Consider the following 41,201-nt stretch of genomic DNA (forward strand, 5'->3'; position numbering starts at 1 on the left):
CAAATCACCAACCCCTCAGTTCAGCGGGCGTCACTTCCAGCCCTGTCCGGTATTACGCCATGGGCCCGCCGGAGAAGCGGGCGCGCCGCGGCCGGCAGACGAGCGGCAGCGTTCGAAGCCTGGCCGGCCCTCACGCTGTCGCCCATGCGGCCTCGGGCTCACCTTTTCACCGCAAGCGGCGGGAAGGTAAAGCCGTCGTCAGTTGGATTTCGGCTCGGAGTCGTCGATTTCAACAGTGAAGGAGCCGTCCTTGATGGCCTTTTCCTTCTCGGCGACCTTGGCCATGACCTCGGCCGGCACCTTGCCTTCGAAGGTGCCGAGAGGCGCCATCGAGCAGCCACCGTCCTTCATGAAGGAATAGACGCCGTAATCGGCGGCCTTGAAGGTTCCGGCCTTCACCTCGGCAATCGCCTTGTCCAGCGTCGGCTCGAAGTGCCACAGCGCGGAGGCCACGACCGTTTCCGGATAGTCCGCCTGGGTGTCGATGACGTTGCCGACCGCCAGAACATTGCGCTCCTTGGCGGCATCAGAAACGCCGAAGCGCTCGGCATAGAGCAGGTCGGCGCCGCCGTCGATCTGGGCGAAAGCGGTTTCCTTGGCCTTGGGCGGGTCGAACCAGGAGCCGATGAAGGCGACCTGGAACTTGGCGTCGGGCGCGCTTTCCTTCACGCCGGCCATGAAGGCGTTCATCAGCCGGTTGACCTCGGGGATCGGGTAGCCGCCGACCATGCCGATGTTCTTCGACTTGGTCATGGCGCCGGCGATGATGCCGGTGAGGTAGGACGCGTCCTGGATGTAGTTGTCGAAGGGCGAGAAGTTCGGCACGGCCTCGTCGGCCTTGAAGCTCGAGCCCATCAGGAAGGCGACGTCCGGATAGTCCTTGGCGACCGCGCGGGCGGCGTCCTCGACGCCGAACACCTCGCCGAGGATCAGCTTGTGGCCGGCCTCGCAATATTCGCGCATCACGCGCTCATAGTCGTTGTTGGAGGTGTTTTCCGAATAGACATACTCGATGTCGCCGCGTTCCTTGGCGGCGTTGGCGGCCTTGTGGATGCGGCTGACCCACTGCTGCTCGACCGGCACGGTGTAGACGGCCGCAACCTTCAGGGGCTCGGCGGCAAAGAGACGGGCGGGCGAGCCCGCTATGGCGGCGAAAGCGGCACCCGCACCCGCGGCCTTCAGGACCGAACGGCGCGAAACGCCGGCAAATTCCGTCGCATTCTTGTTCTTGTGCATTGTACGACCACCTCTGGCTTTCTTAGGCCCGGACCCCGCGCCCCGACCCCCTTTGTATGCCGGCAACGCTATTCGATTTCCCGAAAACCGGCAATTGGCAGGCAAAGCCTATCCACCGCCGGCGTTTCGTCCCGCCAAGCATCGTTAGTCGACAAATCGGATGCAACTTTTGGTTTTTTACGACCGCAATGCCTATATCGGTGATAAAGGTTGTCCACCAGCGACGGAACGCAATGACGCGGACCCTGGCTCTTCCCGAAAGGACCCGCAACACAATGGCGAAAAAGCCTAACTACGGCCAGGAACGCAGAGACCGCGACCGCATCAAGGCCGCGAAGAAGGCCGAGAAGGCCACCGCCAAGGCAAACAAGTCCGAACGCAAGCCGGACGAGGTGAACGAACTGGAGACGAAGCAGGACTAGGAGTCGCCACCGAGCAGCGGGCTTCCCGTCAATGAATTCAGGAGTATGAAATGAAGCCTCTCGCGACCGAACAGAAATTGGACAGGACGGACGCGGCAGCGCGCCAGATCATGAACGCCGAACTTGCTGCTCGAGAAAAGAAGACCGCCCGGCTGCGTGCACTTCGGCAGGAAAAAGAAGCGGCGGAGCGCGCGGAAGCGGCGAAGAATCCTCCTCCGGTGAAGCGCGCCCGCAAGAAAGCCTCCTAGAACGGGTTCAGGGTGCCTTGTCGCTGATCAACACGTCGGCCTCACGGGCCGCAGCGATGAAGGCGCGCCTGGCCGCCATGACCGGCTTGTTGCCGGCAATGGCGTCATGACAGGCCTGGAGGGCGGCGCGATGCTTGGGGCTTCTTTTTCCCGCCCAGTTGTTGAGAAGAAAATCCGAAGCCTCGCGGGCAGTCTTCAGGATTTGGTGATTTCCGGTGTCACCGAGCTTTACGGTGAGCGGAACGTCAAAGCGATCGTTTTGCATTCCTGCTCTTACGCCCTTGCGCAGGCGAAAGCGAGCATCGAAACGTTTTTCTTCGCGGAAGCCCGTTTCGCTTTTGCGACCGGCCCGTTCTAGAGAACGAAAACTGACGCACGCAAAAGCGCCTCTAGCGCCTTGAAGGCTTCGCCTGCGCTGCGGTCTGCCTTCAAACCGTTGCAGGGTCCAGCGGCGGCTCGTCCTTGTGGCGCGCAATCAGCGTCGCAAGGTCGGCGTTCCGGAACGCGTCGCGCAACGCGTCGAACGACGGCAGGACAAAATAGGCACGCTGGAACTTGTCGATCTCGTAGGCAGTGCGCATCACCGTCTCGATTTCGAAGGGCACGCGATGCGCGTCCGGGCTTTCGACCGCGAACTGCAACTCGCTGTAGGACGACATCAGCCCCGCGCCGAACGCCTTGAGCGGCTGGCCGGCCTCCTGGATGAGGCTGAATTCGGCGGTGTACCAGTAAAGCCGCGAGATCATGTCGTGGCCGCCGAGCTCAATCGCGCCACTGGCTCTTTCGCCGTACTGCTGCATGAAATCGGCGAAAGCCGGCTGGGTCAGCGCCGGAACATGGCCGAAGAAATCGTGGAACATGTCGGGCTCGACGATGTAGTCGAGCTCTTCCTTGGTGCGCAGCCAGTTGGTGACCGGGAAACGCCGGTTGGTCAGATGCACGAAAAACGGTTCCGCCGGGATCAGGCCCGGCACGGCGACGAGTTCCCAGCCGGTGAGCTTGCGCAGTTTCCGGCTGACCTCGTCGAAATCCGGGATACGCTCGAGCAATCCCAGCGCCTCGACGCCATCGAGATAGGAGCGGTGCGCGAGCCGCTTGGTCAGCTTGGTCTGGCGGTCGCAAAGGATGCGCCACACCTCCTGCTCGCTGTCGCTGTAGTCGTAGTCCTGCCGGACTGTAAAATCGGCGCGGCAGACGGAATAGTTGCCGCGCAAACCCTGGGCCGCACATTCGCGGGCATAAGCTTCGACGCTGATATTCATGACCATGTCCTCCACAAAAGCAGAATACCGTCTGATCCGGAGGGGTTTTTGCCTAATCCATCGATATGGCCGCGAATTTGAGGTAAATTCAGCGCAAGATCTAAATCGGGGAGTGAAAATGCCTCAATTCGACGATTTCGAGATCAAGATGCTCGACGTCCTGCAGCGTGACGGCCGCAAGCCGGTGTCGGAGCTGGCGCAGGAGATCGGCCTGTCGACCACGCCCTGCGCCCGCCGCTTCGACGCCCTTCAGGATGCAGGCGTCATAAATGGCTTCAGCGCCGTCATCAGTCGCCGCGCGGTGGGGCTGATGGTAGAGGTGTTCATCCAGGTCCGGCTGACCAGTCACAGCGACGAGTCACCGGAGCACTTCATCACCGCCGTGCAGCGCATGGACGAGGTCTCGGCCTGCTGGACGATGACCGGCGAATACGACTTCCTGCTGCACGTGATGGTGCCGAGCGTGGACGATCTCAACGACTTCGTCATGCACCGGCTGATGCGCCTGCCGGGCGTGCGCGACGTGCACACCCAGCTCGTGCTGCAGAACATCAAGGGGCCGGGCCATGTGCCGCTGGGCCATTTGAAGAAGTAGGATCGAGCTTGCTCGTCCTTACGGAACGATCAGCGTTCCCGCGCCATGCTCGGTGAACAGCTCCAGCAGCACCGAATGCGGGGTCTTGCCGTTGAGGATGACCACGCCTTCCACACCGCGCTCGATGGCTTCGATGCAGGTCTCGACCTTGGGGATCATGCCCCCGGAAATGGTGCCGTCCTTGATCAGTGCCCGGGCCTCGGCCACCGTCAGCTCGTCGATGAGGTTCTTGTCCTTGTCGAGCACGCCCGGCACGTCGGTGAGGAACAACAGGCGCGAGGCGTTCAGCGCGCCGGCGATGGCGCCGGCGAAGGTGTCGGCGTTGATGTTGTAGGTGTGACCGTCGCGGCCGGGCGCCACAGGGGCGATCACCGGGATCATCTCCGAGCGGGCCAGGAGGTCGAGCAGGGTGCGGTCGACCTCGACCGGCTCGCCGACGAAGCCCAGATCCAGCACGCGCTCTATGTTGGAGTCGGGATCGACCATGGTCTTCTTGGCCTTTTCGGCGAAGACCATGTTGCCGTCCTTGCCGCACAGGCCGATCGCCCACTCGCCCTCGGCATTGATGAGCGCGACGATCTCCTTGTTGATCGAGCCGGCCAGCACCATCTCGACGATCTCGACCGTCTTCTGGTCGGTCACGCGCAGGCCGCCCTCGAATTTGGACTCGATGCCCATCTTGGCGAGCATGGCGCCGATCTGCGGGCCGCCGCCGTGGACGACGATGGGATTGACCCCCGACTGCTTCAGCAGCGCGATGTCGCGGGCAAAGGCCTTGCCGAGCTCATTGTCGCCCATGGCATGGCCGCCATATTTCACCACCACGGTCTTGTTTTCGTAGCGCTGCATGTAGGGCAGCGCGGCCGAAAGAAGGTTCGCCTGCTCCGCCGCCTTGGCCGCGATGTCCGTCGATGTCATGAGGATTTCCCCGTCGGATGGAATCGGCGGTTACTTAGCGGCAAAGGCAACGGGGAGCAATCGGCAAGCTGATCGGAAACCGCCCAGCCTCACGATGTCGCGGGCTTGAAGTCCAGCGCGACGCCGTTGAGGCAGTGGCGCTTGCCGGTCGGCGGCGGGCCGTCGTCGAAGATGTGCCCAAGATGGCCGCCGCAACGACGGCAATGAACCTCGGTGCGGGTCATGAAGAAAGAGGTGTCTTCTTTCGTGCGCACCGCGTCGGGCAGGGGTTCCCAGAAACTCGGCCAGCCAGTGCCGGAATCGTATTTGGCGGCCGAGGAATAGACGGCGAGGTCGCAGCCGGCACAGTGATAGATGCCCTTGCGCGTCTCGTGGTCGAGCGGGCTGGAGCCGGCGCGCTCGGTGCCTTCCTTGCGCAGCACGGTAAACTGCTCGGGCGTCAGGATCTTGCGCCACTCGTCTTCGGACTTGTCGATCTCGAAAGTCTCGGCCAGAGCTTCGCCCGACCGCCTGCCGCGCAGGAACTGGCCGGTGACCAGGAAAGCGGCAGCGGCAGCGCTGCCAAGCAGGACATGTCGACGGTTCATCGCTCTCTCCTCCGCGGCGCAGTCTATTGCGACCACGGTCCCACAGGCCAATCAACTCGAATTGAACCGCGTCGCCGCGGTGGAGGCCCGAGCGCTTCGTGACCAAGATCGAAGGGTCCTAAGGCAGCTTCGCGGCCAGAAGATCGATCTTGTGCACTGTCGGCGGCTCGGCCAGCAGTTCATCCACCCTGGCGAACAGGGCCGTCGCGACCGCGCCGGTAAGATGCGCCTCTCGCCCCGCCTCGTCTGGAAAGGCGTCGAAGATGCCGTAAGTGGAGGTGTCCATCTTCAAGGCGAACCACGCCGTGGTCGCCGGCTCGCGCTCGACCAGCGCCAAGCCGCCCTTGAGGAAGGCTTCGACCTCGGCTTCCTTGCCCGGCTTGGCTTTCAATCTCACGTAAAGTGCCTTGCTGACCATCGCGTCCTCCTTCGGATAGGATCGGCGAGTTCAGAACTATGGCCGTTCGGCCGCATGTCCATGGCGGCCGCGCGGAAACCGGGAAGGAGCGCGCGGTCTTCAGCCGCCGCGCACGGCAAGCGCGATCGCCTCGCGCAGTTCCTCCATGCCGTCGCCCTTCTCCGAGGAGGTGGCGAGGACGACCGGGAAGGCGGCCGGGCGCTTGCGGATCTTTTCCAGCGTCTCGGCGATCAGCCGCGGCACGCCGGCGGATTTGATCTTGTCGGTCTTGGTCAGGACGATCTGGTAGGAGACGGCGGCCTTGTCGAGCAGGGACAAGACCTCCTCGTCATTCTTCTTGATGCCGTGGCGCGAGTCGATCAGGACATAGACGCGTTTCAGCGTCACGCGGCCGCGCAGATAGTCGAAGACAAGCTTCGTCCACTCATCCACCTGGTCCTTGGGCGCCTTGGCATAGCCGTAGCCCGGCATGTCGACCAGCGCCATGGGCGGCAGGTCGCCGTCCTTGCCGGAGAAGCCGTCCGGAACGAAATAGTTGAGCTCCTGCGTGCGGCCCGGCGTGTTGGAGGTGCGTGCAAGCCCCTTCTGCCCGACCAGACCGTTGATCAGCGACGACTTGCCGACGTTGGAGCGGCCGGCAAACGCGATCTCGGGCGGGCCTTCCGGCGGCAGGAACTTCATCGACGGCACGCCGCGGATGAAGATCCACGGTGCGGTGAAGAGGCTGCTCGCCACGAGCGGCAGGGATCTGGATTCTGTCTGTTCGGTCACGCTGCTTGCTCCTGCCGGGATATGTCGGCGCCGCGTATGGCATCTAGGTTGCGGGGCGCCTTGTCAACCGGCCGGCCCGATCTGCCCTATGCGTTAAAGCAAAAGCCCCGGATCGCTCCGGGGCTTTCGCGAGGTCGGGGCGCCCGCTATTCGGCGGGCTTGGGTTTCTTCTTGAACATGCTGGCCAGATTGCCCCACAGCTCGATCTTGGCGCCCTGGCGCTTCATGATCACCGCCTGCTGGGTGATCGAGAGCGTGTTGTTCCAGGCCCAGTAGATGACGAGGCCCGCAGGGAACGACGCCAGCATGAAGGTGAAGATGATCGGCATCCAGGTGAAGATCATCGCCTGCGTCGGGTCCGGCGGCGTCGGGTTCATGCGCATCTGCAGGAACATGGTGATGCCCATGATGATCGGCCACACACCGATGTGCAGGAAGTCCGGCGCGACGAAGGGCAACAGGCCGAAGAGGTTGAACAGCGACGTCGGATCGGGTGCCGCCAGGTCGTGGATCCAGCCGAAGAACGGCGCATGGCGCATCTCGATGGTGATGTAGAGCACCTTGTAGAGCGCGAAGAAGACCGGAATCTGGATCAGCACCGGCCAGCAGCCCGCCAGCGGATTGATCTTCTCCGTCTTGTAGAGCTCCATCATCGCCTGCTGCTGCTTCATCTTGTCGTCCGCGTACTTTTCGCGGATTTCGAGCATCTTCGGCTGCACCTTCTTCATGTTCGCCATCGAAGCGTAGGACTTGTTGGCGAGCGGGAAGAACAGGGCCTTGACCAGAACGGTGGTGGCGAGGATCGCCAGGCCGAAATTGCCGAGCAGCTTGTAGAGGTTGTCGATGAGCCAGAACATCGGCTTGGTGATGAAATAGAACCAGCCCCAGTCGATCAGCAGGTCGAACTGGCGGATGTTGAGGTCCTTTTCATAGGCGTTGATCGTGGCCACTTCCTTGGCGCCGGAGAAGATCAGCGTCTCGATGGTATCGGACTGGCCCGGCGCCACGGTCATAGGGTCGGTCATGAAGTCCGACTGGAAGCGCGCGCGGCCGTCGTCGAAATAGCTGAAGCGCGGCTGGAAGGGCTGCTTGGACGACGGCACCATGGCAACCGCCCAGTACTTGTCGGTGATGCCGAGCCAGCCATCGTTCGACTTGCCCGGAACGACCTGCTTGTCCTTTTCGATCTGGGCGTATTTGACCTCGTGCAGGCCTTCCTCGCCGGTGACGCCGATCAGGCCCTCGAACAGCACGTAGGTGCTGGCGACATGCGGCTTGTCGAAGCGGATGACGCGACCATAGTTGGACAGCGAAACAGGCGCCTGGCCACCGTTGGACACGGTGTCGGAGACCTTGAACATGTACTTGTTGTCAACGCTGATGGTGCGCTTGAACGTCAAGCCCTTGTCGTTGGTGTAGGTCAGCGTCACCGGCGACGTGGGCGTCAGCACCGCGTTCGGATCGGCGGTCCAGACCGTGTCCGGACCCGGCACGCTGCCGCTCTCGGCGTTTCCGACGAAGCCGATTTCGGCATAGTAGCCGGAGGGCAGGACCGACGGGTTCAAGAGGTCGATGTTGGGCGAATTCTTGTCGACCGTGACGTGGTAGTCCTTCAGGAGCACGTCGTCGAGACGCGCGCCGACCAGGTTGATGGAGCCGGAAATGCTCGGCGTGTCGATCTTCACGCGCTGCTCGGCGGCAAGCGCCTGCTCGCGGCTCTCGGGCGCAGCACCCGCAGTTCCGGTGCTGCTGCCGGGCACGCCGCCCTGCGGCGAAGCGGGGACTTCTCCTGCCGTGCTGGGCTTCTGCGCTTCCTGGCGCTGGGCCTCGATGCGGGCCGTCTCGCGCTCGCGCTCGACGCGGGGGTTCATGTAGAACACCTGCCACAACGTCAGGATCAGCACGGAAAGCGCGATCGTAATCAAGAAATTCCGGTTGTTTTCCATCGAAAACCCTTAACGCGTTCCGCGAATTCTTCGGGAGAGTTCGGCAGCCAGCTGCTCGAAAGGCACCGTCAGAACGTCTTCCCGTCCGACGATCACATAGTCTTTGCCGGGCGTCATGTCACCTGCGGCATGGACGCGAACTGCCTCCTTGAGGCGGCGGCGAATGCGGTTTCGAACAACCGCATTGCCCACTTTCTTGGTGACCGTGAAACCGACGCGCGGTGCGTCGTCGTTGCCACGATCAAGAACTTCCATGAGGAAAAGCCGCCCGCGACGTTTTTCACCGCGGCGGACGGCCAGAAACTCGGCTCGTTTGCGAAGTCGCAGCGGAGACGGAAATTCCTTTTTGCCGGTATCCGGCAACGCTCTCGTCTCGCGCTTAGGCGGAGAGCCGCTTGCGGCCGCGGTTACGGCGTGCAGCGATGACGGCGCGACCGCCGGTGGTGGCCATGCGCGCACGGAAGCCGTGGCGGCGCTTGCGGACGAGTTTGGATGGCTGATAGGTACGCTTCATTTGTTTTAATACCGCGGTGTGCGGCCCTTCTTGATTCTGTCACATGGTAACAGGAGCTAGGCTCAGGTGTCTTAGGCGCAATACGAAAGGCGCCGGACGGACGGCCCGAGCGTGAGCGGGCTTATAGTAAAGAAGGTCGGGGGGAGTCAATCGCCGCAATTCCCGTGCCGGACGGCGAAGAGCCTCACGAAGCGGTGAGATTTTGGGGCGCGGGCGTCAATAGGCGGTGAGAAAGTATACGCCGTATTGCTGGCGACATCATTACGGCCCACCTGAAAGCTTAGCGATTTGCCCTCTTGTCGCGGCAACCCATAGGGAACCATGATGGAAACCAGGCTGTGACGAAAGAGGCAATCGGGGTCGACATGATCGAAGATTGGGACACGGGCAGGCGCGCGCCGGGACGCTGGCGATTTGCGCCGCTCGTTGTCGTCGCGGCCGGGTTGGCCCTGGGCTACGCTCTGGGCTGGCAGCACTACCTGACACTCGACTATCTCGCCGAGAGCCGTCAGTTCCTCAAGGACTTCGTTGCCGACAACCCGGTGCTGGCGCCGGCGGGCTTCCTGGCGATCTACATCACCGCCGTGGCCTTCTCTTTTCCGGCCGCATCGGTGCTGACGATCTTCGGCGGTTTCCTTTTCGGCTGGCTGTTCGGCGGCGCCCTTGCCATCGTCGGCGCGACCACAGGGGCGACGATGATCTTTTTGATGGCGCGCTCGGTTTGCAGCAACTTCCTGCGGCGGCGCGTCGGCGGCCTGGCCGAACGGCTGTCGAAGGGATTCGAGAAGAACGCCTTCGGCTATCTCCTCGTGTTGCGGCTCGCCCCGTTTGCCCCCTTCTTCATAGTCAACATCGCCCCTGCCCTCTTCAATGTCCGTCTGCGCACCTATGTCGCCGCGACCTTCATCGGCATCATACCGGGCGGCTTCGCCTATGCCTGGCTCGGCCAGGGCTGCGACAGCGTGCTCATGGCGGCGGAAGCGGCCGGCCAGCGCGTCACCCTGGGCGATCTCATCACCCCGCAGATTACCATCGCCTTTGCCGCGCTCGCGCTTGTCGCCGCACTCGCCACCGTCGTAAAGAAGATGTGGGCATCCCGCATCTGACGTCGCGCGGCGATTTTGCGCCGCATCTCCGTTTCTGCAGAAGGCGTAGCCCATGACGACAACCCTGACACCGGACATCTGCGTCATTGGCGCCGGGTCCGGCGGGCTGTCGGTTGCTGCGGCCGCGGCGGCCTTCGGCGTGAGCGTCGTGCTCGTCGAAAAGGGCAAGATGGGCGGCGACTGCCTGAACTACGGCTGCGTCCCCTCCAAGGCATTGATCGCCGCCGCAAGGCAGGCCCAGGCCATGCGCGAGGGCGCCGCCTTCGGCGTCGGCGCGTGCGAGCCCGATATCGACTTCGCCGCCGTGCATCGCCATGTGCGCGAAACGATCGCGGCGGTCGCGCCCAACGATTCGGCCGAGCGCTTCACCGCACTGGGAGTCCACGTCATCAAGGCGGCAGGCCGCTTCAAGGACCAGCAGACCCTGATTGCCGGCAAGACCGAGATCCGCGCCCGCCGCTTTGTCATCGCGACAGGCTCCTCACCGTTGATTCCGGCGATCTCCGGGCTCGACAAGGTCCATTACCTGACCAACGAGACGATCTTCGGCCTGGCGCGCAAGCCGAGGCATCTGATCGTCATCGGCGGCGGGCCGGTCGGCCTGGAAATGGCGCAAGCCTTCAGGCGGCTCGGCTCGCAGGTGACGGTGCTGGAGGCCGCGAACGCGCTGGGCAAGGAAGACCCCGAACTTGCTGCGGTGGTGCTGAAGCAGCTTCGCGTCGAAGGCATCAACATCCGCGAGCATGCCCGCATCACCCGCATCGCGCCGCTCGGCAAGGATGAAGTCCATGTCGGCATCGCTCCAGGCGCGGGCACACACAGCGTCGAAGGCACGCACCTGCTGGTCGCCGTGGGGCGCCGGGCCAATCTGGCCGGGCTCGATCTCGACAAGGCCGGCATCGCGCATGACGAGCGGGGGCTGAAGGTCAACAGCAGGCTGCGCACCAGCAACCGTCGCGTCTATGCGGTGGGCGACGTCACCGGAGCGCCGCAGTTCACGCATGCGGCCAACTATCATGCCGGGCTGGTGGTGCGCTCCGCGCTGTTCCGCCTGCCGGCGCGCGAGAGGCGCAACATCGTCCCCAGGGTGACGTTCACCGATCCGGAACTCGCCCATGTCGGCATGACGGAGGCGGAAGCGGCCCGCACGCATCGGTCGATCCGCGTGCTGCGCTGGCCCTACAGCGAAAACGATCGCGCCCTGGCCGAGCGGCGCACGCACGGCCACATCAAGCTGATCGCCACGGCGAGAGGCAGGCTGCTTGGCGCCTCCATCGTCGGCGCCCAGGCCGGCGAGCTGATCAACCTGTGGGCGCTGGCGCTGTCGAAGAACCTGAAGCTGCGCGACATCGCCGCCTATGTCGCGCCCTACCCGACGATGAGCGAAATTGGCAAACGCGCCGCGGTGACCTACTTTATCCCGGCAACACGCAAGCCACTGGTGCGCCGGCTGGTCGGCTTGCTGAGGATGTTCGGCTAGAGACAGCTCTGGGGGAGCGTAGGGTCAGATGGGAGACAGCGTCACCACGGGTGCAGACAGGGGTGCGGCTCGCGTTCCACTGGCGCGGGGGCTGTCGCTCAAGCTGCTGATCCTGACCGCCATCTTCGTGCTGTTTGCCGAAATCCTGATCTTCCTGCCGTCCATCGCGAATTTCCGCCTGCGCTGGCTGGAAGAGCGTCTCAACACGGCCGCCTCCGTCTCCATCCTGCTCGAGAGCAACGCGACGAACCTACCGCGCGAGGTGCAGGACGAAGTGCTGAGCTCCACCGGCGCCAAGGCAATCGCCGTGCGCGACGGCGGCGTCTCACGCCTGCTGGTGGTCTCCCAGGTGCCGCCGCAGGTCGACGAGCAGATCGACGTGGCCCACACCGGGCCGCTGGCGGCTATGCGCGACGCGCTGGACACGCTGTTCTTCGGCGGCCAGCGCACGCTACGCGTCTTCGGCCATGTCGGCGACAGCGAAAAGGAATTCGAGGTCATCATCCCCGACCAGAAGCTGCGCAAGGCGATGCTGATCTATTCGCGCAACGTGGCGTTCCTGTCGCTGCTGATCTCGCTGTTCACCGCCACGCTGGTGTTCTACGCGATCGACCGGATCATGATCCGGCCGATCCGCGAGATGACGCGCTCCATGCTCGACTTCTCCAAGGCTCCCGACGACCCGGCCCGCATCATTGCCGCCGGAGATCGCGCCGACGAGATCGGCGTGGCCGAACGCGAGCTCGCCGGCATGCAGCTTCAGCTGCAGAAGACGCTCGGCGAACAGAAGCACCTTGCCGATCTCGGCCTCGCCGTGTCGAAGATCAACCACGACATGCGCAACATCCTCGCCTCCGCGCAGCTGATGTCCGACCGGCTCGGCATGGTGAAGGATCCGACCGTTCAATCGCTGGTGCCCAAGCTGGTGCGGGCGCTTAACCGCGCGGTCTCCTATTCGGAGGGGGTCATCACCTACGGTCGCACGCAGGAAGCGCCGCCGTCGCGGCGCCGCCTGCGCTTGCACCAGACGGTGGAGGACGTGAAGGACCTGCTCGGCATCGACCCGGAGGGCGATGTCGAATTCGAGAATCGGGTGGACCCCAATCTGGAGATCGACGCCGATTCGGAACAGCTGGTGCGCATCCTGACCAATCTGTGCCGCAACTCGGTGCAGGCGATGGCGGCCGACACCGGGAGCGCCATAGTCAAGCGGCTGACCATTTCGGCCGAGCGCAGCGGCAGCGTCAGCCGCATCCTGGTGGCCGATACCGGTCCCGGACTGCCGCAGAAGGCCCGCGAGAACCTGTTCTCGGCCTTCCGTGGCTCGGCCCGCAGCGGCGGCACGGGGCTCGGCCTGGCAATCGCCTACGAGCTGGTGCGCGCACATGGCGGCACGCTCGAGCTGGTCGAGAGCGTGGGCGGGCGCACCGTCTTTTCCATCACCATTCCCGACCAGCCGGTCCGCCTCGAAGAGGCCCGGAATCACCTGCGCCGTCCCGCCTGATCGGCGGCCATCGAATTTTCTGCCGCGCGGTGACGGGCCTGCGCTCTCATCTGCACATGCCCGCGAACCGGACACGAAGAATCACCCCTGGAACCGGATTCGCGGCGATTTGCGGTCGCGCGGTGCGTTGATTCTGGCCCGGGAGGCTATTTCAGCCTCACACCTGGCATGAAAAGCCATGCGCCGCCCGATGCGCACCGGGCATTACCCCCGGGAAATGCCCGGCTCCGCGGGCAATTGTGCAGAAGCCAAAAAACTTTTGCCGACGCCGCTTGCATTTCGCCGTTTCAGCCGTTAGTTAGCACCATCTCATCGCGACCGGCACACACGCCGGCCAGCGGCGGTCGCAAAAAAGCGATCGATTGCGCGCCCGTAGCTCAGCTGGATAGAGCACCAGACTACGAATCTGGGGGTCAGAGGTTCGAATCCTTTCGGGCGCGCCATTTCCGTTCAAAACTGCGAACACCGGGCCAAAATTTTTTGTTGCCGGTCATAGCCTGGTGGACAGCCGCCTTGCTTCCTATGATCCTGACCTGCTTGTCCCCGATCTCGACTTGGTCGACGACAGCCTGAATATAGGCCTTGCGGAAGGGGATGTCGCCGGATGTGATGTTCTCCCGCATCATCCTGCCGAACTCCTCGACGACGGCTGGCGGAATGTTAGAGGTGGGGACGGCATGCGTCCTGGCGCGATCGAGGGACGCCTGCATGCGCTCGCGGTCGACCTTTAGGGCGGCGATGCGCTCGCGCAGGATATCGTCCATTTCGGCGATCCCGTCCTCGATCATCGTGTAGATGCGCTTCAGCCGAGTTTCCGCCTCGGTCAGTTCACCTTGCAGACGAATGATCCGGCCATCGACCTCGGCGGCCCTGGCGGCGCGGCCGGCGGAGATGGCGGCGAGGATTTCCGTGAGGCGGTTTGAGGTAAGCAGACGGTCCGACAGATGTTCGACGACCAGTTCGTCGAGCGTATCCATGCGGATCGAGCGGCCCTTGCAGGCGCTTTTTCCGGCGCGGGCGGCATTCGAGCAGGTATAGTAGCGATGAACCGTGCCGTTCTTCGAGGTGCCGGTACGAAGCGTCATGCCGCCCTGGCAGGTGGCGCAGGTGGCAAGGCCGGTCAGAAGGATCGGCCCCGTCACGACGCGCGGCGGCGTCACCTTCGGATTACGGACCTTCAACATCGACTGCACCGCCTCGAACTCATCCCGATCGATGATGGCGGGAACGGCAACGATCACATGTTCCGACGCGGGCTTGGCCTTCAGCGTGCGTGAATCGCGCCGGTTGAAGGTCCATTCGCCGATATAGGTGCGGTTGGTAAGGATGCCATGCAGCGTGCCAACCCCGAATCTGGCGCCACGTTTGGTGCGCTCGCCCATGGCGTTCAACCGCTTGACGATTTCTTTGGTGCCAAGCGGCCCGGACTTGCCGTCGCCGGAATGGTAGAGCCGGAAGACAAAACGGATCGTCTCCGCCTCGGCCGGATCGATCTCAAGCTGTTTCTTCGCCTTGCTACCGCGCCGCTCGACCTCGATGGTGCGATAGCCGAGAGGAACGGGTGAGCCGTTATAAAAGCCCTGCCGGGCGTTTTCCTTCATGGCGCGAAGGACGTGTTTGGCGTTCTCGCGGGACTGATACTCGTCGAAGAGCGCGATCACCTGCCGCATCATCACCTGCGCCGGATCGTCACCGAGTTCCTGCGTGATCGACACCAGCCGGACATCGGCCTTCGCCAGACGGCGGATATACATTTCCAGGGAAAAACTGTCGCGGAAGAAGCGGGAGTAGGAATGGACGAGGACAACGTCATAGGGCCGGTCGCCGTCCGTGGCCCGATCCATCAGTTTCTGGAATTCGAGACGGTTGTCGTCGGTCGCCGAAGCGCCGGGTTCGACATATTCATCGACCAGACGCCAGCCTTTGGACAAACAGAAGGCCGCGATCTGCTTGCGCTGATCGGGGATCGACAGATCGCTTTCGGCCTGCCGTCCCGTCGATACGCGCAGATAGGCGACCGCGCGCAAGGCCGGTACAATCGCCGTATCGAACTCCGCACTACTCATGGCCTTCGTCATTCCAAACTCCTCATCGTTTCGGGCGAGCTTACCGTAGCATCCGTGGCGATGGAGCCCGGATACCGCCGGCCTGCAGGCATTACCGGCTCGCAGCGGACATGTCCGCCACCATCCCGCGCCCCGTGGCAGAAAGGGCAGCGCGAACCGGCACGGCCTTCGTCAGGATGTGAGCCGCCGGCGCAATACGCCCGGTGATGACGAACACCTGCTTCACCCGCTTGCGGCGACCGGGAGCCGTGTCCGCATCGACGACCTGCCCCTTGCTGAACGTGTCGCAGAACACCCAGCCGCTGACGGCAACATAATGCCCGGTCACGAGAACCACGCATGGATGCGTCCGCTGCACGCCCGTCCGCCCTTCCAGATAGGCAGCAAGGGTCGGCCGCCCCGCAACCTTGTGCCAGACCCCTGCGTAACCGAAGAGGCGCAGAACCCGTTCGGTTTCATGCGTGTGCGTCCCCATGATGGGCGGCGAGCGGCGGCGGTTCGTCCAGCTTGCTCCATAGCGAACGAGACGGAAGGCATCACGCACTCGCGACACCGGCTCTCCGGTGATCGCAGCCACCGCCGTCGGCCCGCAGAAGGCGCGGGATTTCGTGTCGTTGACGGCATCACGCAGGCGGTGGCCGGCAAGATCGTTTGAAGCTGCGGACGGATTCAGTCCGGTCATGGCAATTGTCATGTCATTCTCCTGTTTGAGCGGGTGAAGGGTTGAAGGGTCAGGAATGCCTGCCGTGGGGACCGGATGCGCAGCGCGCGAGCAGGTCATCAAGCAGATGGGACAGGAAGGTCTCGATCACCCCGGCCTCGCCGCCCGTCGCCGGCATGGGGTCCGGCCAGTCGCTGGTGACAGTGAAGCGGGCTTTGTCCGTCTCGTTGCTGCGCGTGACTTTCCTGCGCGCAGGCCTTGGAACGCCCGGCCGGTAACGGATTGTGGGACGTGTCGTGGTGGCCGGATCAGAGTGCATGATCGATCTCCCGACCTGCGCGGCGGGTGCGCCGTGCGGGAGGAGCGGCTGGCGGTGGAGCCTCCTGCTCTGTGGCGTTGGCTGTGGACCGGAAGGCCGCGGCGACATCGAGCGTCGTTTCCTTGACGTGCCGTGTGGCGAGACGGCCCGCCAACCATTCGCGGCGGCCAGCCGGATCGGATTCGTCCGGCGCATTTGTCCCTGCGCGCATTTCGGCATCGATGCGGGCGCGATCAACGACCAACAGCGTCTCCATGCGGGCGCGGCTGGCGGCGACATAGATGTCGTGCCGGTCGAACGCGGGTGTCAGCAGGACAGCAGCCTTGTCGACCGTCATGCCTTGCGCGCCGTACAACGTCGAGGCATAGGCCCAGCCGAGTTTGACGCGACCGTGTTCGTCGGCGATATCAGCCGTGCTGAAGCGGAGGGTACGAGCGCCGATCCGCGCCTCGATCATGGTATTGCCGGAAGATTGCGAGGATGAGCTTTCGGCGATCATGAACATGTTCGTGATCGTCGCCACCGTGCCGTTGACGACGCCAAGATTGTCATTGCGCGTCAGGAACCGGATGCGGTCGCCGGAGGCAAGCAGCAGACTGGCGGCATGGCCGGACGGGGTGACGACCGGAACAGCAACGTCTTCGCCCGTGACGATGCCATGGTTCCTCAGCCGCCCGCGCATCTCCCGGCCGATCGCCGCGACTTCCGCATTGGTTCTTGCCAGGATGACCGCGGAGTCGGGACGCCCGCCAAGCAGCGTATCCGCGACATGATCGACCACCGCGCGGATCGCCGCCGCCTGACCATCCGCCTCCTTCAGAAGGCCGCGCTCGGCAAAGGCGTTGAGAGACGCCTTCGCGTCGCCCTCGCCAAAGGCTGTAACAGCTTCCCGCGCCCAGCCGTCATGCTGACGCACGATCGTCGTTACCTTCGCCGTATCGACGGCATGCGCCACAAGCCGCAAGCCCGATCCTGCGCCGATCGCCTGAAGCTGGTCGCGGTCGCCGACCAGAAGAACCTTCGCCCCGGCATCCCGTGCATTGGAAAGGAGATCATGCATCTCCCGCGACGACAGAAGCCCGGCCTCATCGACGATCAGGACCGTGCGCTGGTCGAGAAACGGTTTTCCCCGCTGCGACAGCGCCAGCCAGGAGGCGGTTGCGCGTGCTTCAATGGCAAGGTCGTCCCGCAGCGCATTGGCAACCCGCCAGGCGGTTGCAGCGCCGACGACACGATAGCCCGCGCTCTTCCAGCCTGCCACGATCGGCGACAGCAGTGTCGTCTTGCCCGTGCCGGGCGCGCCTTCAATAACGGCAATCCGTTGTGGCCGGGACGCATCGCGAACGGCAGCTGTCTGTTCCTCGTTCAGTCCCTTCAGGCTGCATTCGACACCCAGCCTCTTCTGATCGACTGCAAACCCCTGCGTTGCAGCGAAACCGGCAGCCATTTCGACGATCTCGCGCTCGATCCGGATCATCTCCGACGTCGAATAGCGGGGAAGGTTCAGCCGGTCGCGACCGATCTCGACGAAGCGGCCATCGCCAAGAAGCCGCTCGAACTCCGCCTCGACACGTTCCGCGCCGAAACCCGTGCCGACCAGAACCTCGCCGACCGCACGGAACAGGTCGCGGCGATCGAGGACGCTACGGGTCTCCGTAAGACGGGTGGGCAATGCCGCCAGCCGTTCGGTGAGCAGGGTTTCAGGGGACTGGCCATCGAGATCGTGCTCAGCCGCCACCGACACGGAGGCTTCCACATCGAAGCGGATGCGCCGGGCAGCGGCCGACCAGGCTACCTCGCGAGAGATGGCCCCTGCGGTCTTGGCGGTGCGTGTGGTCTTTGCGACGGCGGCAGCCAATGCTGCGACATTGCCGCTTTCGAGACCGGCTTGCGCCAGTTCCTCGACAATCTCCTGCCGGCGGGCGGAGAAGTATTCAATGGCATCGTCACCAATGCCGGCGATCTCGAACGTACCATTCTTTCCGATCCGGTCGAGGGCGAGGCCCGCGTCGATCACGCCTGCTGCGAGAGCTGCGTGATACACCGCTCCCGTTGCCATCTTCCAGTCGCGCAACACGGTCGAATGGAGTGCGCCAACCGAACCGTCGCTGCGGGTGGCTAAATTGAGAACGACGCAATGCGTATGGAGATTGGGATCGGCGAAGGTCACTCCATCCGCATGTTCGGCCGGACGGCTCTCGCCGTGGCGGAACAGCGCCGCGGTCAGCGCGACCCGTTCGATCCGATCGCCGCCGCGGCCCCGCCAAGCGAAGGCCGCCTCGCGCTCCAGCAGGCCAAGCGTCTGTCGGACCGCCTTCGCATGAGCCGCCTCGATTGCTTGCCGCATGCGCTCGTCGCCGAGCGCCCAGACCAGCGAGACCGAGCGGGGAGCGGACAGGGTGACGTCGAACGCCTGCACACGGTCGAGCCGGCCGCCGCCATTCGTGGCCAGCGTCTGCCCGTTCGCATCCTTTGCGGCAAACAGGCGCTCGAACAGACCGGCATCGACGAAGGTACCATCGGTCAGCCCGTGATCGCCGGCCGGCGCATACCACTGGCCGCGCGGTTCGACGCCCTCCTTGGCATAGTAGCCCGTCTGTTTCGCATAGTATCCGGCACTCGCCGCCGGGGTCCAGGTCGCAACCATCGTCTCGTCTCCGTATCTGAGACGATGGTCGCGTGACCTGCTCGGGAAACTGGGGGGCGACTCCATCATTTTGGGGACGTTAGGTTCTCGCTATCGAGGTTTGCCGGCCGCAGGACGGGCCAGCGGCCGACCGGCCAGGCAAGACGTGCGATATCGCCATGCCCGACGACAAGCGCATGCACGCCCGGCCGGCCAGCCAGATTGGAGTGGAAGCCCAGTGCGCTCGACAGGACCGTCGGATCGACGACCGGAATGTCTTTCGTTCGCGGCTCCAGACGAGGGTGGCCATTTGCATCCCGCCCGGTTTCCTCCCACCAGCGCACGCTTCTCGCGCCGATCCAGGTTGCAGAGATTTCCGAAGCGGTACTGCCAGACGACACTCTGCCGACGATCTTCGTCGCAAAATTATCGGTCAACGCCTGGGACGTTTCCCGACCGTAGATGTCGCGCAACTGTGCCGGAGACTGGATCGCCGCAACGAGACGGACGCCGGCTCAGCGCCCGATCGCCGCAAGCCTGGGGACCGCAGCGCAACGGCCGATCTGCGGCAGTTCATCGAGGACGATCCAGATCGGCGCAGGGTCTTCCTGAGACGCCTGGGAGACGACAGCGTCAGCCACGATCTTGAGAACAAGACGGGCAATCGTTGCCGAAACCTTCGGCTGCCGCTGTGACTGGCGCAACAGAAGGGTATTCGGTCCGCTGCCGGTTACCCATTCGCGGATCGACAGCGATCGGTTTTTCTCGCCCTTCTTTCCCGCCCTTGCGCAAACCCGGACGATCTGGCCGGCATTGGCGACCATGACCAGATAGAAGGACATCGCCTGTTTCAGTGTCGCGTCATTGGTCACGTCGATGAACGAAGCCTCGGCGGGATGATCCGCCGCGAGCAAAGCATGAAGCTCGGCGACCGGCTTTTGCAGCAGCGCGTCAAGATGATGCCAGCCCCATGCAATCCGGCCGGCGGCGGCCTTCGTCTGTAGGACCTGGACAAGTGCCGTCAGCACACGTCGCGCCCCGGCGCTCCAGGATGGATCGGATGTTTCCGGAATGAGTTCCATGGCAAACTCCATCGCGTCGTCGGCGGTGCGGATGTCACGGCCGATCGCGCACCGTGCGCAGCGCCGGTCGTCGGTGGAAAGAAGCACAAACTCGTCCGATGGCCAGCGGGCCGTCATGTCACCCTTGAGGTCGAGCGCCAGCACCCGGTCGCCGAGTTTCAGCGCCCCATCAAGGACGCCTTGCAGGATCGTCGTCTTGCCGGCGCCAGTCCCGCCGACGAGCAGTATGTGTTCCGTTTCAAGCTGCCTTGGCATTAGCAAACCATAGACCAGCGCAATGCCGGACGCACTGTCGCCGTAGCGGCGCGCCCATTCCCCCTTGAGGCTTCGCAAGGCTCTGCCACCCGCCCGCAGCTGCAAGCCATCGACGTGCTGGACAGCAGGCTCCGCAATCGTCGCTGCCAGTATCGAGGCTTGAAGTTTCGCGTAAACGATGACGCCGGCTATTCCGGCGGCGATCGTTCGGATGGCCAGGCTTGGTCCGATGCCCAATTCGATGACGGCAAGAATTGCTTTCTCCGGAAGAGCAGGGAGAGCGGCCAGCAGGCCTATCGCTCCGTTGCCTGCCCCCGAGAAGACCAGGGAGCGAAGGAGCTGGAAGAGGAAGTTGAGGTTTGCCGCCACCGGCCTGTCCGCGTGATGCAGCCAGGCGGTGGGCGGAGCCAGCGTAAGGACAAGCGCAAATGCCATGGCGGCGATGGCAAATCCGGCTATGACAGAAAGGACAAGAGCAAACCGTTCCGGTTTGCGCAGTGTCAGGGGGTGCAGATGCATGATCTCGCCTCCTATCGATAAAGTGCGGCCGTGCCGCGCCAGACGACGACCGACGTTCCACGCGCAAGCGGTGCATCGGCCGAAGTGGCGAGGTGGCGGTTGGATCGCGCCAATTCATTGACCGGCATGTCCAGTTGATCGGCAAGATGCCGTAGCGTGGTGTCGGGATTGCCGGTTCGGTAGAGGCAGCCGTCGGCATGGCCGTCCAGCCTCCGGCACCATGGCCAGCTCGATACCCGGATCGGCCGCGCGCTGTTGCCCGTCATCTGCTCCACAAGCGGCCATGAACGATCAAAGACAGGACCGGCCGCAAGCAGGACGGCGCAGGCCGCCCATATCGGCCAGCGGCGCCGCGACTTCCGGGTTGCTAGGGGAGGTTTCGGCGGGGCGGCCGGCTCGATAGCGCTCGGCCGCCCCGTCACGCCGGCGGGAATATCCCGCCGCATCGACACCAGCATCTCGAAGCCCTGCGGCCCCAACATGGCGATCGACGATGGCAAGGCTTTCACCAGTTGCTCCAGCGGCAAACGGGCAAGCTGCAACGCGATCTCGCGCCGTCCGGCCCGACCCTCCGCTATCGCGGTCTTTATCCGGTCTCCAAAGACTTTGTGGTCAATCGGTTTGACCTCCATCGGTTCAGCATCCATCGGCTGCCTCCACCTGGATGCTGTTAATGTTCGCCATGGCGAGCTTCGCGGCCGCCAGGAATGCCGCGACATCGCCCCGCAAAACCTTTGCCGCCGGACGGCTGCGTCCCGTCCAGGAGCGGATGTCGTCGATCTCCGCCGCAACGACGTCGATCGGTCGCTTGCCGGCCGCCTCGAAGGGTTGCCACGATCCGGGTGCGATCGCCGGAATGTCGATCGTGCCAAGTTCGGCGCACAACGGTTCGAGCCCGCTCGTCCAGAGCAGGTCGGCAGGCGCCTTCGGGTAGAAACGAAACGGCCCGTCCCGCCGGTTGAGAACGATGTGGCGCGTCACCGAAGGCAGAATGCGGCCGATCGCATGGGCGGTGCGAACCGCGGCCCGCATCGCTTCCGGCTCGGCCGTCGTCGGGATCAGCCAGCGGGCAGCAACACCCGCCTCGATGAGATCGGCGTCGAGATCGACCAGCGCCAGATATTCCTCGATCACCGTCTGCTGCGGGCCGCCGATATCGACAATCATCGGCGCCATGGAAGTTAGTGCTCTCTCGAACGCGGAATAGAAGGGATCGAACGCCGCGACGATGGCCGTCGGATCGCGCCGAAGATCGTCCATGCTGGCTGGAAGGACCGTCGTGACCCGTCCCGGATAGAGCGCGGGCAACCGGTTCTGGTCGTCGATCTGCACGATCGTCGCCGCAATCGCGTCCACCTCCATCAGATCAGCGAGAACGGTGGTGATGAAGGACTTTCCAACACCGCCCTTGTCTGATCCGATGAATGTTATGAGCGGCTGCGGTGGGCGAACCGCGGTTGCGGTCGAGGATTTGTTTAGTTTCTGGCTCATGATTACCTCCTTGGGTTGGAGCACATGAGCATTTCGCCACAATCCGCAGGACAAACTGCCGGGGCGACTTCCAGAAACTGGCCGGATGGGCGAGGTCCGACGCCACAATGGAAAACGGCCGGCGGTTTCCCGCCGGCCGTTCGCCATTACCTGCACGACGGCACGTCAGGCCGCTTGCGACAGCCGCCCGGTTTCCGAGCTACGGAAGACGCTGGCGAGGATCGCGGCCGTCACTGGCACCGGCCAGGAATTGCCGATCAGCTTGTATTTCTGGATATCGGTCAGAGCTTTGCCGGCAAACGAGACGCCATCGAACCAGTCGTCGGGAAACCCTTGAGCTCGCAAAGCCTCCAGCGGCGTCGGGCGGCGCATGACCAGCCCCAGTTGCGGAAACTCCTGCACGACGAGAAAGTCAAGCTCGTGCCCGCGCATCCCCGGCCGGTTCATTCCCGACCCGCTCGCCATGAGGGTGCCGAGCCGCGGCGGATGCAGGACAGAAGCGCTTCCAGAAGTGGCATCGGCAGACGGTAGCCGTGTCGTTCCGCACGCGTCAGCACTCCGGCCGCCGCTCGCGGCGTCAGCGAGTATTTGAGAAGGTGATCCCCCGGCATCTCCGCGACATCCGAGAATGAACAGCCGCTTGCGGCGTTGCGGCAGGACTTCCGCGGCGTCGATGACGCGATGGTCAACCGCGTAGCCGCAGCTGACAAGTCCGTTGCGCAGCTCGCTGAACGCCTTGCCGCCGTGGAGGGTTTCGTATTGCGCGACGTTTTCGAAGAGCACGTAACGGGGGCGCACTTCCCCGACGATCCTGACGATGTCGGACGTGACGTCGCGACGGTCGTCGACGCCGCGCTGGCGTCCCGCGACCGAATACGGCTGGCACGGGATGCCGGCGATGAGGACGTCGATGTTGTCATGATAATTGCTCCAGTCTGCAAGAGTAAGGTCGCCGAGGTTCGGCACGGATGGGAATTTCTGGGCCAGGACGGCCGAGGCGATGGGATCGATTTCGGCCACAGCCGCAACGTCATGGGGGATGCCGGCATATTCGAGCGCGGCCACGTCGCCGCCGATGCCGCTGCACAGGCTCAGGACCCTTAGCCGGGGCAGTTCGACATCATCGCGCGTCCTGGTTATATATTTGATCTGCATTGCTAATCTCCGGTGCAGGATTGCACTGGAACAGCGTGCCGCAGATCATTCCGGAAACTGGGGGGGCGACTTCAGGATGGCGTTTTCCAGGTCTGGTGTCGCCGGGTTCGTCACGTCGCTGTCCGCCACATCCCCAATCATTGCGGCACCAGCATTGCGGGTCGGTTCACGGCTGATGCTCATCAGCATTTCGTCGATGAGCGATTGCGCGGCCGCCACGATCTTCCTCACGCGGTCTTCTATGGGAAGGCTAGCTTTCATCTGCGGAAACCGCGGGACTGTCATCGAAGACTTTCGCCATTGTTCCTTCTCATAGGCACCGTGCAGCAATCGCCAGTCCATCTCTTCCCGCCAACGATGCAAAACCCTGATCGTCGCCTCCTGGCGCAAGGACTCCGAATGGTTCACGCCCAACTGGCGGCGGACCTCGCGTATCGCGCGCTCCAGAAATTCCAGCGTGCCATTCAGTTGATGCCGGGCATTCCGGTAGGAAACGGCCAGCTTGACCATCTCGTAGTTGAACATCCGTTCCGCCCCCCCTCCGCGATTGCCGATCCCCGTATTGCAGGCGGCATCGGATAGCGCTTGCGATGATCCGAAAGTGACGAACTCCAGCTCCCCCCGCTGATAGGTCAGCTCTGCGATAGCACAAACCCACGCGCTGGTGGATTTCGTCAGGGCTCCGTTGGCGGCCGGCCAGATGTGGTCCAGAACCTCCTGGATCAAAACCCACACGGCCGGGGCGGCGTAAGGCCGCGTGGTGCGCCGCCCCATCCCGGTCGGGTTCACATCCTTGCCGTATTGCAGTTCAGTGCGCCCGACTAGCGTTGCCAAGGCCTGCCTGAATGCCGCGGGGTTCCTCTGCGCCAGGCGCAAAAGCCCTGTCCGACGATCCGCGAGATTGCCGGCCTTCAGAACAGTCTCGATCGACCGGGCCACGAGATCGTTCGCAATCCCTGGTTCGACGGGCAACGCCGTGAAGAGTAACGAAGCCTCCTTGCCTAGAAAGCGCAGCAGAATGCCTGGAGCGCGATCGATGTCATCTTCCATCTCGTTCACAAGGACCGCGAATTTCGCGGGGATCAGCCGCGCGAATATATCGGTCGCAACCGGCGCCCACTGACGGGACAGATGCCGCAGTAGGACGTCCCTGTTCGGCAGTTCAAAAAGGAGCCCGAGAACCTCCGAAATCATTCCGGCCAATGCGTCCGCGTCGCATTCCAAGCAAACCATGTCGATGAAACTCGGCAATACCGACGGTTTGACCAGTCCCGTCGGACTATCGCTCATGATGTGCTTCACATCCTGCCGCTGCATCCGGTCGCCTGCCGGCACAAACACCGACCGACTGCCGGAAAGCGGAATGATGCCTTCTCCGCTTTCGTCAAAGCCCACCGGCGCATACGCGACCTGCGCGAAAGGAAAGCCGCCGAGCATTGCCTCCAGCACCGGCATCCCAAGGGTCGACATCCGCCGGGACCAGCGTTCGACGGGAAGCCTGGCAAGATCGTCCAGCTCGCGCAGGATATCCGACACCTTGGGCACCAAAAGCTCGTCTTCGCGATTCAGCCGGTAGACCGTCGCAGTCGAAACCAGATATCCAGCGGCATCGTTCACCCGGGCCGCCAAATCTTCGCCGCGAACGTCCAGCCCCGCCCCCTTGAGAAGCTCTCCGTAATAGCCTTTTAACTGTCGCTTAAACGGTTCCTCGTCCAATGCTTCGAGGCTATCGTCAACGTTTTCCACCTGCCGGTTCATTGGCCACGGTCCTTTCCGGATCGCAGGAAGGCCGCGCGCCGGATACGCTCCGCAATATCATCATGGGCCAGATTGTCCGCCCCTGTGTCGGATAGGGCGGGATGCCGGCGCAATTCGGGAACGGACGATTCAGTCGTCGCATCTTTCGCCGGCACGGGGCGAGTTGCCTGGCGATCCGCCCGTAAGGGCATTACTCTTGATCGCCGGATACGGGAAACCATCGCCCTCAATGTTTGCGCGCTCACGATGTCACCTGTTTTCGAGCGCCAACCGGCATCGCTCAAAATTGCGGCGATCTGGTCCCAACTTGCACCCTGGCTCCTCCAGCCCGTAATCGTTGCCAAATGATCGCGCAGTACGCGCGCGGCTGGTAATGGCCCAAGGGCGGTGCACGACGACGCGACGATCGTCCGTGCCTTCCGCATCTCTCTCCGTTTGTTCATCGCCAGTCTCCCTCCATCCATGCTGACGCAGGAAACCATCGGCCGCAAACGGAGAGCCAGCAGGCTGCCTCAGCCGACGGAGAAGTGCTGCGGCAATGGCTGGGCGCCACCGTGCCCGCGATTGACCACGCACTCGCGAACCGTTGTTTCCCGACCGTCCGCATACCGACGTTTGTGAGCCCGCCGATAATGCTCCTTCGGAGAGGCATGCCCGCCTGCCGCGTTCGACGTCCGGTACTGAAACGCTTCGTTGGAAATGCGTACGGTTCGCTGGGGAGCAATGGTCTCCCGGCCCCGGCGACGACGTTCTCGGTTCAAGCGTTCGTCAGCGGGCGTCGATTGCACAATAGCCTTGGGGTGGCACAGCATCCGGAAAAAGCGCGCCAGCATGTTGGCGTGCTCGTAGAATTCGTCAATCTCATAATCGTCGGCATATTGTGTCAGGGCGTTGAAGACCTTGACCGTACCGCGCCGGCCCAGATCGTCGACCTCCTGCTGGGCGACGACAATATATGTGCCGAAATAGGAAAGAGAGCGCGTTTGTCGATCGAACACCAGTGGGGTCGCAGCAAATCCGCGATCCTGGTCTCGCGTGACATCCCAGATATACGTTCGGTCGCTGGAAAGAGCAGCCCCAGACGCCGCCGATCCTCCGCCGGGAGAGGTACCGACACGTATTCTAGGCGATTGGCCCGATGCAATTGAAGAATCCGGTTTCTGACGCGCATTGCCTCTCCATCGGCCGGGACACAACCCACCGTGACATCCAGATATCGCGGACTCATGGAAAGCTCGTTGTAAAGGCGTTTAAAGTTTTATGTATATTTTATCCGGCTGTGACTGGCTCACACCCCGGCCGCTATCTCGGCGATCAACGCCGCTCTCCACTGTCGTTTCGATTTGTTTCCGGAAGATTCAAAATGTTTCAATCACACCTGTGCATCTAGTCGATGCGATGCGTGTCGAGGCCTTGCTCGTCCAACAGTGCAACTGCTTGGGGGCGGGCCTAGACAGTGGCGCTGCGTTCTTGTTGTCCAATCTCGCCACGGTGACCGGCTACTACTGACTTACGCCCACGACATTGAAGTTGCCAATCTGGCTGAAGTTGGTGAAGTTGCCGTCGCCGCTCTGCACCACCACAGCCTGGTTGCCCATGCCGTTGATCGAGCCGACAATACCGTTGGTGTTGCCGCTCTGGACAAAGGCGAAGAGATTCCCGTTCGAGTTCGTCGTGGCTGTCCCCACATCAAGCGTGATCGTATTACCATTGCCGGACTGATAGATCGTGCCCGGGCCGAAGCTCAAGCTCGAACCACCTGCGATCGACCGCGCCAACCCGACCGCGTGCGTAAGAACTGGAGAACTGAAGCCGGGCGCATCGTTGTTGTAATTACCGTAAAGCGTGACGTTCAGCGTATTGCCGGAACCGAAGCCTGACTTCGCCTGGGTGATGTCGAGATGATTGTTGTTGCCTTTGAACAAAACGTTGGCCGAGTTGGTGCCGCCGCCCGAGATTGACTGGTTTGCTTTCAGTTCGTTCTGGAGACCCGCGATATCGGCCTTCAGCACGTTGCGACCGAGCGCGCTAGAGGTCTGCAAGCTGGAAACTGTGTTGCTATCGCCGGCGATCCTCACATCCGCGTCATTGCCGAAGCTAACCGCACCGCTGATCTGGTCTATGTAGATGTCGTTCTTGTCTCCCAAACCGACCAGAACATTCGCATGGTTCGCCGTGCCGTCCTGGCCGACGCCGATCTGGTTGTCATCGCCGTTGATGAGGCCATAGATACTGTTGCCGATGCCGTTTTGGCTGAAGCCGAAGGCCGTGCCGTCGCCGGTGACCACGAAGTTGATGTGATTGCCCAAGCCTGTCTGGCGGACATTGCCCAGCCTCAGGCCGCCGAACGCACTGAAACCGCTCAGTTGGCCTGGATCGAAGCTGGCGACGCCATTGCCGGCGCCAGTGAAGCTTAGCGAGGCTTCGTTGCCCGCACCATCCTGGTCGATTGTTCCGACCTTGTTGCCGTTCCCGACTTCTTGAACCAGTGTCGCCTTGTTCTGGCTGCCGTTCTGGCGAAGCGCAGCAAGATCGTTATTGCTGCTCGACTGGGTTACCGTTGCGCTGTTGGCTCGCCCGGTCTGCGAAAGCGTGACTATATGGCTACGGTCGCCGCTGGCAATGCCGCCCTGCGTGATGATGGCGCTGTTGCCCGCCTGGTTGTTGGTAAGCAGGCCGTTGGTCCGAGTCTGCCGCACACTATCGATGCTGTTGTTATCACCGCCTTGCTGGAGAATGGTCAGCGTGTTTCGCACCGCCGAGCCGCTTTTCACCAGGTCGATCTGCTGTACCTCGCCAACGATATTCTTGTTCGACGATTGAATGATGGTCGCGCGGTTGCGGTTGCCCGACTGGTCGAAGCCCTTCCCCGTGGTGCCGACCTCGTTGGAGCTGCCACTCTGGGAAATGTCCAGATCGTTGTTGCTGCCGTCCTGGTAGGCGGCACCGACTTCGGTGCCGACCTTGTTATGGCTGCCGTTGTGGCTGCTCAGCCCCTGCGTGACGACGCCGCTATTGCTCGAGCCGTTCTGCTTGACATTGGCGAAGTTGCTGTCGGCATGGGCGCCCCCCATGAGCAGGGCTAGCGCGATGGCGGTGGCAAGGGAGAGGTTGAGTTTCGACATTGAGTTTGCTCGATCCTGCAGAATGCAGTTGCCGAATTGGATGGATAAGGGCCGGGTGCCATATGGGCACCCGGCCTTTCTTGCATTACTGGCTGATCGAAGCGTTATTCTGGTTGCCGACCTGGCTCACCACTGAAGTATTCATATTGCCTAGCTGGATGACCGCAGCCTGGTTAGAGCTGCCAGTTTGGGTCGCCGTGATTGTATTCCGGGTGCCAGTGGCGCCGTTGTCCTGAAGGGAAGCAAACACGTTATTGCTGCCGCCACTAACGGTCAGCGAAACATCGTTGCCGTTACCTTGCTGCACCAGAAGACCAGCAGTGAGGCGCCCATTGGCAAGAGGGCTGGCGGCAAGAACGCCGGCGGCGCCCCCTGAAGTAAAGCCGCTGAAGCCGCCGTTCATGTTGCCAGACATATCTACGGACGCGACGTTAAAGTCACCAGTTTGCTTGATACCGAGCACATTGTCACTGTCGCGGATGTCCGCCAGTTTCAATTGGTTACCTTGGCCATTCTGGTAGACACCCAGATGGTTTCTGTCGCCGTTGATGGAAATATTGGTAGCAACGTTGCCAGAACCACCCGTGTTATTCTGATAGAAACCGAACGCGTTGTCATTTCCGTTCGCGCTGTACCCAACGATGTTGTCGTTGCCACGCTGCACCACTTGACTTGCGGAAGCCCCGGCAGCGCCCGCACCGTTCATGAGCGCGAGGCTCGCGCCGCTCTCGTTCCTGGTGGCCCCGTTAAAGCGACCAGTGAGGCTCAGTGTGATCTTGTTTCCGGAGCCATCCTGTTCTGCCTTCCGCACCTGGTTCCACTCGCCGACCTGCTCGACACCAATGGTGTTGACGGTTCCGATCTGCGTGACATTGTAGATGTGGTTGCGTCCATTGCCGGCATTGCCATTCTGCGTAATGGTAATCTTGTTGGCTTGTGCAGCGTCGGTTCCGGAACCGTTATTATTCTGCTTGACGAAGCCGACGTAATTGCCGCGCGCCTTCTGATCAATTTTCAGAGAATTGGTGAGTGCCGAAGCGCTGGGCGAGCCAGTCTGGCGAACGTTGCCGACCATGTTGCCGCCCACGTATCCCACAGCGTTCTGATCGATGGTCAGTTCATTCTTGTTGCCGGTCTGCTTGACGCCAGGCCCATCGCCTGCCGCGTCCCAAGTAACCTGCTGGCTGAAAGGATTATTGGAGTTCCCTGCCTCCCAGCCGACATTATTCCCATTGCCAGTCTGGGTCACGCCGAGCTTGTTGTAGTCACCATATTGAAACAGCGAAAACCTTTCATTGTTATCGTCCGTGAAAGGGCGGACGCCTGCCGAGTTGCCTTCACCGTTCTGCGTCACGGTTGCCTCATTGTGATTCCCCTTGGCTCCAGCCTTTCCCTGAAAGATTCGGGTATTGTTGCCGGTGCCACTCTGATCGATTTTACCGGTGTTGGAATTACCGGTTTGGATGAGGCTCGACCAGTTATTGCCGCCAGCCATCGCGCCGCCCATCAGCAGGCCGATCGCCGTTGCGGTTGCAAATGCAAGTTTCAGTTTCATGGCAACACTCCATCTATTTCCCAGACGACATCGTCGGGAATTCTACTTGGGTTGATTTTTTGGCGCAGAAGTATTCATTCGCGCGTTGCTATGCACTGCGCGGAAATTCTGGCCCTGAGAAAGATTGAACGGAAACGGCCGTTATGGCCCCGTCTGAGCTGGCTTGTGGAAAATACCCCTGTTTAAACACCCCCACTTCCGGCCAGCTCTGTGAGCGCTTACCGGGGCCGGAACTCCTTTCACCTCCACCCCTGGAGGCGGCCTGTCGGCGCTCTCAAAGCACCAAGAAGGCAGCGGAAATTTCCGGCTGATCGGACGTTATCAATTCCCGCCTGAAAAACAAAGTGAAATTTTGGTTAAAGTTAAGATCAATGAAAGTACTAAAACGACAGATGCGCGCAGGTTTCAGTAGGTGTCCCAAAATACGTCGACAGCTTGCATCGCGCTTGTGTCACACTTGGATCGTCGGGTGCATTTTGTGCCAAAATGGGAGCAACGCGCACGCCAAACTGTTGCTCCAGGGGCACTCATCAAGCTTTTCAACATATATGCGAGCGTCTGCGCTTGTCATTTTGCACCGATTGCAGGCTGTAATAGGCTGGGCTTAGGGAACAGTGCGTCTTTTCTTTTGGCGAATCCGCCGATATAGGAAGGCACACAAGACGTCGTCTATTGGGGTAGCCGGCGGGACATGGCGGGGGTCAACATAGTGCGTCGTTTCGACTGCAATGATTTTCTTTTGGAAAATCCATCTTGGCCGTTAGCCGGAAAGCCATTTGATTTCCCAGGCAAGGCGAAGGTCTGATAATGCGCAAAATCCTTATAGTTCTCTCAGCCTTATCGGCTGCATCCCTTGTTCTGCCGGCATCCGCGGACGATCTGGTCTACAGGCCGATAAATCCGTCGTTCGGTGGAAATCCGCTCAATTCGCCGCACCTTCTGGGCCTAGCGAATGCTCAGCGCGACGCCACTGCCAGGGATGCGAAGAAAAACAATGACGGCGGTTCCGGGACAGGTGGAGGCACCGGCGGCACCGAAAGCGATGTCGATCTGTTCATCCGCCAGTTGCAGGGCCGACTGCTTTCGGCTCTGGCCAGCCAGGTGACGGACGCCATCTTCGGCCAGAACCCGCAAGATCATGGCACCATCACATTTGGCGGCACGACCGTCGAGTTCGAGCGCTCGCTCGATTCGATCACGCTCGTCATCACCGATGCCAACGGCACGGTTACGAAGATCGTGGTGCCGCAGTTGGTGACGAGCAACAACTCCACCCCCAATGCACTGGCGTCATCCCTTGCGCTTGGCAACCAGGCAACGCTCTCAGGCTCACTGGTCGGTTCGAATTCGCTCAACACGACGCCGCTGTCGCAATCACTTTCCACGCCGCTGAACTGAGCCGCAACGACGGCGCAAGGCGATTTTGATCAGAAAATTTGGTGGGACATGGCCGCAAGGACTAATTTTCGTTTGGGAGCCGCAGCGTCGCTCGTGACCGCAGCGCTGGCGCTTTCAGGCTGCCAAACCGAGATGCTGACGACTCCGATCTCGCAGGAGCCGATCATCGCACCGGTGACCAAGCAGAACGACCTGTTGCGCACTCTGCCGCCTCCGACCGACCGGGTCGTCGTCGCCGTCTACGATTTTCCGGATCTCACCGGCCAGTTCAAGGAACGGGATGTCGTTCAGTCGTTGTCCAAGGCGGTGACGCAAGGCGGCGCTTCCATTCTGATCAAGGCGCTTCAGGATGCGGGTGAGCGGCGGTGGTTCACTGTTCTCGATCGCGCGACGCTCGACAATCTCCTCAAGGAGCGCCAGATCGTCACCGAGATGCGGCGCATCTACCGCAATGAAGTGCAGATCAGCGCTGCCGCCCTCCCGCCGTTGCGCCATGCCGGCATCATTCTCGACGGCGGCATCATCGGTTACGACGCCAACACCAAGACCGGCGGCATCGGCGCACGCTATCTCGGCATTGGTGCCGATACGAAATGGCAGTTGGATACGATTACCGTAACGCTGCGCGCCGTATCGACCAGCACCGGCGAGGTTCTGGACAGCGTCACCATTCACAAGATGGTCGCTTCGTGCGCACTGCAAGGCGGCGTCTTCCGCTATGTTGAATTGGACAAGATCCTTGAGGGCGAAGCCGGCGTAACGCAAAACGAGCCCAAGGAAATCGCGGTTCAGCAGGCGATCGAGAAGGCTGTGCAGTCGTTGATCATCGAAGGCGCCGACATCGGAATCTGGAGCTTTGCGGATCGCGCGCGCGGCGCTGCCATTATCGATGCTTATCGCCACGAGAAGTATGATGGCAAGATTCCGGAGGGGGCCGTGGTTCCTGCACGCCCGGATACGCGCAATCCTGCGCTCGTCGTAGAAACGGTGCCAGGGCGGCCGCTTGCCCGTGCGCCGCGTGTCTATCCTCCGGTCGCACCAGGTAGCCCACCGCCACCAGCCGACGACGAAACGGTTGGCTCCCTGCCTCCGGCACCGACCGAGAACGAGGTCGTGGGCGCCGCGACCCCGGTGAAGCCGGTTAGAGTCGCAATGCGCTAGGGCATGATCCCGAAAAGTTGCAGACTTTTCGGACAAGATCATGCTCCAAAACAAAGCCTTAGAGCGAGATGGCGTTCAACGAAAATTCATCTCGCTCTAGGTCGCTAAGCAAGGCCAGATAGCAGGCAAAATCGGTCACCTTCGGGAGCGGAACCGTCAGTGGAATGTCACGGCTTCGCCACTGCGATCGGTATTCTGTCTTTTGCAGAGTGGCGGCCGCCGGGTCGCGGCGCGCAACTCGGCTGTTTGCAAACTTGGGCCTTGTTCCTCGATTTGGCGAACCAAGTATATCAAGCACGAGCTTTGAGACTACGCGCTGAGGATTTACCTTAGAATCCCAATGTTGGATCGTCGCGATACTTTCATATGTTTTGCTTTGACAAGCATCAGTGAGACCCTTAACCCCTTATTAAGGAGTTTGGCGCGTGAAGGCGCTTTTATCGCGGGGGAAGCGCGTTGTTGTCGACTGGCAAATATGTGTTGGCTTTAGGCGTCGCTGTTGGCGCAATAACTCAAGCGGCCGCTCAGAGCGCTACAAACGAGGCGTGGATCGGCCAGACCGGCGACACCAATACAATCACTATCCACCAGGCCGGCAACGGCAACAGCGTAGGCGCCGATAACAGGAAGCTGCGCCTGAACCAGGATGGCCGATTCAACAACATCACCGTCAAGCAGACCGGTTGGTCCAACAGCGCTGGCGCGACTGTTCCCGCGCAATCGAACGTAGCGTCGGGGATCAACCAACAGGGCGACAGGAACGAGATAGATTTGACGCAGGAGAACCTGGACGCAACCCGGTCCAACGTTATCGCTGCAATCTTGCAGATTAGCCGCAAGCGCCTGTCCGAATTGGCGAACGCGCTCCGCGTAGTGCAGAATGGTGGCCATTCGATCGGCTGGGTAATGCAGGAAAATACTTCTGACGGCCTGAGGCAGAATACGGCGAGCCTGCTCCAAAGCGGCGGATTGGCAGGTCACGGGAACACGATAGGTTCCGTGCTCCAAAAGGGCGAAGGCAACATCATCGAGACGACGCAGGCCCAAGCTGCGAACCGCATCGGTGGCCTACGCCAGCAGGGCAGCGGCAATGAAATCACAGTGCTTCAGGACACAGGCGAAGACAACAAGCTTGAGCGGGTCGCGCAGGTTGGTGAACTGAACAAAGCCACGATAAGTCAATCCGGTTATCGCAACAATGTGGCTTGGGTATTTCAAAACAATGAGCGCGTGGCCATCGCCGGCAATACGCTGGCTGTGACACTGGCCGGCGACGACAATGGCGGCGACGGACGGGGCGGCGTTGGCTTTTTCACCAACGACGTCTCACTCCGCGTTGGAGCCTACCAATCGGCATTCACCCAGATCGGCGACGACAATGCTATCAGCATGACTGTCAATGGCGGTTCGGAGAATCTGTTCGGTTTCTATCAGGTCGGTAGCGGCAACGGCGCAGTGGTTTCAATCAGCCCCGAAGCCGGGCCCAACCCGTCCCGCGCGGCAAGAAACGAGGTCGCCATCATGCAGCGGGGCGACGACAACAATACCCGTGTAGGCATGGCCGGTAATGAAAACGTCGCGGGCATCAATATGAACGGGCCCCGCAACCAGCTAAGCCTTACCCAGAAAGGCAATAGCAACGTTTCCGACATCGATATCCAGGGAAGTGACAATAACCGCGTCGCCGCCCCGGCGCTGATCTTTGTCGCCCCGCTTCAGGAGCTTGTCGTTGCAAGTGACCTGCTTCCCGGTAATGGATTGCAGAGCGGCAACGGCAACGGCGCCAAGATTGGTCTAAAGGGCAACAATAATCTGTTTGCCTTCGCTCAGACCGGTGAAGGGAACAAGTTCTCTCTAAGTGTTAGCGGCTCGATGAACCAGGTCGTTTCTGTTCAGAGCGGCAATCAGAACGCCTCGATGGTCACACAGACCGGAATAGGCAATTCGCTTGCTATCCATCAATTCTGAGGCGCTGGCTTTCGAACTGGCTCCGATCGAGGTTCGGAAAGGGCTCCTTTACTATGCTTTGCGGCAAATAGGGCTCTTTGCCCAGCGCGACGCAGTTGCCTAAAATTGTCTCCATTTTGAGAAGCACGACTTAGCGAGTGAGGGTGCAGGGTCCCAGCCGTAACGCGGGGACTTTGCAAGATGAAATGCATTCTTTCGGGAATGGCGCTGGCGCTGCTTGCCGTGCAGGACGCTCATGCCGCCAACGAACTCATACTGATCACCAACAACCCAACCACGAATTCCGCCGTTCTCGATGTCATGGGTTACGGCAATCGCCTCGAGATCCAGCAGAACTTTACGTCTGGCCCGCTCGGCAACTCGATCCAGGTCCAGATCCACGGGGACCTCAATGGCGGACCGGCCGGCAGCAGCTTCACCGGGGCCGCGCTCCGCCCGGGCCTCACGCCCGGATCGCTGGTCCAGAACGGTTTCGGAAACTCGATGTCATTCAACGTTTCGGGCTCGAACAACCTGTTTGCTGCCGCGCAGTATGGCAACTCGAACGTGATCACCGCATCGATAGCCGGGTCCGGCAACCAGTCCAGCGTTGTTCAGAACGGATATGGCAATTTTGCGGGCTTTTCTCAGACTGGATTTGGCAATACAGTGAGCATCACGCAAACGTCTTGGTAAACACTTGATTCCGATCCGGAGATGCCTCGTGATGATGAAAGCCGGTTTCCCTATCGCCGCAACGGCGGGCGGCCTATTTCTCGCAATGGCGGGAACGGCCGGTGCCGGTAACGGGAATAAGCTCTACCTGCTTCAGGAGAAGACCTTCGGAACGGAGGGCAACACGCTTTCCGTCGACCAGTCGCAGGCCAATGACAGCATCATTCGGGGGCTCGTCAGTGGCCAACCGGCGACTCAAAAGGGCAGCGGCAACCGCGCCGAACTCACTATAGATGGGAATGGTGGCAGAGTGCAGCTGCTACAGAACAACAGTATCTCAGGCGGCGCCGGCAACTCCGCTGTGGTAAATCTCTCGGGCAATGCGCTTGCCATCCTGGGGCAGGTCGGAGCCGGCAACACCGCTAATCTGTCAGTGGCCGGGGAACTCGCGCAGGGCAGCATTTTTCAGACTGGTAAATTCAATAATGCCGATCTGAGCGTTTCAGGGAACAGAGCCAAAGGTCTTGTGACCCAGATCGGCAACAACATCACGACTGGGCTGTCGGTCACAGGAACAGGAACAACGGTCAGCTACACGGTGAATGGTAACAATGTCACCAATGCTCCGGGTGGTGGCGTACAGGTTTACACCAACGGTGCGGCTGTCTCCATCACCCAGACCACATTTCCCTGATCCGGACGGACAGGAAGGATGCGGTGATGTACAATGCGAAACTGGTTCTGGCAGCATTCATGAGCCTAGCAGTCCCGACGATCGCAGCGGCGGGTGGGGACAATGCCGTTCTCCCGATGATCGAACTTCGGCATATCGACGGAAGCCTCGAGATCGTTGGCAAGGCACTTGCCTTGTCGGATTCCAATGTTTCGGGCGAGCTCGTCATAAATCGGAGCGGCCAAGCCGGAACGGTCTCGAGCCAGCAGGGCGGCACTCTTGAACTCATCGCCGGCCAGGTGGCAAATATTGCCAAGGTCAACGTCTCCTACGCCGACGGCGACAAGCTGGACGTTACGCTGATCTTGAGCCGCGACGGAATCTTCGTCGCCAGATCGATACTTTCCACCGAAGAATAGAACACTCGATATCTGTTGCCACCGATGCTTGAGCCAAGGTAGATATTGGCCAGCGGGGAACAGTCTCAGGGGGATTTCTTGTTGAACATTGGCATTCGCTGCGCGGTGGCCGCCACGCTGTCCTTCGCGCTTTGGACCACCGCCGCCCTGGCGCAAAGCGAGGCCGATCTTGTCGCCGCGTTTTCTGGCAAATGGAAGGTCTTCGACGCCCGGTTCGGCAAGGGCGACGAACGCTGCGTGCTCGATCTCGGCAAGACATCCGTCGAACAGAATTTCTCGCTGGGCAGCGCCGGCTGCGGCGGTGAGTTGGCCGGCGCAGCCAAGTGGGGGATCGTTGACAAGCAGCTCGCCCTTCTCGGCGACGGGAATCTTGTGCTGGCTCGGCTTGGCGGCAACCAGAGACGTATCACCGGCACTACCGCCGGTGGTTTGCCCGTCATCCTGGACCGGGTCGACGGGACGGTCGACAGGCTGGATACGGCCGTCAAAACCAGCGGCTGCTATTTTCTCGGCTTCACCAACAAATGTGCGCCCAAGGAGGAACTTGGCGATCCGCTGGGTGCCGACTCTGCCGGAAGCAAAAAGATCAACGTGATCGTCAACCTGAACGTGCGTGCGGAAGCGCGTGACGACGCCGGCATCGTCGGCGCGGTACCTCAAGGCGCTTGCATCGAGGTGGACACCTGTCTGACGGCTTCGGACGGCGTCTGGTGCCAGGCACAGTTCGGTCCCAAGACCGGCTGGCTGCGCAAGACGGCCCTTCGCAAGGAACGCTGGCCGATCATTACTTTCGTGAACAAGTGTGACGCGAAGCAATAAGGCTTGGCCTGCCCTCTTGAGGGCGGCCACCGACGCCCTTGAAAGATTTGAGGGGGCTTGCTCAGGCGAGCTGATGTCGGGGCAAGCCCAGGCCTCCAATGGACCTAAACTCCTCCTCTGGTCGTCGGGACTGATCGCAACGGCGAAATCTTCTTCAGCCTCGCCGAGGCTCGGATCGTCATCGAGCAATGGCGGCGCTACTACAACACCGAACGGCCGCACTCATCGCTCGGATACAAACCGCCGGCGCCGGAGGCCCTCATATGGCCTTCGAAACCCTGCAAAGCGGCACCATCATCGGCTCTGCAGATGGCCGACAAGCCCATCATGCATTAAGACTGAAACCGGACCACCTCATAGGGGCAGGCCAAAGGCAGCTGGGTTAACGAAGTGTGGATAGAAGCGCGATACGCACAAGTGTAGTCAGCCTATTAACAACTCGTTAATAGGACGCTAACAGGATGGCCTTGCATGAATTTCTCCCTGAATTTCATGCAAGGCGGCACCGGACACCCCCTAACACCCCACCGGTGCCGCCACCTAATTTCAGGTCCTGGCGCCGTCGGGTCCGCGTGAACTTCATCTTCGCACATCCTGCCTGCCTCGCCATCGAGTGACTTTAATAGATCCCTCGGCTCGCCAATCTTATGGCATGCCAAGCATCGGCTATGTTTCGTCGGTGGTTCTAAAAACGGTACAGGCAAAAGACTGTTGCGCCGCTGTCAAAACGGCAGCCTCCCCGCCCCGTTAGGAGAACACGAGGCGGAAAATCAAACAACCCAGCTTTCGAGACGGGCCGGCTGGCCCCGAGGCAATGCCGGTCGTTGTGCCATTACGGAATGAAAATATCTGACACGCAACATGCATCATAGTGTTTGCCGGCATCTGCCGGGCCCGATGTGTTCCACACGTCGGGCGGCTCGCCGAGGTCGGGGTTACCCAGGGTGTAAATATCGGCGAGCTCGTTGCTGCAAGAGACGCCGGCCAATGGGTTGACGGTGCCCCGCTCAGATGCAGGCTGGAGAGCGGACGACCCCAGCGCTTGCAAGACCGGCTATCTGCGCCTCGGCTTCGAATGGCGCGAATATACGGCGCGTGCCTCTGCTCGTGCAGCGGGCGCGGTACTGGGTGAGGGAACAATCAGGTCGTCATAGCCTCTGGCGCGATAGATCACCGTGGAAATTGTTCAGCGGTCATGAAAATACCGAGAACAGCGAGGCCGCAATTGGCAAGGTTGCCGTTGAGTTCGCCGATCATCCCCCAAAGGCCTCCCTCAAGTCTACTGGTAGCGTCCGTCAATGGGGCGTAATTTCGGGCGTGGAATTGCGCCGTCATGATCAGGCGATTCTCGGTGTAGTCTGAAATGGCTTTTCCTCCTAGATTGCTGGCGGATCAGGTCGGCCATGGCCTCGACCTGCATGCATCGGTGTTGACGTTGCCATTCGTCATTTGCCTCGAGGAGAACCGCCCCGATCAGGCGCACGATGCTGTCTTCATTCGGGAAGATGCCGACGACATCGGCGCAGAGATTCACTTCCTTGTTCAGCCATTCCAGCGGGTTCGTGCTGTGAAGCTTGGCGCGGTGTTGGGCGAGGAACGCCATGTAGGCGAGCACATCGGCTTCGGCATCGTCCATGAAGGTCCAAGCTTCGGCCATCTGGCGCGGAGCTAATCGGCGACATTCCGCCATGTCTGCAAGGCATTATCGTGATCGGGCTGGATGAAGGCCTGCCGGATCGCGGCGGCGACCATGGTGTGCTAGCCCCTGGGAACGTAGGCCAGCGCGTTACGCATGGCGTGGACCAGACATCTTTGCCATGTCGCGCCGAGCACGCGGATGGTGGCGGCCTTCAAGCCCTCATGGGCATCGGGGGTGACTAGGATCAAACAGCTCGACGCAAAATCGGGGCGGGGTAAGGCATCAGAAATAATTAGCAACTGATAACAATCACATACGAGTTCTCAGTTTCATTCCATCCGGCGCGCCATTCTTTTCAATGGCTTAGAATGGATTAGGAAGCCGCTGCGTTTCTGTTGTCACACTGTAGTCACAGTGAGGCATGAATGGCGACTCTGCGAAAGCGGAACGGCAAGTGGCAGGTGCAAGTCAGGAGACAGGGCCATCAGCCTGTTTCAAAGAGCTTCATAAATCGCAAGGATGCTGAGGCCTGGGCCCGAGACGTGGAACGACGTTTCGATCAAGGCGAGGCATTGCCTGCTCGGGTTGGTCTGCCCCCTGAAAAGTGATCCTTCTTGAAGTATGGCTTGTGAGCCTCAGAAGGACTTTGAAATGGCAGCGAAACGACACAAGGCAGAAGAGATCGTCACGAAGCTGCGTCAGGTCGACGTGCTGAACGCGCAGGGCAAATCGATGGCGGAGGCGATCCGGTCGATAGGCGTGACGGAAGTGACATATTATCGCTGGCGGGCTGAATACGGCGGCCTGAAGGGTGACCAGGTGAAACGGCTGAAGGAGCTGGAGGCGGAGAATGCTCGGCTCCGGCGGGCTGTTTCCGATCTCACCCTGGACAAGATGATCCTTGCCGAGGCCGCCAAGGGAAACTTCTAAGCCCCGCCCGCCGCCGCGCCTGCGTGGATCATGTCGTTGAGGAACTGGGCGTGTCCGAGCGACGGGCCTGCCGGGTTCTCGGTCAGCATCGGTCCACGCAGCGCAAGATCGCCAAGACACCGGATGACGAAGCGGCGTTGACCGCCGACATCACGGCCCTCGCTCTCCAGTATGGCCGCTACGGCTATCGCCGCATCACGGCGATGCTGCACCAGGCTGGCTGGATCGTGAACGTCAAGCGGGTCGAGCGGATCTGGCGGCGGGAGGGGCTGAAGGTGCCGCTCAGGCAACCCAGGCGCGGTCGGCTCTGGCTGAACGACAGCTCGTGCATCCGGCTTCGGCCGGAACACCCCAACCATGTCTGGTCCTACGACTTCGTCGAGGACCGCACACACAACGGCAGGAAAATCCGCATGCTCAACGTGATCGATGAGTTCACGCGGGAATGCATCGCCATCCGGGTCGAAAGGAAGCTGAAGGCCGTCGATGTCCTCGACGTGCTTTCCGATCTCTTCATCCTGCGGGGCATCCCGACGCATATTCGGTCCGACAACGGGCCGGAGTTCATCGCCAAGGCATTGCGGAAATGGATCGCGGCGGTCGGTGCCAAGACCGCCTACATCATGCCGGGCAGCCCGTGGGAAAACGGTTATTGCGCGAGCTTCAACTCGAAGCTTCGCGACGAACTGCTGAACTGCGAAATCTTCTACACGCTGAAGGAGGCAAAGATCATCATCGAAAACTGGCGACAGCACTACAATACCGTGCGGCCGCACTCATCCTTGAGCTACAGACCGCCGGCACCAGAGCCGACGGTTTGGCCTCGTCAGGAGGGCTCGACTTCGACGCCAACCGTGGCGGGAAAGCCGAGCATCCACTAACATCAAACCCGGATCACCCCATGGGGGCAGACCACCCAGCAACACTCTCGCGCGCCTTGGCGACCAGCCCGGCCACGTCCTTGAACCCCAGCATCTGCCAACGGGCACCCACCACCTGGCCGATGCCGTAGGAGGCGCTTTCGAACGCTGCTTGCTTGTTGATGCGCGAGGCGTCGAGCAGCATCCAGCGCTTGACCTGCGAGGTCGGGTTCTTGATCGTCCCGGCGCGCGGGCTGGCCAGCCCCTTGCGGCGGGCCTGGTCGCGTTCGTCGCCAGTCAGCCGTTGGTCGAAATAGTGCCCCTCCCAGTTGATCAGCGGCTCCTTGCGCCCCTTGATCAGCTCGGATGTGCGCCCATTACTTTCGATCTCGATCACGGCGAACAGGACCGCCGCCTCGATCTTCAGGCTCGCGGGATGGGCCCGTACCGCGTCCACGGTCGGTTGATCGAACATGGCAGTTCCTTTCCCGCCTGTGAGGCGTGGTCTGGTGGGTGATCTTTCGGATTTGCCTAAGCGTCTTTCGAGCCCTAAGGGACACGCAGCGTTGACGCTTCATGGTCGGGATGTATGCTTCCCCCGCGCACTACTGAGAGAGGGAAAGATAGAATCGATGTCGTTTCAGATCGAGAATGTGGCTTTGCCGGATGAAGAACAGGCCTCTGCCAAAGCCTACTGGGGCTCTATCGATTTCAGTTTCTACAAGGCGAAGCGACCGTGGTCTGAATTTATCGCCGCCGAGGTACTCAAATTCCAGCCGCGTGCTGTGCTCGAATTTGGCTGCAACGCTGGCAAAAATATCGCCGTCATAAATGACGGCGCGAAAAACGTGTTCATATCGGGCATAGACGTCAACGCCCAAGCCGTCGCTTTCGGACGCAAGAAAGGCCTAAGGCTCGCGCACGGGGATGAAACGGTTTGTTGATTTCCGCCAGGAACTGACCCGGGATTTCCGCCGAGAATTGACCCGCCTTTCAGGTATGTTTCGGTTCGGTGGTGGTGGTCAAGGTCCTGCTTTTCTCCTTCGTGGTTTTGGTCTCAT

General features: G+C 61.5%; 38 protein-coding genes, 1 tRNA gene and 3 pseudogenes (1 of these 42 cut by a window edge). 17 read left to right on the forward strand and 25 right to left on the reverse strand.

Translation table 11 applies throughout. The features are described 5' to 3' along the window. Both ABLE85_RS20495 and ABLE85_RS20500 read right to left on the reverse strand, forming a co-directional pair. On the reverse strand, positions 1-3 hold the beginning of the coding sequence (locus tag ABLE85_RS20495; protein ID WP_348794562.1) for an ABC transporter ATP-binding protein. Its footprint begins 1,563 nt before the window's first position; 3 of the gene's 1,566 nt are visible here — the first part of the coding sequence; its start codon is at positions 1-3; the stop codon falls past the left edge of the window. Positions 4-198: 195 nt separating this feature from the next. Beyond that, positions 199-1,236 (reverse strand): BMP family protein, encoded by a 1,038-nt coding sequence (locus tag ABLE85_RS20500; RefSeq protein WP_348794563.1) that lies wholly within the window; start codon positions 1,234-1,236, stop codon positions 199-201. A gap of 275 nt (positions 1,237-1,511) precedes the next feature. On the opposite strand from ABLE85_RS20500, the gene ABLE85_RS20505 reads away from it, so the two are divergent. After that, entirely contained in the window at positions 1,512-1,658 is a 147-nt protein-coding gene (locus tag ABLE85_RS20505) for a hypothetical protein (protein ID WP_348794564.1), read from the forward strand. Between the two features lie 50 nt (positions 1,659-1,708). Continuing rightward, positions 1,709-1,906 carry a hypothetical protein gene (locus ABLE85_RS20510; RefSeq protein ID WP_348794565.1) on the forward strand — a complete coding sequence of 66 codons (198 nt, stop codon included), beginning with the start codon at positions 1,709-1,711 and terminating at the stop codon, positions 1,904-1,906. 7 nt (positions 1,907-1,913) lie between these two features. Here the strand turns inward: ABLE85_RS20510 and ABLE85_RS20515 are convergent, their stop codons facing one another. Both ABLE85_RS20515 and phhA read right to left on the reverse strand, forming a co-directional pair. Then, a complete protein-coding gene (locus ABLE85_RS20515; protein WP_348794566.1) occupies positions 1,914-2,381 on the reverse strand; it encodes a DUF982 domain-containing protein in 468 nt (155 codons plus the stop codon). Continuing rightward, positions 2,335-3,168, reverse strand: coding sequence for a phenylalanine 4-monooxygenase (phhA, locus tag ABLE85_RS20520; protein ID WP_348794567.1), 834 nt, complete (start codon positions 3,166-3,168; stop codon positions 2,335-2,337). The genes ABLE85_RS20515 and phhA overlap by 47 nt, the downstream gene beginning before the upstream one ends. Positions 3,169-3,286: 118 nt before the next feature. Between phhA and ABLE85_RS20525 the strand changes: the two genes are divergently transcribed. After that, entirely contained in the window at positions 3,287-3,763 is a 477-nt protein-coding gene (locus tag ABLE85_RS20525) for an Lrp/AsnC family transcriptional regulator (protein ID WP_348794568.1), read from the forward strand. A gap of 18 nt (positions 3,764-3,781) precedes the next feature. Here ABLE85_RS20525 and argB read toward each other — a convergent pair whose 3' ends face one another. The 7 genes from argB to rpmH form a co-directional block, all read right to left on the reverse strand. Beyond that, entirely contained in the window at positions 3,782-4,681 is a 900-nt protein-coding gene (gene argB / locus ABLE85_RS20530) for an acetylglutamate kinase (protein WP_348794569.1), read from the reverse strand. Positions 4,682-4,770: 89 nt separating this feature from the next. Further along, positions 4,771-5,268 (reverse strand): peptide-methionine (R)-S-oxide reductase MsrB, encoded by a 498-nt coding sequence (gene msrB, locus ABLE85_RS20535; RefSeq protein ID WP_348794570.1) that lies wholly within the window; start codon positions 5,266-5,268, stop codon positions 4,771-4,773. Positions 5,269-5,386: 118 nt separating this feature from the next. Continuing rightward, complete coding sequence (locus ABLE85_RS20540; RefSeq protein WP_348794571.1) at positions 5,387-5,686, reverse strand: antibiotic biosynthesis monooxygenase; 300 nt, start codon at positions 5,684-5,686, stop codon at positions 5,387-5,389. A gap of 99 nt (positions 5,687-5,785) precedes the next feature. Further along, a complete protein-coding gene (gene yihA / locus ABLE85_RS20545; RefSeq protein ID WP_348794572.1) occupies positions 5,786-6,457 on the reverse strand; it encodes a ribosome biogenesis GTP-binding protein YihA/YsxC in 672 nt (223 codons plus the stop codon). A 146-nt stretch (positions 6,458-6,603) separates the two neighbouring features. Beyond that, positions 6,604-8,403: a membrane protein insertase YidC gene (gene yidC / locus ABLE85_RS20550; RefSeq protein WP_348794573.1), complete on the reverse strand. Its 1,800-nt coding sequence runs from the start codon at positions 8,401-8,403 to the stop codon at positions 6,604-6,606. 9 nt (positions 8,404-8,412) lie between these two features. After that, positions 8,413-8,766 (reverse strand): ribonuclease P protein component, encoded by a 354-nt coding sequence (gene rnpA / locus ABLE85_RS20555; protein ID WP_348794574.1) that lies wholly within the window; start codon positions 8,764-8,766, stop codon positions 8,413-8,415. Between the two features lie 16 nt (positions 8,767-8,782). Further along, positions 8,783-8,917: a 50S ribosomal protein L34 gene (gene rpmH, locus ABLE85_RS20560; protein WP_209710588.1), complete on the reverse strand. Its 135-nt coding sequence runs from the start codon at positions 8,915-8,917 to the stop codon at positions 8,783-8,785. A gap of 338 nt (positions 8,918-9,255) precedes the next feature. Between rpmH and ABLE85_RS20565 the strand changes: the two genes are divergently transcribed. The 4 genes from ABLE85_RS20565 (at position 9,256) to ABLE85_RS20580 (ending at position 13,450) form a co-directional block, all read left to right on the forward strand. Next, positions 9,256-10,023, forward strand: coding sequence for a TVP38/TMEM64 family protein (locus tag ABLE85_RS20565; protein ID WP_348794575.1), 768 nt, complete (start codon positions 9,256-9,258; stop codon positions 10,021-10,023). Between the two features lie 52 nt (positions 10,024-10,075). Continuing rightward, positions 10,076-11,503: an FAD-dependent oxidoreductase gene (locus ABLE85_RS20570; RefSeq protein WP_348794576.1), complete on the forward strand. Its 1,428-nt coding sequence runs from the start codon at positions 10,076-10,078 to the stop codon at positions 11,501-11,503. Positions 11,504-11,531: 28 nt separating this feature from the next. Then, complete coding sequence (locus tag ABLE85_RS20575) at positions 11,532-13,007, forward strand: HAMP domain-containing sensor histidine kinase (protein ID WP_348794577.1); 1,476 nt, start codon at positions 11,532-11,534, stop codon at positions 13,005-13,007. 366 nt (positions 13,008-13,373) lie between these two features. Next, positions 13,374-13,450, forward strand: a tRNA-Arg gene (locus tag ABLE85_RS20580). Here ABLE85_RS20580 and ABLE85_RS20585 read toward each other — a convergent pair. From ABLE85_RS20585 to ABLE85_RS20640, 12 genes and pseudogenes are all read right to left on the reverse strand, one after another. Next, the gene (locus ABLE85_RS20585; RefSeq protein ID WP_348794578.1) at positions 13,421-15,085 is read right to left on the reverse strand and encodes a recombinase family protein; all 1,665 of its coding nucleotides are present in this window, start codon (positions 15,083-15,085) and stop codon (positions 13,421-13,423) included. The two genes, ABLE85_RS20580 and ABLE85_RS20585, sit on opposite strands and share 30 nt — an antisense overlap. 79 nt (positions 15,086-15,164) lie before the next feature. Then, positions 15,165-15,767, reverse strand: coding sequence for a hypothetical protein (locus tag ABLE85_RS20590; protein ID WP_348794579.1), 603 nt, complete (start codon positions 15,765-15,767; stop codon positions 15,165-15,167). 37 nt (positions 15,768-15,804) lie between these two features. Then, the gene (locus ABLE85_RS20595) at positions 15,805-16,053 is read right to left on the reverse strand and encodes a hypothetical protein (RefSeq protein ID WP_348794580.1); all 249 of its coding nucleotides are present in this window, start codon (positions 16,051-16,053) and stop codon (positions 15,805-15,807) included. After that, positions 16,043-18,700: a MobF family relaxase gene (gene mobF, locus ABLE85_RS20600; protein WP_348794581.1), complete on the reverse strand. Its 2,658-nt coding sequence runs from the start codon at positions 18,698-18,700 to the stop codon at positions 16,043-16,045. The genes ABLE85_RS20595 and mobF overlap by 11 nt, the downstream gene beginning before the upstream one ends. 65 nt (positions 18,701-18,765) lie before the next feature. Continuing rightward, positions 18,766-20,535 (reverse strand): annotated as a pseudogene (locus ABLE85_RS20605) (type IV secretion system DNA-binding domain-containing protein). Between the two features lie 11 nt (positions 20,536-20,546). Then, on the reverse strand, positions 20,547-21,182 hold the full coding sequence (locus ABLE85_RS20610; protein WP_348794582.1) for a hypothetical protein: 636 nt from the start codon (positions 21,180-21,182) through the stop codon (positions 20,547-20,549). Further along, positions 21,172-22,026 carry a hypothetical protein gene (locus ABLE85_RS20615; protein ID WP_348794583.1) on the reverse strand — a complete coding sequence of 285 codons (855 nt, stop codon included), beginning with the start codon at positions 22,024-22,026 and terminating at the stop codon, positions 21,172-21,174. Before ABLE85_RS20615 ends, ABLE85_RS20610 begins: the two co-directional genes overlap by 11 nt. A gap of 165 nt (positions 22,027-22,191) precedes the next feature. After that, on the reverse strand, positions 22,192-23,181 hold the full coding sequence (gene dcm / locus ABLE85_RS20620) for a DNA (cytosine-5-)-methyltransferase (protein WP_348794584.1): 990 nt from the start codon (positions 23,179-23,181) through the stop codon (positions 22,192-22,194). 45 nt (positions 23,182-23,226) lie between these two features. Continuing rightward, on the reverse strand, positions 23,227-24,939 hold the full coding sequence (locus ABLE85_RS20625) for a hypothetical protein (RefSeq protein WP_348794585.1): 1,713 nt from the start codon (positions 24,937-24,939) through the stop codon (positions 23,227-23,229). Between the two features lie 512 nt (positions 24,940-25,451). After that, positions 25,452-25,937, reverse strand: a complete 486-nt coding sequence (locus ABLE85_RS20630; protein WP_348794586.1) for a hypothetical protein — start codon at positions 25,935-25,937, stop codon at positions 25,452-25,454. A gap of 504 nt (positions 25,938-26,441) precedes the next feature. Beyond that, a complete protein-coding gene (locus ABLE85_RS20635) occupies positions 26,442-28,064 on the reverse strand; it encodes a hypothetical protein (RefSeq protein ID WP_348794587.1) in 1,623 nt (540 codons plus the stop codon). Between the two features lie 85 nt (positions 28,065-28,149). Continuing rightward, on the reverse strand, positions 28,150-29,619 hold the full coding sequence (locus ABLE85_RS20640; RefSeq protein ID WP_348794588.1) for a hypothetical protein: 1,470 nt from the start codon (positions 29,617-29,619) through the stop codon (positions 28,150-28,152). An 807-nt stretch (positions 29,620-30,426) separates the two neighbouring features. On the opposite strand from ABLE85_RS20640, the gene ABLE85_RS20645 reads away from it, so the two are divergent. From ABLE85_RS20645 to ABLE85_RS20680, 8 genes and pseudogenes are all read left to right on the forward strand, one after another. Next, on the forward strand, positions 30,427-31,017 hold the full coding sequence (locus ABLE85_RS20645; protein WP_348794589.1) for a curli assembly protein CsgF: 591 nt from the start codon (positions 30,427-30,429) through the stop codon (positions 31,015-31,017). A 93-nt stretch (positions 31,018-31,110) separates the two neighbouring features. Then, entirely contained in the window at positions 31,111-32,178 is a 1,068-nt protein-coding gene (locus ABLE85_RS20650; protein ID WP_348794590.1) for a CsgG/HfaB family protein, read from the forward strand. Between the two features lie 459 nt (positions 32,179-32,637). After that, positions 32,638-34,146 (forward strand): hypothetical protein, encoded by a 1,509-nt coding sequence (locus ABLE85_RS20655; protein ID WP_348794591.1) that lies wholly within the window; start codon positions 32,638-32,640, stop codon positions 34,144-34,146. Positions 34,147-34,347: 201 nt separating this feature from the next. After that, the gene (locus tag ABLE85_RS20660) at positions 34,348-34,821 is read left to right on the forward strand and encodes a hypothetical protein (protein WP_348794592.1); all 474 of its coding nucleotides are present in this window, start codon (positions 34,348-34,350) and stop codon (positions 34,819-34,821) included. A gap of 28 nt (positions 34,822-34,849) precedes the next feature. Then, positions 34,850-35,494 (forward strand): hypothetical protein, encoded by a 645-nt coding sequence (locus ABLE85_RS20665; protein ID WP_348794593.1) that lies wholly within the window; start codon positions 34,850-34,852, stop codon positions 35,492-35,494. 26 nt (positions 35,495-35,520) lie between these two features. Continuing rightward, positions 35,521-35,892, forward strand: coding sequence for a curli-like amyloid fiber formation chaperone CsgH (gene csgH / locus ABLE85_RS20670; RefSeq protein WP_348794594.1), 372 nt, complete (start codon positions 35,521-35,523; stop codon positions 35,890-35,892). A 45-nt stretch (positions 35,893-35,937) separates the two neighbouring features. Continuing rightward, positions 35,938-36,711, forward strand: a complete 774-nt coding sequence (locus tag ABLE85_RS20675) for an AprI/Inh family metalloprotease inhibitor (protein ID WP_348794595.1) — start codon at positions 35,938-35,940, stop codon at positions 36,709-36,711. A gap of 138 nt (positions 36,712-36,849) precedes the next feature. Then, positions 36,850-37,047: pseudogene (locus ABLE85_RS20680) on the forward strand (transposase); the annotation flags it as partial. Between the two features lie 943 nt (positions 37,048-37,990). Here ABLE85_RS20680 and ABLE85_RS20685 read toward each other — a convergent pair. Further along, positions 37,991-38,604 (reverse strand): annotated as a pseudogene (locus ABLE85_RS20685) (transposase); the annotation flags it as partial. Positions 38,605-39,001: 397 nt separating this feature from the next. On the opposite strand from ABLE85_RS20685, the gene ABLE85_RS20690 reads away from it, so the two are divergent. Further along, positions 39,002-40,161 (forward strand): IS3 family transposase gene (locus ABLE85_RS20690; protein WP_348794596.1). Its coding sequence is split into 2 segments (ribosomal slippage): positions 39,002-39,266 and positions 39,266-40,161, totalling 1,161 coding nucleotides; the frame shifts between segments, so codons are not numbered across the junction. Between the two features lie 13 nt (positions 40,162-40,174). Here ABLE85_RS20690 and ABLE85_RS20695 read toward each other — a convergent pair. Beyond that, a complete protein-coding gene (locus ABLE85_RS20695) occupies positions 40,175-40,615 on the reverse strand; it encodes an N-acetylmuramidase domain-containing protein (protein WP_348794597.1) in 441 nt (146 codons plus the stop codon). A gap of 157 nt (positions 40,616-40,772) precedes the next feature. Here ABLE85_RS20695 and ABLE85_RS20700 point away from each other — a divergent pair, with 157 nt between their 5' ends. Next, positions 40,773-41,084: a hypothetical protein gene (locus ABLE85_RS20700; RefSeq protein WP_348794598.1), complete on the forward strand. Its 312-nt coding sequence runs from the start codon at positions 40,773-40,775 to the stop codon at positions 41,082-41,084. The last annotated feature ends 117 nt before the right edge of the window (positions 41,085-41,201 follow it).

It is taken from the genome of Mesorhizobium sp. KR1-2 (assembly GCF_040045035.1).
Lineage (GTDB): Bacteria > Pseudomonadota > Alphaproteobacteria > Rhizobiales > Rhizobiaceae > Pseudaminobacter.

Coding starts and splice junctions, on each gene's coding strand:
- ABLE85_RS20525 (WP_348794568.1), top strand. CDS start 3,287: ATGCCTCAATTCGACGATTTCGAGATCAAGATGCTCGACGTCCTGCAG.
- msrB (WP_348794570.1), bottom strand. CDS start 5,268: ATGAACCGTCGACATGTCCTGCTTGGCAGCGCTGCCGCTGCCGCTTTC.
- ABLE85_RS20505 (WP_348794564.1), top strand. CDS start 1,512: ATGGCGAAAAAGCCTAACTACGGCCAGGAACGCAGAGACCGCGACCGC.
- yidC (WP_348794573.1), bottom strand. CDS start 8,403: ATGGAAAACAACCGGAATTTCTTGATTACGATCGCGCTTTCCGTGCTG.
- ABLE85_RS20660 (WP_348794592.1), top strand. CDS start 34,348: ATGGCGCTGGCGCTGCTTGCCGTGCAGGACGCTCATGCCGCCAACGAA.
- ABLE85_RS20510 (WP_348794565.1), top strand. CDS start 1,709: ATGAAGCCTCTCGCGACCGAACAGAAATTGGACAGGACGGACGCGGCA.
- ABLE85_RS20610 (WP_348794582.1), bottom strand. CDS start 21,182: ATGGATGCTGAACCGATGGAGGTCAAACCGATTGACCACAAAGTCTTT.
- mobF (WP_348794581.1), bottom strand. CDS start 18,700: ATGGTTGCGACCTGGACCCCGGCGGCGAGTGCCGGATACTATGCGAAA.
- rpmH (WP_209710588.1), bottom strand. CDS start 8,917: ATGAAGCGTACCTATCAGCCATCCAAACTCGTCCGCAAGCGCCGCCAC.
- ABLE85_RS20500 (WP_348794563.1), bottom strand. CDS start 1,236: ATGCACAAGAACAAGAATGCGACGGAATTTGCCGGCGTTTCGCGCCGT.
- ABLE85_RS20590 (WP_348794579.1), bottom strand. CDS start 15,767: ATGACAATTGCCATGACCGGACTGAATCCGTCCGCAGCTTCAAACGAT.
- ABLE85_RS20540 (WP_348794571.1), bottom strand. CDS start 5,686: ATGGTCAGCAAGGCACTTTACGTGAGATTGAAAGCCAAGCCGGGCAAG.
- ABLE85_RS20585 (WP_348794578.1), bottom strand. CDS start 15,085: ATGACGAAGGCCATGAGTAGTGCGGAGTTCGATACGGCGATTGTACCG.
- ABLE85_RS20640 (WP_348794588.1), bottom strand. CDS start 29,619: ATGAAACTGAAACTTGCATTTGCAACCGCAACGGCGATCGGCCTGCTG.
- ABLE85_RS20575 (WP_348794577.1), top strand. CDS start 11,532: ATGGGAGACAGCGTCACCACGGGTGCAGACAGGGGTGCGGCTCGCGTT.
- ABLE85_RS20635 (WP_348794587.1), bottom strand. CDS start 28,064: ATGTCGAAACTCAACCTCTCCCTTGCCACCGCCATCGCGCTAGCCCTG.
- ABLE85_RS20595 (WP_348794580.1), bottom strand. CDS start 16,053: ATGCACTCTGATCCGGCCACCACGACACGTCCCACAATCCGTTACCGG.
- ABLE85_RS20645 (WP_348794589.1), top strand. CDS start 30,427: ATGCGCAAAATCCTTATAGTTCTCTCAGCCTTATCGGCTGCATCCCTT.
- ABLE85_RS20570 (WP_348794576.1), top strand. CDS start 10,076: ATGACGACAACCCTGACACCGGACATCTGCGTCATTGGCGCCGGGTCC.
- argB (WP_348794569.1), bottom strand. CDS start 4,681: ATGACATCGACGGACATCGCGGCCAAGGCGGCGGAGCAGGCGAACCTT.
- ABLE85_RS20700 (WP_348794598.1), top strand. CDS start 40,773: ATGTCGTTTCAGATCGAGAATGTGGCTTTGCCGGATGAAGAACAGGCC.
- ABLE85_RS20625 (WP_348794585.1), bottom strand. CDS start 24,939: ATGAACCGGCAGGTGGAAAACGTTGACGATAGCCTCGAAGCATTGGAC.
- ABLE85_RS20615 (WP_348794583.1), bottom strand. CDS start 22,026: ATGAGCCAGAAACTAAACAAATCCTCGACCGCAACCGCGGTTCGCCCA.
- ABLE85_RS20695 (WP_348794597.1), bottom strand. CDS start 40,615: ATGTTCGATCAACCGACCGTGGACGCGGTACGGGCCCATCCCGCGAGC.
- phhA (WP_348794567.1), bottom strand. CDS start 3,168: ATGAATATCAGCGTCGAAGCTTATGCCCGCGAATGTGCGGCCCAGGGT.
- csgH (WP_348794594.1), top strand. CDS start 35,521: ATGTACAATGCGAAACTGGTTCTGGCAGCATTCATGAGCCTAGCAGTC.
- dcm (WP_348794584.1), bottom strand. CDS start 23,181: ATGCAGATCAAATATATAACCAGGACGCGCGATGATGTCGAACTGCCC.